This window comes from Acinetobacter sp. YH01007 (assembly GCF_013420425.1).
GTDB lineage: Bacteria > Pseudomonadota > Gammaproteobacteria > Pseudomonadales > Moraxellaceae > Acinetobacter > Acinetobacter towneri.
The window spans coordinates 57,672-111,300 of record NZ_VOYC01000002.1; the positions used below are offsets into that span (position 1 = coordinate 57,672).

Genomic DNA, 53,629 nt, shown 5'->3' on the forward strand with positions numbered 1-53,629 from the left:
AATCTGGTAATTTTTTTATAGTGAGTTGAATTATTGACATACACTTGTATATCAACAAATTAAAGGCTTCTGATTATTATTCATGCAAATAGAAATATTTAGTTACAATGATTGGCAAATATACCAACCATTGTATGACCTATCAGTCAACGCTTAATCTTGTTCAATAATTTCAAAATCATGGCTAATTTCAACACCACCATCAGATAGCATTTTACTGGCAGAACAGTACTTTTCTGCTGAAAGTTCAACCGCCTTCGCAACCTGCTTTTCCTTGACAGCCTTGCCTTTGACCACAAAATGCAAATGAATTTTGGTGAACACGGCAGGGATGCTATCGGCACGTTCTGCTTTTAACTGACATTCAACATGCGTCACTTCTTGGCGTGATTTCTTTAAAATAGTCACAATATCGAATGAAGCACAACCACCAAGTCCCATTAAGATTAACTCCATAGGACGTGGACCACGGTTTTCACCGCCATATTCTGCAGATCCATCCATCACCACAGAATGACCACTTTCTGATTTGGCTTCAAAAGCAACGTTCTCTAACCACTGAACACTTGTTTGCATTGCAACTACCTAAAAAAAACTATAAATTGACACGGGTATTTGTACACTAACATAACTTGAGTTGATAAGGAATTTCATCTCTACTGTGTGACAAGTTCAGACTAGGTCTTGTGCGATCTATTATTTATCCATTTTCGGAACCGTTAGCATGACTTCAAACTTTTCACAGCTGAGCACTGATGCATTGTCCCCTGGACAACTGCCTGACTCAGTCAAAGCATTATTAAAACGTGCATACATCAACCGTTATCCAAAACGGACAACTATTGTTGATGCAGGGACTGAATCTAAATCGTTATATTTGATTTTAAAAGGTTCAGTATCAATTATTCTTCGCGAAGATGATGATCGCGAAATTGTTGTGGCATATTTGAATCCAGGCGACTTTTTTGGGGAAATGGGTCTGTTTGAATCGAATCCACAACGTACTGCAGAAGTTCGTACTCGTGATGTCTGTGAAATTGCAGAAATTACTTATGAAAACTTCCACGAACTCAGCAAACAATATCCTGACTTAAGCTATGCCGTTTTTGCACAGCTGGTACGTCGTTTAAAAAATACTACACGTAAGGTAACTGACCTTGCCTTTATAGATGTGTCTGGTCGTATTGCACGTTGTTTGATTGACCTTTCTGCACAGCCAGAAGCTATGATTTTACCAAATGGTCGTCAGATTCGTATTACACGTCAGGAAATTGGCCGTATTGTTGGTTGTTCACGTGAAATGGTTGGTCGTGTACTGAAAACGCTTGAAGAGCAAGGCATGATTGAAACTGATGGTAAAGCCATTCTGATTTTTGATGCTTCTTTGGAGCAAAATGAAGCCACTGATGGCGACTTTGATGACGAATAAGCCATCCACATGCTAAGCAAAAAGCAAATCTTCGGATTTGCTTTTTTATTGCCTGTATATAACTTATAGCCATTTTCAACTATAAAAATATAATTCTTACGACCATTACAAAGCATCAGCAATTTTAACTGCCACAAGCGGCTCAAAATGGTTTAGCCTCTTAGGACATGACTTCATAAAGACAATGTTAAGCGAGATGCTAAGATGCAATTTAGACCTTTGGCAAAAACAGGCATTCTAGTTCCAGAAATCTGTTTAGGCACCATGACATTTGGTGAACAAAATACCCAGCAAGAAGCCTTTCAACAACTCGATTATGCACTAGAACGAGGCTTATATTTTTGGGATACCGCAGAGATGTACCCTGTTCCACCTAAAGTAGAAACCCAAGGGGCAACTGAAACCATGATTGGTCACTGGCTGCACCAACGTGGCGGACGTGACAAAATATTTCTCGCCTCTAAAATTGCAGGCCCTTCGCAAGGCGGCAGTCATATTCGAGATGGCAAAACCCGCTTTAACGCACAGGATATTCATTCTGCGCTAGATGGTAATTTAAAACGCCTGCAAACCGACTATATCGACTTATACCAACTGCACTGGCCGCAGCGTCCAACCAACTTTTTTGGCAAACTTGGTTATGGCAACCAAGAAGCACAAAATACGCAAGAAGTAACCGACCTTGCTGAAACCTTAACCGCGTTGCAACAAGAAATTCAAAAAGGACGGATTCGCTATATAGGTCTGTCGAATGAAACCCCTTGGGGCACCATGAAGTTTTTACACTTGGCAGAACAATTAGGATTAAGTAAATTTGTCAGCGTACAAAATCCGTATAACCTGCTGAATCGTACTTATGAAATTGGTATGTCTGAAATTGCCCATTATGAAGGTGTTGGACTACTCGCCTACTCACCTTTGGCTTTTGGTTATTTAACTGGTAAATTCCGTCATGGCGCACGCCCTGCCAATGCACGTGTCACGCTATATTCACGTTTTAGCCGTTACAGTAATCCACAAAGCGAATGGGCAACCGAGCAATACGCCCAACTTGCAGAACAACACGGCTTGAGTTTGACGCAACTGGCGCTGGCATTTATCAAGCAGCAATTTTTTGTGACAAGTACCATTATTGGCGCGACGAATATGGCGCAACTCAAAGAAAATATTGATGCCTTTGACATCACCTTATCAGATGAAATTTTACAAGGCATTGAAGCCATTCATCGTCAACAACCCAATCCAGCGCCCTAATTTTATTTTAAGCACTGCTTTAAAATGAAATTAAAAATATGAACTCAGCAATAACTCATCATTTTTATGCTGTTTAAAGTCAAAAAGTCTTCATAAAAAAAGATGCGCATAAAACCATGCGCATCTTTTTTGTGTTTTATCTTAACCAGTTGAACTGGCTAAGGTCATCTTAACGACGACTTTGGTTATATAGCGCTTGTGCTGCTGGCAAGTTTTTACGCATTGCTTCAATACGCTGACTGTTCGATGGGTGAGTCGATAAGAATGACGCACCGCCACCACCTTCAAGCTTGTTCATTTTCTCCCAAAGGGTAATTGCAGCTTGCGGGTTATAACCTGCACGTGCCATCAGCATTAAACCGCCCTGATCGGCACGACCTTCCAAATTACGCGAATATGGCAAGCCAATCCCAATTTGCGTACCCAATTGTGCTGCTGCTGCACCCAATTGACCAACGTTATTACCTGCTGCACTTAAACCTACGTTCAAGGCAATATTGGTTAAGGCCTGTGCACCAATTTTACTTTTCGCGTGTTCTTCTAAGGCATGCACCATTTCATGCCCCATAATTGCGGCAATTTCGGCATCGGTTAAATTCAGTTTATTCACAATACCTGTGTAGAACACTACTTTACCGCCTGGTGCGACAAAAGCATTGACTTGATCAGATTTGAGTACCGCCAATTGCCACTGGAAAGGCTGACCAGTTTGGTTCATTTGGTTGGCATGTGGAATCAAACGCTGAAACACAGTATTGATACGTTTATACGTGGTTGAACTCGTGTCTAACTGATTTTTATTGCGTGCGTCTTGCACCATTTCATTATAGCTTTTGGTAGCAGTTGCATTTAAGGTCGCAGTATCTGCACCCGCCATGTCTGCAACAGTCGTACACCCTGAAACTGTGATTGCGCCTGCGGCACATAAACTTAACATCAGTTTTTTGTTCATTATAATAATCTCCGCCTTGCGAGCTATCTTCATACCAATCAATTATATGAAATCAATTCAAGGCTTTAAATCTATAATCACTTCATAAACATATCATTTATGTAAACAACGCCTAAGCTGTGTACAGATTGTATGTCTGAGCGATCAATCACTACCCTAGTAAAGAAATTGATAACACAACCAAAATACTAAACAGAAAACATTTAAACCCAAGTAAATTTTAGACACTACTTCTACTTTTTCTTCCATTTCTGGATTTTTGCGTTTGTAGAGTAGGTAAGCATTTTGAATCAGAATCAGTGGCACCAAAATACAGGCAAAAATAACGCTTAAACCAATAAATGCCTGATACATAATATTCGGATCATGCTTTTGCGATAAAATCAGCATCATGGCAATGGTCGGTGCGCCGCCCATCGCAAACAATAAAGAATAAAAAATCGTACTGGTAATATTTTTATGCATCCTGCATAACCTTAATTAAATTTAATTTTCTAAAGCCATTGTAACAAGCCACCCTGCTCTGCACAGCGCCAGTCATCTGCAACTTTAGTCTTGAAAAACAACTCACTCAGCATCATCTACAATGATTCCCAAAATGAGTCGCTATTGAAACTGAAACAACAGCAATAAAAAGCCCCATCATTTAGACAGGGCTGAGTACATCATCTGAACTTGAGTGTTATGTCAAAGCACAACAACTTAAGCATCAAATGGATGACGTAATACAATAGTTTCTGCGCGGTCTGGGCCTGTAGAAATAATGTCGATTGGGCATTCAATTAACTGCTCAAGACGTTTGATGTAGTTCACTGCATTTTCAGGCAATTGTTCTACACTGGTCGCACCCACTGTCGACTCAGACCAACCCGGCATTGTTTCGTAAATTGGCTTTAAGTTTTCGTATGCAAGCGCATCAGAAGAACCTACGCAACCTGAATCGGTATTTTCATAACCTACGCAGATTTTAATTTCTTCTAAACCGTCCAATACGTCTAACTTGGTCAAGCAGATACCAGAAAGTGAGTTTACATCGACTGAACGACGTAAAATTTCGGCATCAAACCAACCACAACGACGTTGACGGCCTGTAGAAGCACCGAACTCGTGACCTACAGTACCTAAGTGTTTACCAATCGCATCACCTACGTCATTTGCTGCGTCATACACCAATTCAGTTGGGAATGGACCTGCACCTACACGTGTGGTATAAGCTTTAGTAATACCTAAAACATAGTCTAAATGTAATGGCCCTAAGCCTGAACCTGAGCTTACACCACCGGCAGTCGTGTTCGATGAAGTCACATACGGATAAGTACCGTGGTCAACATCAAGTAATGAGCCTTGCGCACCTTCAAACATAATGTTGTCACCGTTTTTACGGTAATTATGAATTTCAGTCGTTACATCAACGACTAATGGTGCAATCACTTCACGCCATTGGTCACATAGCGCTAAAACTTCATCTAACTGAACTGCTTCAACACCGTAGTATTGTGTCAATTGGAAGTTGTGATAATCCAATAATTCAGCCAATTGAGCGCGTAATGCTTCACCGCCACGAACCAAGTCAGCAACACGAATCGCACGACGTGCAACCTTGTCTTCATAAGCTGGGCCAATACCACGACCTGTTGTACCAATTTTGGCATTACCACGTTTTTTCTCACGTGCTTGGTCAAGTGCAATGTGGTTCGGCAAAATAAGCGGACAGTTTGGTGAAATACGTAAACGCTCTTTCACTGGCACGCCTTCTTGCTCCAAAATACCCATTTCTTTAATGAGTGCTTCAGGAGAAAGTACTACACCATTACCAATTAAGCACAGTACGTTTTCACGTAAAATACCTGATGGAATGAGGTGTAATACAGTTTTCTTACCACCAACCACGAGAGTATGGCCTGCGTTGTGTCCGCCTTGATAACGAACGACTGCCGCCGCCTGATCTGTGAGCAGGTCGACGATCTTACCTTTACCTTCGTCGCCCCATTGGGTACCAAGTACCACAACATTCTTGCCCATAATAGCCTCATTACATCATGCTGTTAAAATTGAAAACCAAGACCTGTAACATGAAACATGCCTTGGCGATTAAATTTTTTCGACTGTCCACTCACCATTTGCAAGAACCAATTGGTGCGTTGCGTATGGAACCGAGTTTAAATCATCATTGCCCAACAATTGAATTACACTAAAGCCTTGCGCACGTGTGTTTTGGATAGCCGCGATTAAATCAGGTTGTGAGCCTTTAGGCGCAACAACAACAGACGATGATTCAAAACGACCTGCACTTAATACAAACAAGTCACAAGAGAAACCTGTTGCAGGGCGCGCACGTCCGAAATGCTGACCAATGCCATCATAACGACCGCCTTGTGCCAATGGTGCAGCACGATTTGGCGCATACACTGCATACATTAAACCTGTGTGATAGTGATAAGAACGCAGCTCAACCACATCAATACCAATATGCAAGTTTGGCCAACGTGCCTGAATTTCAGCTTGTGTTGCTTTCACGGCTTCAAACGCTTGCTTAAATTCGGTATTTTCCAACACATCAGCACTTAAATGAGCCTGCAAAGCAGTTAAATCACTGGCATAGCGACCTAAAGCATAAAAATCTGAACCGAAATTTAAATCTTGGGTAAATTCTGCCAATTCAGGCAATGCTTTACGCTGATATAAATCTGACAATTGACGTTCAGTGGCTTTGCTTAATTCTGCTTGTTTAACCAAGCTACGGAACAAGCCGACATGACCCAAGTCTAAATGCACACCTTCTGCCAAACCTGCTTCTTTTAGCAAGCTGAGCATCAGATCAACCATTTCTACATCGGCATCAATGCTGTCTGAACCAAATAACTCTGCACCCAATTGCAATGGTGCACGTGTGGTATTAAAACCTTGTGGTTTGGTATGTAAAACCGTACCTGCATAGCAGTAACGTGCAATGCCATCTACAGGATGTACATGCGCATCAATACGCGCCACTTGTGGTGTCATATCGGCACGAACACCCAGCAAACGACCTGAAAGTTGGTCGATCACTTTAAATGTGGCAAGGTCTAAATCTTGATTCGATTCTGAAAGAGAAGATAGAGATTCAATGTATTCTATGAATGGCGTGTACACCAACTGATAACCTCGAGATGCGAGGAAATCCAGTGACTTACGACGCAAGCTTTCAATCACTTGCGCTTGTTCTGGTAATACATCAGCTACACCATCAGGTAATAACCATGTCTCTGAAATGGGCATGTTGTAAACCTAAATTCTTGTTTGCGCGGAACGAATCCGCATAAAAAAATCGGGAGCACACCCGATTTCTCCTAGTTTAGCATGATACTTTTGCTCATGCACCTGACTTTTTCTGAAATATGCGGTAAAAAATATGAATACACCACATCTTTCAAAGCCATCATTTAAAAGTCCTGATTTGATTTCACCGCCTTTGCCAATAAACTGACCAACTCAGCATTTTGCATTTCAAGCTGTGCGGTTTTTTGCACGGTTTTATCTAGCGCATCTTGCTGAACCTGCATCTTTTTAGCCAAATCTTGCATAATCTCCAACGTCTTTTTTAGATGCTCTTCTAAATGTAATACTTTTTGCTCGACTTGCTGTTGATGCTGCACGTCGCTGCTGCTGTCTGCCTGATTTTTAAATTGCAACCAAATCAGAAAAATGACAGCAAGTGCCAGCAAAAAAATAAATCCCCACAATAAAATAATCATCATGCCACTACTCTATTCAAATTTTCTATGCAAACTTTGTTATATCAATCAGTGAATTAACTGTGAATACGAATTATAAAATCTTTCATCACTATTACATGCTTTTTACACTTTGTATATGTCTTAAAAAGTAGCCGCTTACACCGCCCGTTGACTAAAAGATTCACACAAATCTAGTAAACGGTTGGCATAACCCCACTCGTTGTCATACCACGCAAAAACTTTGGCTTGATGACCCACGACCATGGTTTGACTTAAATCGACAATTAAAGAATAAGGTGAATGGTTAAAGTCGCTCGATACCAAAGGCTCATCGGTCACTTGCATAATTTCGGCATAATCATGCGCTGCCGAAGCACACAACACCTGATTCAATTTGTGCACCGTAATTGGTGACTGAGAAATAAAAGTTAAATCAATAGCTGCAACATTAATGGTCGGTACACGAATCGAGTAACCATCAATCCGATCTGCCATTTTTGGCATGACTTGTTTTAATGCACCCAAGGCAGATGAAGTTGTAGGAATAATATTTTGCCCTGATGCACGCGCACGACGTAAATCACGGTGTGCTTGATCCAATACAGTTTGATCGGCTGTGACTGCATGAATTTCAGTCATTAATGCGGTATCAATTCCGAAAGCATCATCAATGATTTTAACTAATGGTACTAAAGCCTGCGTGGTACAAGATACGCTGGAAATAATTTGGTCGGTACTTTTGACTTCATGATGATTCACACCATAAACAATCGCAGCATCTACAGTATCGAATGGTGCAGCACCAATAATTACACGTTTGGCGCCCGCAGTAATATGCTGCGTTGCCGCCTCGCGGGAACGGAACAACCCTGTACATTCCAATACCACATCAACATTTAAGGCTTGCCACGGTAATTGCGCAGGTTGAGCCTGATTCAACACCTGAACTTTTAATTGCGCCAAACCTGCAGAAATATTCAAAAAAATCTGTTCATTTTCGAGGCTAATTTCCACCTGTCCTTTAAAACGACCATGGGTACTGTCATATTTAAATAAATGAACCAAGGTTTCTACATCGGCAATGTCATTTATGGCGACGATTTCAAAATGAAAGTCTTTGGGATTTTCAAACCAAGCCCGCAGCACATTGCGCCCGATTCTACCAAAGCCATTGATTGCCACTCGTTGCATGACCGATCCTTTCATAATGAAATCAAAATTTAAGCACAGACTATGTTAATAGATTTTGAGGCCTTACTGAAAAAAATCAGATCAATTCTGGGATTTTTCACTTAATTTGCTGATTAATTCGGCAAACTCAAAATACCCATCTAACAATTTCAGCTTGTGGTTGATTAGTTTGACACTCTCGCCTACGCACAAACATTCAACAACAGCTCATCATGCCCCACTTTCGTCAGCAATTTTCCATCATCCTCTATTCAAAAGATTTATTCTGCGCACAGCAACAGAGATTGATTCAGAATTGTCATCAATTCACACTAAAATGATTGGTGATAATGGCTTTTTCCGTTATAATTTGGCGTTTTTAAAATTTTAAGCCTGCATTACAGCAAAAGAATTATTTTTGTCAGACTGTCTTGCGTTTAGCCCAATCGGAAATTATGGAGTGACTTGGTTGTGAGTACTCGTTTTATGACATCAGCTGAAATTCGTGAAGCATTTTTGCGTTACTTTGAATCGCAAGGGCATACACGTGTCGCATCGAGTTCTCTAGTACCCGCCAATGACCCAACCCTGTTATTTACCAATGCAGGTATGAACCAGTTTAAAGACTGTTTCCTTGGGTTAGAAAAACGTGATTATGTACGTGCTGTATCGTCACAAAAATGTGTGCGTGCAGGCGGTAAACATAACGATTTAGACAATGTGGGTTATACCGCACGTCACCATACTTTCTTTGAAATGTTAGGTAACTTCTCGTTTGGTGATTATTTCAAACGTGATGCAATTAAATTTGCTTGGGAATTTTTAACCAGTGAACAATGGTTAGCGCTACCAAAAGACCGTTTATATGCCACGGTTTACCACACCGATGATGAAGCATTTGACATCTGGAACAAAGAAATTGGTTTAGATGCTTCTCGTATTATCCGTATTGGCGATAACAAAGGCGGCCAATATGCTTCAGACAACTTCTGGGCAATGGGTGATACAGGTCCTTGCGGTCCGTGTTCTGAAATTTTCTATGATCATGGCGATCATATCTGGGGTGGCTTACCAGGCACACCTGAAGAAGATGGCGACCGTTTCATTGAAATTTGGAACAACGTATTCATGCAGTTCAACCGCACTGCAGATGGTGTATTACACCCGCTTCCAGCACCTTCTGTAGATACAGGTATGGGCTTGGAGCGTATTTCTGCAGTATTGCAACATGTGAATTCAAACTACGAAATTGACCTGTTCCAGCACTTACTCAAAAATGCAGCACAGATTATTGGTTTAGACACGACTGCTCTTGAAGTAACTGCACAGCAAACTGGCAAGCCTGTAGACTACCCTGCTTCACTCAAAGTAGTTGCTGACCACGCTCGTTCTTGCTGCTTCCTAATTGCCGATGGCGTGAATCCATCGAATGAAGGTCGTGGTTATGTATTGCGTCGTATTATTCGTCGTGCAGTACGTCACGGCAACAAGCTTGGCGCAACAGGTTCATTCTTCCACAAAATGCTTCAGCCTTTAATTGAAGTAATGGGTCAAGCTTATCCTGAACTTGCAGCAAATCAAGCGCGTATTGAAGCGCAACTTCTAAAAGAAGAAGAACAATTTGCCAAAACGCTTGAGCAAGGTTTGAAATTGCTTGAAGGTGAATTGGCACAGCTTAAAGGCTCGGTCATTCCTGGTGAAGTGGTATTTAAACTATATGACACTTACGGCTTCCCAACAGATTTAACGGCAGATATTGCACGTGAACGCGACTTGACCATTGACGAAACAGGCTTTGAAGTTGAAATGGCAGCGCAACGTCAACGTGCACGCGATGCAGGTAAATTTGCAGTTGACTACAACTCAATTGTAAAAGTTGAAGGTGAAACTCAATTTGATGGCTATGACGCAACGACTGGTCAGGGTCAAATTGTGGCTATTTATAAAGATGGCGAACAAGTCGATGAAGTAGTTGAAGGCGATGAAGCTTTAATCGTACTCAATCAAACCCCGTTCTATGCAGAAAGCGGTGGTCAGATTGGTGATACAGGTCTATTCAAAAACGAAACAGGTATTTTTGAAGTTCAAGACACCAAAAAATCTGGCGGTGCTTTTGTTCATCAAGGTATTGTTACCATGGGCAGTTTAAAAGCTGCGCAAGCGGTGGAAGCGATTGTAAAAGCAGACATCCGCGAAGCTACTGCACGCAACCACTCTGCAACACACTTATTGCACGCTGCCCTACGTCAAGTTTTAGGTGCACACGTACAGCAAAAAGGTTCGTTGGTTGCTTCTGATATTTTACGTTTTGACTTTGCCAATGACCAACCTGTGTCATTTGAACAATTGCAAGAAATTGAGCGTTTGGTAAATGCAGAAGTCATTGCCAATACCGCAGTTTCTACTGAATTACTGGATATTGAAGCAGCCAAAGCCAAAGGCGCAATGATGCTATTTGGTGAAAAGTATGGCGATGAAGTTCGCGTACTTTCTATGGGTTCAATCATTGAAGATAAAAACTTCTCCATTGAACTTTGTGGCGGTATTCACGTGAAACGTACAGGTGATATTGGTCTGTTCAAAATCATCTCTGAAGGTGGTGTTGCAGCTGGTGTACGTCGTATTGAAGCAATTACAGGCAGCAAAGCCGTTGAAGCCGTTCAAAAAACTGAACGCGATATCAACAGCATCAATGCTTTGTTGAAAGCACAAAAAGACCAAACTTTAGAAAAAGTGAATACATTGGTCGATACAGCATCTAGCCTTCAAAAGCAGATTGAACAGCTCAATCAAAAATTAGCGCACTTCCAAGCAGCTGAACTTTTAAGTCAAGTACAAGAACTTGCTGGACGTACCACGCTCATTACCACTGTACAAAATATGGATGCAAAATCACTGCGTAATTTGCACGACGGTGTAAAATCCAAACTCGACCAAGCAGTGATTGTACTTGCAGGTGTAGAAGGCGATAAAGTCAGCTTAATCGCTTCTGTTGCACCAGACTTTACTGCTACGATTAAAGCAGGAGACATCATCAAACACTTGGCTACAGAACTAGGTGGTAAAGGTGGTGGTAAACCTGATTTGGCACAAGGTGGCGCGCCACTTAACGAGAACTTTGCAACGGTGATGGCAGGTTTAACTGCTTGGCTTGCGGCAAAATAATCTCACTTTTTGTGTAACTGACCCTGAGCAGGTAAATTCGGGGTCATGGCTTATATGGAACAACTATGGCACTAATCGTTCAAAAATATGGCGGTACCTCAATGGGTACTCCCGAGCGCATTTTAAATGTTGCTCGTCGTGTGAAGCGCTGGCATGATCATGGCCACAAAGTAGTGGTTGTCGTTTCTGCCATGAGTGGCGAAACCAATCGCCTACTCGCTCTCGCGAAAGCCATTACCGAAACCCCTGATCCGCGTGAATTAGACCAAATGGTGTCTACAGGCGAACAGGTGACGATTTCGATGTTAGCGATGGCGCTGAATTCTATTGGCGTTGCAGCAAAATCACTAACTGGTCGCCAAGTTGGTATTCAAACTGACAGCGCATTTACCAAAGCACGTATTGAAGCGATTAATACTGACGTGTTAACTGAAAACCTAGACGCAGGCCGTGTGATTGTGGTTGCTGGTTTCCAAGGGTTTGATGCTGAAGGTAACACCACGACTTTAGGTCGTGGCGGTTCTGATACTTCTGGCGTTGCACTTGCTGCTGCATTGAAAGCCGATGAATGTCAAATTTACACTGACGTAGATGGCGTTTACACCACAGACCCACGCGTTGCACCAAAAGCCAAAAAAGTAGATCGTATTTCTTTTGAAGAAATGCTAGAAATGGCTTCTTTAGGTTCTAAAGTATTGCAAATTCGTGCGGTTGAATTTGCAGGTAAATACCAAGTACCTTTACGTGTATTATCAAGTTTTGATAATGACAATGATGGCGCATTCGACGAAGATTTTAAACAAAATGTCGGCACACTCATTACTACTGAATTGGAAGACAACATGGAACAACCTATCATCTCAGGTATCGCGTTTAACCGTGACGAAGCAAAATTAACTATTTTAGGTGTGCCTGATGAGCCAGGTATTGCATCTAAAATCTTGTCACCTATTGGCGCTGCCAATGTTGAAGTTGACATGATCATCCAAAACGTAGAAGAAGATGGTACTACCGACTTTACTTTTACTGTAAACCGTGGCGAACTTGCCAAAGCAAAATCAATTCTTGAAGCAACTGCCAAAGAAATTGGTGCACGTGAAGTCGCTACACGTGGTGACATCGTGAAAGTATCTATCGTAGGTGTAGGTATGCGTTCACACGCAGGTGTTGCAAGCAAAATGTTTACTGCACTTGCAGATGAAGGCATCAACATTCTAATGATTTCTACTTCTGAAATTAAAATTTCAGTCATTATTGAAGAAAACTATTTAGAGCTTGCAGTACGTACTTTACACACTGTATTTGGTCTAGATCGTGAAAGCGGTGAGTCTAGCGCACGCGCTTAATACGCCCCTGTCAGAAAATGTAATTGTCTGACAAATTTTGCGAAAAAGTACAAAAAAATAGAGCCACTATAGTTTTTTTTATAGTGGCTCTGTTATATTGAGCAACATGCTTTCATAAATTTTGGCAGCGCTGTATCTTATAAAATAAATAATGATACGTTCCGTTAAAATTTACTGGTTTTTATTTGGTTGTGACTTTTAAATTGCTTTAAAAATCAATGCAGGTTTAGCATTTTGCAAGGAGATAAACATGCTGATTCTGACCCGACGTGTCGGAGAAACATTAATGATTGGGGACCAAGTCAGCGTGACTGTGCTTGGTGTCAAAGGTAACCAAGTTCGTATTGGTGTAAATGCCCCGAAAGAAGTATCGGTTCATCGTGAAGAAATCTATCAACGTATTCAACACGAGCGTGCCATGCATGAGCATTTGCAACATTTAGATCAAGATTATCAACCTTCATTTGAAGAAGATAACTACTCGCAAAATGACTTTAATCGTTAAACGATTAAGGTAATTGAATATAAAGCGGCTCATTTGCCGCTTTAAATTTTTCTGCTGAATGCTTTTTAAAAACTCGCATCATTTCAGAGTTGCTCGCTGATTCGAAGCATGTAAAGACTATTTTACAGGCAACTCAGCACAAGTTTTGCATGAAAATTACTGTGAGTTTTCCATTAATTCTAAAGCTTTACGCACAGGTGCAAAACTACGTCGATGTGCCGCAATCACGCCATGCTGTGCAATGGCTTCAAAATGTGCTTTGGTTGGATAACCTTTATGTTTGGCAAAACCAAATTGTGGAAATGCTTGATCAAGCAATACCATTTCACGGTCACGCGCCACTTTAGCTAAAATACTGGCTGCCGAAATCTCTGCATGTAATGCATCTCCCCCAACAACGGCATCACAAGACATCGCTAAACCCTGCGGAATTTTATTGCCATCGACTAAGACATGCTCAGGTTGAATAGATAAGGCTTCCACCGCACGACGCATCGCCAATAACGACGCTTGCAAAATATTCAGTTCATCAATTTCGGCTGCAGATGCTTCTGCAATTGCCCAAGCCAAAGCCTTTTCCTGAATTTCAACAAATAACTTTTCACGCTTTTTTTCTGTCAGTTTTTTAGAATCATTTAAACCTTCAATCGGGTTATTCGGATCTAAAATAACTGCCGCAGCGACAACAGAACCCACTAAAGGCCCACGCCCTGCTTCATCTACACCTGCAATTTTCATCATCTTTTTCCAGAAAAAATAGGCTGAAATCTTCAGCCTATCTTACGATGCGAGTCACAACGCACCATTTTTAATTTTACAGAATCGGTAAAACTTATCTTACTGCTTCTGCCACACATGCATTAATGGTTCGAGATACTGCATTGCTCACAATGGTTGCACGTGCAGCAGGGTCAATTGCTGCAGTGGCTAAATCTACTGCAGTCACATTTTGTGGTGCTTTTTCACTAACACAACCACAAATTTCCGCTTGAACATTTTGCTTTTGCGTTGGTGTCATAACACGTGTCGCAGTGTGCCATGCAGGAATGTTGTTTAATTCAGTCACACACTTGGCATTAATTGCAATTTTAATCGCCGCCATACCCAATTGTTGAGTTGCTGTCGGTGCAGTTGTCGTTCCTGTAGTAGTACCTGTAGTGGTGGTACATGCAGATAAAACCAAAGCGATAGGTGCCAATACAGCGAGTAGTTTTTTCATGGATATTTCCTGTATTTAATATTCAAGTCATTTGAGTGAAACAATGCCGCTATTGTGCCTAAACTTGTTTGACGAAGGAATAGCTTTTTGCAATTTCTACATTCATGTGCTTAGGCTTAAGGCTAGGGGCTGTTGACAATTTTTCTATGTTTGCGACAACGCATATTTTTTAGCTGATATAAGGCATGAGGTAGGAAATTTAGTCATTCTAAATGACTGACTCATAACGCAATAGCAGCAAAAAATATGCTTGTCCTGAAAGGCTGTGGCTAAAACTTTCTCAGATTGCGTTATGAAACTTGGCAATAGTCTCGCTATTCCCTGCGTTTCATGCCTGATCTGCTCAGTTTTAGCCTACAGCGCAAACTATTTATGAAATATCAACAGCCCCCTCAAGAACGCTATTTTTTTTGCAGCGTTGCAGATTTTCAACACTCCGTTGCAGGTGGATACTTTTTTCGCTACATGCTGTTGTTTAGCATGCAAGCACACTATTCGCCTGAAACACAACATGAACAGTTCTCATTCATATTACACCCGTACCGCACAAGTTTTACATTGGCTCATGGCGATTATTTTTATTGGTGATTCGCTTATTTTGGCGTTACACCCACCCTGCGCCACAACTGCCTGACAGCATGTCACCGTTGATGAAAACACTAGCGCATTTAGGACATCTAGGTCTGTATTTTATGCTGATTGCGATTCCAATCACGGACTGTTTGTTTAGCTGGAGCGTGGGCAAACCTGTGCCTGTGTTGTATTTATTTGAAATTCCAGCCTTGGTGGATAAGAACCCCGAACTATTAGCAATTGTTAAACCTGTGCATACTTATTTGTCATGGTTTGCAGGGGCAATGGTGGTTGGGCATATGCTTGCAGCACTTAAACATCACTTTATAGATAAAGACGATGTATTGCGTAGTATGACGCAACAAGGTAAATAATTTTTAAAGCTTGAGTTTAAAGCGATTCAAATCGTTCTCCCACAAAAAAGCAGCTTAAATTAAGCTGCTTTTTTGTAGTCTAAGCTAATCTAAATTCAGTTTAACTCATCCCAATGCTTGAATTTGCTCAATCCATTTTTGCTTTTCTTCAGCCGAAATAAATGAAGCTTCAAAAGAATTAACCGCCAATTGTTTTAATTCAGCATTGCTTAAATCTAAAGCTTGGCTAATAGCAACAAAGTTATCATTCATATAACCACCAAAATAAGATGGATCATCTGAATTAACTGTCACTTTAACACCCTGCTGCAATAAACGGCGGATGTTGTGCTGTGCCATATCATCCACTACGCATAGCTTTAAATTACTCAATGGACAGACCGTGAGCGGCATTTTCTCTGCAATTAGACGTTGCATTAATACAGGATCTTCTTCAGAACGCACACCATGATCAATACGGTTTACTTTCAGTAAATCTAATGCTTCCCAAACATATTCGGCTGGCCCTTCTTCGCCTGCATGTGCCACGACTAAAAAGCCTGCTTCACGTGCTTTGGCAAAGACACGTTCAAACTTTGAAGGTGGATGTCCAACTTCGCTTGAGTCCAAACCCACTGCGATAATTTGATCTTTATAAGGCAAAGCCTGTTCAAGTGTGGCAAATGCTGCATCTTCGCTTAAATGACGCAAGAAACACATAATTAAATTTGAACTGATGCCTAATTTTGTTTGCGCATCATCACAAGCACGTTGTAAGCCATTAATCACGGTTGCAAATGCCACACCACGCTCGGTATGGGTTTGCGGATCAAAAAACATTTCGGTATGTACCACACGGTCTTCAACACATTTTTCAAAATATGCCCAAGCCAAATCGTAAAAATCTTGCTCATGCACCAACACTTGTGCGCCTGCATAATAAATATCTAAAAAAGACTGCAAGTTATGAAAGTTATATGCTTGTTTGACTTCTTCTACGGACTGATAAGGGATGTCTATTTGGTTGCGCTGCGCAATGGCAAACATCAATTCAGGTTCAAAAGTACCTTCAATATGCACATGCAATTCTGCTTTAGGTAATGCACAGATTAGCTCAAGTTGATTCATGTTCTGTCCTTTTTGCTATTTTATGGGAGAATATTAAAAAATTGATCAAAATAAAAAAGGGTGCAAACTGAGTTTACACCCCTTTTCAGTTTAAGAATATTAACCGCCAAACATGGCAAATTTTAATGCCCAAAGTGCAGCAATAATCCACACCATATAAGGTACAGACTTGGCTTTGCCAGTGAGTAGTTTAATCAGCGCATAGCTAATAAAGCCCATAGCGATGCCATCGGCAATAGAATAAGTAAATGGCATGAACACGACTGTTAAGAATGCAGGCACGGCTTCGGTGATGTCATCCCAATCAATATGCACAATGCCTTGAATCATCAACACACCCACAAATAACAAGGCAGGTGCAGTCGCAAAACCTGGTACCGATTGCGCAAGTGGTGCCAAGAACAAACAGGCAATAAACAACAAGCCAACAATCACTGCGGTTAAGCCTGTACGACCACCCGCTGCAACACCTGCAGATGATTCAATATACGGCGTTGTTGAAGATGTACCCAATGCCGCACCTGCAACAATTGCAGAAGAATCGGCAAAAAGTGCTTTTTTCAAACGGGGTAATTTACCATCTTGCAACAAGCCTGCACGGTGTGAAACACCCACTAAAGTACCTGTAGAGTCAAATAAATCGACCAAGAAAAATACGAAAATTACACCAATTAAACTTGCTGTAAATAGACCTTCAAAGTCCATTTGCATAAAAGTAGGTGCAATAGATGGAATTTCACCAACCACTCCTTTAAATTCACTTAAACCTAAAGCTGTTGAAATCGCAGTTAGCACCAAAATACTGATGATAATTGCACCACGCACTTTAAAGTGATGCATCACCACCACCATTAAAAACCCCAATAGCGCTAAAAGTACAGTGGGTTGTTTTAAGTCACCTAAGCCCACCAAAGTCGCAGGATTATCGACAATAACACCAGCATTTTTAAGCGCGATTAAAGCAAGGAATAAACCAATACCACCGCCTATGGCTAATTTTAATGACATGGGAATGGCATTAACAATGGCTTCACGGATTTTAAACATGCTAATGGCAATGAAAATAATCCCTGATACAAAAACTGCAGCCAAAGCCGTTTGCCAAGGCACACCCATGCCTAAACAAACCGAGTAAGTGAAATAGGCGTTTAGCCCCATGCCTGGTGCGAGTGCGATTGGGTAATTGGCAACAATTCCCATCACCAAGCAGCCAATAGCTGCGGCTAAACAGGTGGCGACAAAGACAGCTCCATGATCCATTCCTGTTTCAGATAAAATCATCGGATTGACAATAATGATGTAACACATGGTTAAGAATGTGGTTACACCCGCCAAAATCTCGGTACGGAATGTGGTCTTGTTTTCGCTTAATTTGAATAAGCGCTCAAGCATTCCCGCTGAGGATGGATTAGGAGTCGTCATGACCTAGCCCCTGTAAATAAACTGAATTTGCAGCATGACACAATTTTAAGTCAGCACTTAAAAGCCTGTGTCAGTTGCGGCAATGGATTTGCCCAATGAGCATGTAAAATTACATGAAAAAGATAAACTTAATTCACAATCAAGCATTTGATTTTATCAAAATCAAAAATTCGGAATGCTAAATAAAAAAGCCGCATAAATTTTATGCAGCTTTGTTCATCTTTTTTTTACTTCAGTCACTCTCAAAAGTAATGCCTTTGAGTTGTGATGAAGCAGTTTCAATTGGCAAATTATACCATAGGGATTTTTTAAAAATTCTAGTTTTTTGAATTAAAGATAAAATTTTACGATAAAGTGAAGCACACAAAAGTGTGATGAATAAAGCAATTACCACACATTATGTTAGAAATTTCTACGCTTATTCTGTGACTTGCAAAATCTGTGGTGTAGCCGCTTCTGTTTTTTCTAGCGATAAATTTGCAGATTCAGTCAAAACTCGGTTCAGTTCTGCCTGCTTTCGCGTTTCCTCTTCCAAGTAAACGAGATAACCTAATAAAACGACCAACACCACCAAAACTGGCACAAGAATGTGTTTCATGTCATTTACTTTTATTGAACAATTTTCATACATATTAGCAAAAATTATGCGCGGTGTAACTCTTAATACGCCCCAGTCAAAATTTGTGCTTCAGCGATCAAACTCAATCTATTACATTAAGCCATTGTATGAATGGTATTTTTAAAACGTTTCCAAGATACATAGAAAAATGTTGTTGCAATTGCGATTAACCATAGAAAGGAAGGCCAGACCACATCCAATCCTGCATTTCGGTATAAAATTGCTTGCGCCAATGTTACAAAATGCATTGTCGTTGCAATCAACATGATATTTTGAATAATTTCTGGCATGCTTTCTCGTGGTGTACTTGCCCCAGACAACATTTGCAAGGGAATCAGAATAAGCATCATCAGCAAACCGAATTGCGGCATCGATTTAGACACGGTTGCCATATATATACCCATTGAGGTTGTTGCAAATAAGGTCAGCAAGGCTCCAAAGAAAAATAACAGCAAACTTCCTTCTATGGGTACCTGTAATGCCCCCTGCACCACTACTTTTAAGCCTAAAAAAGCTGCTAAAAGCACCACAAGGCTCATCGATAAAACCTTTGCCAGCATAATTTCAAAAACCGTGACTAGCATAACCGTTAAATGCTTAATGGTGCCATGTTCTCGCTCACGAATCAGTGCACAGATGAAATGTGGAAAGAGGCTTCAAAGCTCTAGTGCAAAATAAAAACCAATTAGTGCAAAATAAGCCGAAAACTTACATGTGTACACCACTGTGTACATATTTTTAAACTATAAGCGAATTTATGTATCTTTAAGAAAAGCAATAAAAAAGCCCTAAATCGTTATAATTCAGAGCTTTATTACTTATATGAAGTTATGTAACAACATATAATTTTAATGTATTGGTAGGCATATCCAGACTCGAACTGGAGACCTCTACGATGTCAAGGTGGATAACATTCTATAAATATCAATGCATTAAGTAGCATTGACACAAGACCTGACACACTATGATTTTGGTCGGTTTCTATCTAAATTCACCTGACACAATGATTATATCGGGTTTTAGCAGAATTTATAGTATCCTAAATCAGCAAACCCCAACACGCCTTGCTGCGTAGGGTTTGCCGTTCATCGGCAGAATAAAAACAATTATAATAGCGCTTGCATATATATCGTGGCTACGATATATTATTCCTATAGATCGGAGATACATCATGAAGACTTACCACGCTAGCTCAAACCAAGATTTAAAAGAAATTCTAAAAGGTGAAGGTGATTATGCTGGTATCTTCACAAGCGAAAACGTTGCTCTTACAGCAAATGGTGATTACGGTGATTATGTTTATCGAGTTGCTTTTGATTCAATTTGTGAAAAGTCTGATATTGAAGAATACTTAGAAAACAATCCTGATTTTTTAGCTCAACACCCTAATTTTGTTGTTGATTGTGATGGTGCGGAACAAGATGATATTTATTTTGAAAACCAAAAATTGCGTGCCTTAATTGCTATCGAATTAGGCTTTGATGCAGTAGAGGAAAATGATGGTTGGTTGGTTGTGAATGGTACTGTTGAATTTATTGGCCACCGCAAAAGCGAAGAAGTTGAGACTGAAATTGATGAAAATTGGTAATACTATGAGAAATCCAGCTCAAGAAGCTAAGCGCAAATATGAAAACAATCGGCAAACCAAGCGCGTGTCTTTCAATATTGAAACCGAAAAGGAGTTGTTAGAGTTTGCAAATTCAGTAGATTTTAGCAACTGGGTGAAACAGAAGATTAAAGAAGATGCCCTCAAGTGAGGGCTTTCTTATACGCATTACCAAGCTTCACATCATAAGAATTTCTAGCATAAGCGGGACCATTGTAGCCACGTGCAAATGCTTTCCAATCTTTGTTTTTTAGTGCGTTTACTAAGCCATTCACTTTAATGAAACGACACATCGCTTCAAGCTGTGATGCTTCATCACGGTACATGGCATTGATGAAGTTTTGCAGAGTCGGATAGCCCAAAGCTTTCCAGTGATAGCCCATCACCTGACCAATGCCCCATGATGCTGACTCTAAAGCCGAATCACGATGATATTGAGCAGCTGCATTCAAACGTCCGTGCTGTGCAGAATACAAGCCATAGTTGCCCATGGTTTTACTGCACAGATCGGGACGTTCTCGCATAGCTTTGTCTGCTATTGCTGCTTTACCATTTGCAATTAGTCTTTGCCGAAATACATGCCGCTCAAACAGAATCACTGGTGTGCCATCGGCATTAAACCCACTGCCCTTGCACTCGACTTCAATCACGGCTTTTAGTGCTGCAACTTCGATACCGAGTCCTAATGCCTGCGCTTGAATCTGTGCTTCAGTTAGTTTTTTGCTCATCATTATCTCCGTGCAATTCAGGTTGCGCTTTTAACCGCGCAAAAACACTTAGCACATTGTTTAAAAAGCCAAGCCATAACACCCAAGAATGCGGTAATAACTCTTTAATTTCTTGTGGTACTGCTGCCCAAAATTGCGGAAAATTAGAGCCAAACAACCAAAGTAGCTCAAAAGCCGCATACATGATGACGTAAAAAAAGGCGCTTAATGCACCCACTTGTACTGACTTGAGTTTCCAAGCCTGTTTCCAGTTATCAATTAGTTTCATCACACCCACCTTTTTTGCACGTCATTTTTCGCATATTGGTTCTATGCAACTCGGCTGCACGCTGGTTTTCTAAAAACTTAAATACTAGATTCACAATAAATCCCGCTAAAGCGACTGCAAAACCGAGCCACGGCAATATGTCTATTGATAAAAGCCAAGCGATGAAGCCACCGCCTGCCCCGACATACGTTGTTTTACTTGCTGCTGCTGATACTGTTGCTGCAAGTTCTGCAGCGGCTTGCTTCGTTTCAGACATGATGCCCCCTAAATTTTGGTAATAAAAAAGCACCCGGAGGTGCTATAGTTTTGATCTTGCAATTTCAAAATCTATCATCTTTCTTAAATCATCATATCTATCGTTTGCACCAATACCCGAACCTAAAACTACTGAGACGCGACTTTCGTTACTTGGTAGCTTCCAGAGTGCGATAATGCATCCTCCTGAGTCGTACTGCTCATAACCTGTGCCAAAAGATACCGTTCCTGTCTTTGAGCAGATTAATTCGGGGAAGCGTGAGATGTATGGTTTAACAGTATGTTCAATTGTTATGTCCCTAGCGTTTACACCACTCACTTTAATAATATGCGTCATTGCGCCCGCAATTGTTACAAGCAGCTGATTTTTTGCATATTCAGTCATTAATTTAGATAAGTCTAGCGCAGTAGATGTTGTTAAATAACTAACGCCAGACGTGTCTGCAAAATTTGTATTTGTCATACCAATATTTGCAGCTTTAGTATTCATTGCTCCTATAAATGCTGAGGCACCACCCAGATTTCTGGCTAAACAGTTCGACGCATCGTTGCCACTCGGCAACATCAATCCGTAAAGCAGATCTAAGTAACTAACCACGTCGAGAGCTTGAAAGTTTACTCTACTCTCATTGCTTCCAACCAAATCTGCCGCGCTTACAGTAACTTGATCATTCATATTTGAGATTAAGTCAAAGGCAACAAGTGCAGTCATTAACTTTGTAGTTGATGCATTGCACTGTTGAGTTGATATGTCTTTACTAAATACCATTGTCATAACGCCACCGTAATTGCACGTTTAGCCATTATTGTTGGCTCTAATTGTCCTGCTGGATAGACAATAATCACAATACCGCTGCCACCAGAACCACCATCTTCAGTTGCTAAAAATGATGCACCACCACCACCACCGGTATTTGCGCTGCCATTTTGTGGCAGGGCAGCAGATGTCGTTGTATTTAGCGGATATCCAGCACGTCCGCCACCGCCTCGACCGCCTTGACCACCAACTGTATAGTCTGATCCAGTGCCATTTTTGGCACCGCCGCCGCCGCCAGCAAAATACCCAGCATCTCCATAGCTGGTGAGTTTTTCAAGAAACAAGCCCTCACCACCATTGCCTGGTGTTGTTTCAGTCGAGGTAGATGTTGCATCAAGCCCTGATGCGCTTGCACCACCGCCGCCACCTCCAGCCACGCCCACATTCAAAATACCTTTGCCTCCAGAGTTGCCTTGCCCTGGTATTGAGTTCCCGCCAGATGAATTTCCTACGCTGCTTGCAATACCACCGCCACCGCCACCCGAACCACCGGCAGAGCCATCATTATTAGATGATCGACCACCACCACCACCACCACCGTTCGCAACAATCGAACCGAATGAAGAGTTTTGGCCGTTTGATCCACGATCACCGTTTACACCGCCAGCACCGCCAGCGCCAACAACAACAGGTATGGAATCTCCTGGTGTTACAGAATAGTTAGGCAGCACAATTACTCCGCCGCCGCCGCCACCGCCGCCTTGGCGACTACCACCGCCACCGCCACCTGCGACAATAAGAACATCAACATCTGTAACCCCTGCTGGCACAGTAAACGCCCCATTTGACGTAAATGCTGTGATAAAAGATTCTGGCGGCTGCCCCCATGAAAATATATGCTGATATTTCTGATGTGACTCAAAGCCATCGCGCAGAGAATACAAATCAACTCTAGCTAAAAGCGGAGATAGTTCAGTCTTTTCAAATGTTGCTGTGTTTGATGTGAGTGCAAGTTGCTCTGCAAATTTTATATTGCTTTGTGCATCATAAACTTCTGCATTGTATGTCACACCACTTTCAAGCGTTACACCAGCATCAAACCACCCAAGAATCTCACCACCAGTTTGCTGGGTTCGATTGCGGTCTACCCACGTTAAGACTAAGTTCGATTCAATTTCTGTGGGCCAGTATTCTCCATTAATTTTCACATTTGCTGGCGGATAAGGCCGTATTGCACGTGATTGAATCTCAACTGCTGTTCCTATTTCTGACAATTCTTGAATCCCACTTGGCGTGGTTGTTAAAACTTGAGATTCAACAACCTCACTTTGTGTGTACTGGGTTGAATCAAATGCCACATCAGGCAGATCGAATACGAATAAAGATCCGCTAGTATGCTTTTTAGGCACAGTGTCCAACACACCGCGCTTCACAGTTAAAACCTTTGTTTCATCATCAAAGCTCACAAACCCCATAAATTCATCATTTAGCAAGATTAAATTGTTTGAATTTGCTGTTTGGGTTAGCGTTCCTGTGACCACAAATGCAGACATAGTTTCACTTATCGGCTGATCAAGCTGCAAAATATCACAGTAATCAAGACGAGAAACCTGCTCAAATTCACCAATTCCACCGTCTGTGTAAAGAAGTGCGTTAAGTGAATTGCTTTGTGGTTTTGCTGCAATTGCTGCGACATAACCAATATCTGGATTATTTGATAATTCCAAGTCGGCATTTGTCTGCCCAGCACGAAGTACAGTCAAATAATACGGGGCTTCAAATACTTCATTCATGCTTGGCTGCGGTGGCTGTGGTGCTGATTCAGCCGGAGCATCAACTACAATGCTGGTATTCATTTCTCCCGAATATGGTACAACTTCCTCAAAATCAATCATCACTTCATTGTTTAAGCCGTTGCCTAAATCAATTTTCATGATGCGAGCCAAAATTGTGCCTTGCCATTTTTTAGACCAATTGATTTTCACCAAGTCATAGCGATTCCACTTACGAGCCTCACGCCATCCAGTTGTGAATGTGCCTTTCCACGCTGGTGTGGAGTATTGCTTCAACTTCCAATTAGCCACAATTTCGGCATTTCGCATATACATAAAATATGGAAATTCAACAGACTCAGCATTTGCCTTGCCCATCGTTAAAATTGAACCGTTTTCATAAACTGAGAAAGTTGAGTTTTTGATGCGCTCACGGTCGTAATATGTGACATTGAGCTGATTCACAATGTCATCGCTATTCATGACTTCAAGAGATAAATCCTTGATCTTGTTTTCAGTAATAGTGTGGATTTCATCTTCAGAAAACCAATCGTCACGAAACAAAACCATTTCATACAAACCAGTTTGGCGATTTACGCGTACTCCTGCTTCGATGTGATAGCAAAGCTCTTCAATTGCATCAATGCAAGATTTTTCATCAATCGCCCACGAAACACCTAAACCCTCATCCCAAATTCTGTCAGCAGCTTTCATGAAATTAATATCATTCACATCAGCTTCAGGCTTTGCCATCGCTGTGTCATCTGTGAGTATTTCTCGAATTTTATGGATTGGATTAATATCAATCGCATCAGTCGATCCTTTGTATTTACCTGTGAACTTCTCCAATAAGAAAGAACCCGAATCCAGCCTTAAAATTTCACCACCAAAAAACCCACCGCGATCAACCGAGCCACTTGCTGTTGTTTCAACTGTAATGTAGCCACCACCGCCGCAAACAAACTCCAACTCAATGTAGTTGAAATCCTCATATTCATTAGATGAATTTTGAAGGGTAACAACCCCGCTCGATCTATTTAATATTCCTATGAAACGATTAGACGTTATACTTAGCTCATGATTTTTACATCTGGCTAAAGATCTAACTCTGCCAATAAATAGACCAGTAATAGCTGTAAAGTCATACTTAGTTTTAAAATTTGCTGTCTGGATAACACTATCATCTCCTCTTATTGTGTAAATTGCTCGAATGCTGCTTGAATCAATAACAGTGTCTAAATTAGCACTATAGTTGATTGTGTGGTCACTCACCCCATTCAAACCAGTTGTTCCCAGCAGCTCTTGATTTACACTTATTTCAACATCGCTGGTGACATATGGGATTAATGTAAGCTCGTAAGGTATTAAGTTTGCACCAATGCCAGCCTTTTCAGAGTACCATTGCTCATCCCCGCTATTCTTCACATAAATCCGCTTCACCCACAGCAGCATCTCTTTCATGTAGCCCGAGTTGCCGAGGTAGAAGCCTGGCGCTGTTGTTTGCGCTCCTGTAAGTTGATTTACGGATGTAATCCCGTGAAATAACAGATATGACTGATATGGATAGCCTGAAACTAGCGGTAAATATTGTTGGTAGACTTCGTCTGGTTCTTGATCTGGTGTGCCGAAGTGAATGTTAATATTCCCAGATACACCACCCTCATTTTCTCCAAAAAGGTTGCCTTCATGCACTGGCAGCATGTTTACTGGGTGGTTTGTCGGGTCATGCACAATCCAGCCACGATTATCAAAATTAATCGCAAGAAACTCCTCAATACGATTCCCGATAAATGCTGCAAACTTCGCATAATAGCGATACCCAACTACCTGAGAACTACTTCCGCCCATTTCTAGCCACCTCAACTACTTGCAAGGCCATTGCATCTTTTGTATTGATAAAGTCCTGTGCATCACGGCCATTTTTAAGGAAGTCCTGCCAATCCCAACCTTGACGCAAAAAAAATCCCCGTGTTCCGCCCGAGCACATCTTTGCTTTCCGAATATCCGACATATAAATTCTCATTTCTTGCCGCCTTTCTGCTTGATTGTTGATGTGGTCTTATCCCAAATATCCGTAATATTGGCATGCACATGCGGACTTCCTGCAATGTCGCAAAAAGAAGTGCCTTCGTTTGCAATTGTGCCGTCCAACTGATTTGGCTTAGGTCGGTTTTTCTTCTGCATTTTGCGCATTTGCAGAAATGTGTAGATACCGACTACCAAAGAGATTGCGCCAACAATTAAGCCTGCCAACAACAATGGGGCAATAGATTTTAAAACTTGAACTTGCGAAAAATCATAATTCGCCAAAATAGCTTCTACATTCATTGCTGACTCACTTAATTAATTGGGTCTCAAGAGGATTTTCAGTCGGCATATTCGGATGCCCACCATAGCGCAAATGATTATTAAATTTCTCGTGACAGGTTTTGTGTGACTGATCACAACCAGGTGCGAGTCGCACCACATCACCAACTTTCAATCCGATATGCTGACGATACGAACGAATGCTGCCATTTGCACCATTACCAACAATAAAAGTGAATACACCATCTTTTTGCAGCGCACCTCGATTGAGCCACCACGCGGGATAAGTTTTAACTTCCATGATCGGTTCACCATCTTCAAAGATTGGATTGTCAAATTCATCTAAAACAGGCTCGCCAAATTCATCCAACACAGGCACTTGCTCAAAAACAGGATCACCGTTTTCATCAATAACTTGAGTCGGGTTTACTGTGTAAGCGACATTCAAACCATCGATTGCAGTTACAGTCACCTCAAACGACCATTCGTTAAAATCCAAACCGCAGAACTTGTCGTAAATGTTATTCATGCACGTACGCTGATATTTTCGAGTCAAAATATTGCGACGCATAAAACTTTCAGCAGTTGAGCAGACTAGCGTCATGGTGTTGTCACGATCACTAAATTTAGGCTGCGTCACACGCCCTTTAAACAGCACAAGCGACTCACCCGCATCTAGCTCAATCAGTGTGAAATACACCGATTCAAGATAAATCTTGTTTAAAAAAACTTGAGTAAAGCTCTGTTCTTGCTCGTTGTTTAATAAGTCAGGATGTGGAAAGGTTAGCTCGACTTCGCACTTATCAATGTCTGCATCTTCAATGTTGCCGCGACTCAAGCCGCGTACTGGGTAATAAGTCACATTGTTATGCGTCACTGCTTTACGTGCGCTAGTGAAGCGCCATTGCTTCGTACCATGTGCAAATTGATAAAGTTCTACACGTGCCATTAGTGCTCAATCTCCACGATTGGTACGGTGACTTGTGACTTGCCACCGCCTAAAAATTGGAATTCAATATGGTCAGCATCGAAGCGATAAAGACCCAAATAATAGATAGATTCAATGTCTTTTCGCTGTGCATTAATTGCGGGCGATACTGTTATGCTATTTGCGGTCTTAGCCGTAATTGCATGTGCTGACCATGTGCCGTTCTTGCGCTTAACAGCAATGTGTTTCCGATCTGCCTCAACGATGTAACTTGTGTCTACATTTAACACGTTGTTGATATTTGCAGTATTCAAAACATTCAAATGCTGCTCATAAAGCGGCATCCAAAATTCACGGAAACGCCCTGCTCTGCGATATAGAAAATGCTTATATGCTTGGTATTCAGACCAACTACGCAACAATGATCGAAACGGTTTTGTGTAGCGTGGCTTTGCATGATGTGAGTACCACTGAAAGCCACCGACATCACCATCAATAATGTTTTGATGTTGGGTTAGCATCATTTCCAGTGAATCACCATCAAGTAGCAATGGTTTCCAATAAATGTCCTGATTTTTATATTGCTCTGGTGCTTCAGCTTCAAATTCGGGTAAATCTTCAGCCAACACTCGAAAAACCATTGATGTGTTAGACCAGAAGCCACCTGTGTTAATCGAAGCATCACCTTCAACAATGCAAATACGCATCGGCATAATGACCGCATTGGTTGCTGTGATATTTTCAGCAAGCCTAAAGCCATCTTGGTATTCAGTAATTAATTCCTGAATAATCTCATCCGTTTCAGGATCGCGTATTTCATCTTGCACAATGATGTAACGACCACGTTCTGTAATCTCGACTACTCGACCACCTTCGTTGCTCTCAATAAAAGCAAAACCGACTCTAAGGTCGGCTATGGTGTCTGTTGCATCGAGAATGATGTAGTCATCATTTGTCATGTCTGGGATGCTTCTTTTTACTTGTCGAAGCGGAATACCCCACTGCTTACGCAAATTTGCATAAAGCATGTGAAACATATCGCCCATAGCTTTACGCATCTGCACATAATTAAAGCTTAAAACTTGGCGAGGTGCATCGCGAAGCGGATAGCGTAACTCAGTGCCATCAAACGATTCATGCACTTCTGTCATCCACTCAAGGCGTTCAGTCGAATCAAGCAGAGGGCAATTTGCTAATACATGCACCTCACCATATTTGGTTTGTATTTTCATGTTGTCCTCATAAAAGAAAACCCACCGAAGTGGGCTTAGATTTTGCTGCGATTGCGCTTCATGTGGTAAAGAACAGCATCCTCAAAATCTTTAGAATACTTGTAGTTCTTTGCCTCATCTTCGTCTTTAACCATGATGACTGAAAGCTTATTGTCAATTGGTCGGTTCTGCCCACCCGTTTGCACTTGGTTTAAATAGTTGGTCAGGTCCCTGTTTTGACTTGGGTTCAAAACACGCTCACCTTTATTTAACAGCCATGTACCTTCCTCTGGGATATTGTTAATACCGTCGTGGGCCATACCTGTTAAACCAACTGATTTAATGCTTGCCGCTTGAGCAACCTGTAAAGCTGCTGCTGCTGCACCAATCGCAGGCGCAATGTATGGACCAACATACGGTGTGCCAACCACAGCGTCATAAGCCTTGGAATATGCAGAGGGAATATTCAACATCGCTTGAGCCACCGCAAATGCTTTCTGTGCTGCAAACAACCCAGCGTACAACGATGAGTTTTCATCAACCAATGCCGCAAAACCACCGAGCATGGACTCCATATAGGACGCTGAATATTTGGTTTGCAGCATCAGTTTATCTTGCTGATACTTTTCCTCGCTAATTAAATCAAGCTCGCGCATTTTGTCCAAAACTTCAAACTGCTTAACCAGTGGACTTTCCTCATAGCCCATTACATCGCGGTAATCACTGATTGCTTGATCGCGCTCGTTAGATTGCTCAAAGTTTTGTTGTGAAACGGCTTGTTGAAGTAAAGCCTCTTTCATCTCAGGCGAATAACTAGCGGTGTTTAGAATTTCTTCACGCACCAATGCATAGTATTCACGCGCGTAGTCGCCTGCGGTCATCCAGTTGCGTTTGATTTCTAGTAGCGCCTTATCTTGCGAAATACGCACAGCCGTTTGCTCAATTTTAGACTGAGCATCCAAGGCATCTTTCTTTAATTTGCGCTCTGCATCTAGCAAGCCTTTGGTGGCATCAATGGATAGCTTATCAATATTCAACTGTGCTTTTAATTTCTCGCGCTCAGTCATTTGATGCTGATTCAATTCATAATCTAATTCAGCCGCATAGAGTTTTTTTCTCGCCTCAGCAATCTCTTTGGCATCCTCAATCATCCTGTTTTTTGATGCGCTTTTTAAAGACGACCCTGCAATTCGATTAATCTCTTCGCTTAAATCTGTTTCAATTCGATTGAATTCGCTGCCGTATTCATAAATCAGTCTGCGAGCATCTTCTAAAGCTCTGTTTTGATCGCGCAGAGCCTTAGTTTCCTCTCTTACAGCAGCGGTTCTTGTTCTTGAGCGCACTGCCGATGTGGCATGGGTCTTATTGTATGCCTCAACGGTTTTATTGAGCTTGTCTTGCTCTTGGTTTTTAAAAAGAATAGCTGCCGCCTCTTCTCTACTCACCTGACCGTTTTTAACAGCTAACTCAGCTAGATCGGCTGCCACTTTCGGGTTATACCCTTTAGCAATTAGCGTATTTGTAGCTTTGGCTACAACACCAGCTTGTCTTGCTTTCTCTGCAAACTCAGAAAGTGCATTGGTTGCATTGCGAATACCACCTGCTGCAGCATCTCCACCGTTAGCGACACCATATAAGGTTGATTCAAGTTGCGCGATTAAACTATTTTGCTTACCCGCCTCGTCGCCAGCAGTCTTAACAGACCCAGCGAACAAATTAAATTCATCTTTCGCTTGCTGAGTGATGTTTTTATTACTGTTAATCGAGCGGCTAAAATCCTCAAGCGTTATTGCGCCTGACTTGTATTGCAAAGTAAGGGCAGATACTTCTCTAGCCTGCTCTCTTGTCATGTCGCTATGTCGGGCGACCTTTAAGCTATATGAAACAAGCTTAGAGGCAGCGTTATCATATTCATCATTCAGCGCTGCGAGTTGTTCTTTTTCAACAACCAATTGTTCACGCTGCTTGACCTCGCCAAGCTCTTTGTACTTTTGTACTGCATCCGCTACAGTTTGATTGTTTGCACGTAAAGACTCGGTTGACTTATCCGTGTTATCACGCATGAGTAAATAGCTTGCTGCAACAGTAGCTACAGTTAAGCCCAAGCCGATTGGTCCACCAAGAATTCCAAGTGCTGCACGTCCTGCACCTGCGGTCGCAGTACTTGCTGCTGCAGATCGTGCTTGTGCTGCTGCCAATTGCGCTTCGGCTGCGGCTAAGTCGCGTGTCACCAATGCTTCATATTTTTTTAGCTCTGCCATACGAGTCAGTGTTTTTTGACGACCAATGGCATTCATTTGTGCTTTTAAGCGTTCAATCTCAAGTGCTTTTTCAGCTGCAATGGATGCTAAGGTTTGCTGCGTATTAATCACTTGTGCTTCAGCTTGCGCCAAATGTGCTGCAGCAGCCGCACGTTCAGCATTGATGGCTGCATATTGCACGGTTGTCTGCTCGACCAATTGACGTGACTTTTGATAGCCTGCAACGGTGGACTTTACTACAACAGGAATATAAGTCCCTGCAACATAGGCAGCTATTACACCACCTGCCGCAGTAACAGTTTGCAAATTGTCAGCCAAGATGCTTAGTGCGCCAGCCATTTTGCTTGTCACACCATAAGTGACGTTAATCTCACCAACAAATGCACTGAATGAATTGCGCACCTTTTGCAAACCATCAGCAAGGCTGTTTTCCATGTTATCTGCTAATGCTTGGTTTGCATCTTTAGTCACTTCAAGCGTTGTTAATAGATCGCTTAATGCAATTTTCCCTGTAGCACCTAATTGTCGAATTTCAGCTTCGGTTTTACCTGCCACCTTCGCCATATCGGCAATAATATTGTCTGCTGCTGAAACAATACTAATCCATGCATCTGCATCAATCTTGCCTTTCGCCATTGATTTATTCAGAGCATCCATCGCGCTTTGCGCTTGGTCTGCACGTGCAGCATTTGCAACAAACGCATAAGATAGCGAATCCGCAACATTCAGCGTTTCTTCTGTAGTTTTGCCGAGTGACTTCATGCCGCCTGCAAGAGACAAATACACTTCTTGCGCTTCGCTAAGGGAGCGATATGTGCCGTTAGCTGTTTCAAGTAAACGCTTCTGAACCATGTCGTATTCGGCGGTATCAGCAGTGGCGTTTCGGATACGCGCAGCCATCTGCGTGTATTCATCTGCCATATTGATTACAGAGCCAACCGTCAAGCCAGCCAATGCAGCAGCACCCAAACCAGCAATGGCTTTTGAGGCAGATGATACGCTCGATTCAATTCGCTTAGTTTCGCGTTGTGCGGTATCGCCTGCCTTTTTCATAGGCTCAGTAAAGCTACCAATCTGGGCGATTAAATTTAAAGTTAAAGTTCCGAGTTTGGTGCTCATATAAACCTCTAGGCAATAAAAAACCCCACATTTAGCGGGGTGTTGTGTGTTTATTTGTGACTTATCTAGTATTTATTTGCATAACTTACGCAATGCTCTTTCCAAATTTTTTCAAATTCAGCAGATGGAATATCCCCTTGAATAATAACAATTGCATCGCTTGGTGCAATGTATCGCTTATACCCAGTGTATGCCCCAAATAAATTCTTTGCATTCACCTCGCCGCAGTATGAAACTTCATTTCTAAACTCGGCTGAACGTGCATCTTTTAATTGATTTTGGACTCGCTCACGCCCAAAACGATTAACTTTAATTTCGGTCATTTCGGCTTTTGCTTTAGCTTTTTCAGCCTCTGATTTGCCGCAGCCTACCAAGCTTAAGCCTACAATCACTAAAACTAATAACTTTTTCACACCCAACCCCAAATTTATAATTTAGAACAAGATACTAATTTATGCATAAAAAAACCACCCCTTAGGGTGGTCTTGCTCTTACTTACTTAGCCGTTTAGCTGCTGCCTGAATAATATCGGGCAGTATCGTCTTCTTGGGTCCAGCATGATCTCCTATAATATCTGCAATATTTTCATCAGAAAGAATCCATGCATTATTTGGTACAAATGAAATATTTGGCTTACCAGACATGCCTATTGTTAAAAGCATTCGACTAGAATCCACCATTCGCGTCACAACCGCACTAACAATCACTTCTTTATCGAAATCAGGATATTTCGGGCTAATACCACCCAATCGCTTAATTTCATCGTGTAAGGCATAAAAATAATCCATTACCTTATTGGTGGTGTTTGCTTCAAGTAGCCTCAATGCTTTTAATTCAGAGTCTTCAATTCGTTCTGCCTTTGGAATGTACTCACCCATAAGTTGATGAACATACTCAACTGCCGCAGGAATTTGATCTTGAGGAATATCCTCAATGTGCTCTACATTAAAACGATGATGAACCAACTTGTAGGCATCTGAGTAATTTAAAAACTTAGCTTTACCCACCAGCATGTTTACAGCGTCCTTTAAAGGTACACGGTCTTTCTTGGTGGTCTTGTCAGCAATCAAATTTTGCTTTGAGTTTTCAGTAAACAGTCTGGCAACCATCGAATCATAAGCTCGAATAACCTGTAGATGGAATTTTGCGGAAATCCACATGGCGTAAGCGTAAACCAACTCCTTTACAACATAAGTACCATTATTCTTACCATCATTAACCTTACCAACAGCGGGCATCTGCAAATTTGCAGATGCCCCATTTGAAGGGTTTTCAATCTCAGCAATTAGGTCTTTAGTTTGTTGATTGCGCATAAAGTAAGCGGGTTGATGCTTCTTGTCATACCCACTTGCCTTATGTAGATCGTTTAAGCAATAACGCCCATCTTCATCTTGGCGAATTGAAAACTCACCAATGGTTAAAGGTTGGTTGTTTGGGCTTGCAAAATTTTGTGTTAAACTACTCATAGTTAATTTCTCTCTGTTATTGACTACATCAAAGCCCTGTCCGTCGAAAGTCTGGGCTTTTTTGTTGTCTGTTGATTTCATGCTTTCGCACTCTCTTTTTGGTTTAAATAAAATTCAACAGCCTTATTGATTAAATAATTCATTGAACGCTCTTCTTTTCTTGCATGAGCTTTTAATTCTTCATGCAACTCATTTGACACTCGAACTCGAACATCAATAGGTTTTTGACGACCTTCTTTCATAAAAAACTCCTAGTCACCCTTTGGGTGCATTAAATATGTCACCCTTTTGGTGACTTGTCAACACCCATTGGGTGATATACATTTATTTAATATTAGGATTGAACCATAAACATGACCACATCAAGAGATACTGGTACTCAACACAAGTTGAGAATGCCTCCAGAGCTAAAAGAAAAGCTATTTAGCTCAGCCAAAGAGATGAATCGATCTTTAAATGCGGAAATTGTTGCCCGTCTCGAAGATAGCTTCAAAGAGTCTGACGACCCTAAAACTCTTGAATCCTTAGCAAAAATAGTCAAAGAGACCACTGAGGAAACTACTCGACTCCATAAAGAGCTTGTCAAAATCATTGAGCAGCAAAAAATTGAGATTGAGAATCTAAAGAAACCGACCTAAGTCGATTCCTTATTCGCCACCGTATGTTTGAAGCATGTATTCCTCAAGCGACATTTCCTGTGGTTGCTCCTCATGTGGCATAAATGACTGTGCTTTTACATCTTTGGCACCTTTAGAGCTTAGGTATGTAGCCATTAGATTTCCAATGGCTTGCTCTACACGACGACCAATAAAAAGCGAGCCTCGTTTTTTTCGATAGACTCGCCATTTAGCCAATTCAGAAACACTAATGTTTCTTTTAGCTTCTTCTATTGTGCATCCGCCGATTCCGTTGACGACGAGTTCGCACCAGAATTCATCTTCTTCAAATGTTTCATCTGCTGCTTTCCCACAAAGTCGTTCACATCATCACTAGCACGATGCAATGCATCCATAATTTGCGGTGCTGATTTGCCGACTTCATCAAGACTAGCAAATAAAGGCTGCTGCGTGTCTTTGTTGTAGATCGTGGCAAGGATTCGCATCTTCACCAAGTCAGCCATGAGTAGCTTGTCAAGGTTTTTGCCACGAGTGATGCCCACGGATTCATCATAACTAAGGCGCTTAACAAGCACCTCAGATGAAAAATCCTCACCATTAATTGTGAATTCGATCTGCTTCTCAACAAGTTGCACAGTGCTTCCTGTTGAAAAACTTAAAATGTCTACTTTCTTCATTACGGAGTCACCACTCGTGGAGTTGTAACAACTGGTGAGGTACGAACAAGGGTGAATGTATAACCAACCAACGCATCTTGCTCAATAGTTGGTGCAGCTGGGTTGATATAGCCTTCAAAAGACCACCAAATACGATCTTCAGGCAAGTCAATTCCTGCAATCGCTTCATAAGTTGGCGCAGTCGTAGAATGGCTTGAACCTACATACCACTTCACTTTTTCACCTGAGTCAGCAAGCGCAATTAGTTTTAAATGACTTGTGTTTTCATCATCAAGATCAATTTGAAGTGAACCTTCGCCTGGATCACGCAGACCACGTTCATAGTCTTTAGTCTCCGAGTCTAGGCAAGTTGAATCAATCTTTGAGAACGAATCCTCACCGAATGAAAATGCTTTTGGGCAAGTGAAACGAACCACCGCACCATCGACAACAGCAAAAATCTGTGTCCCGTTGGATTTAATACGTGCCATGAGTAGCTACTCCTCAATTTTTTGGCATAAAAAAAGCACCCGTTTGGGTGCTATGTGGAAAAATAAATTTGTTTAACGATCCAAAAACCAATTCGCATCAAAGCCGCGTCCAAAAATGTTGGTATCGGCAATACGCTCAAAGTAATTTGGGTGAATATTGGTGACATAGCAATGCGGCTCTAAAGCTTTTCGTATTGCCGCACGAATATCGGATGCTCTTTTCTGCTGGGTGTCATAAACCACAATCTGGAATGACACGTGGTCTATAGCGGCTGGGCAATCTAAGTGGTTTTCAGGATTTGCTGTAACCACTGACCAGACCGCATAGGGATATGGCGTTTTATGTGGTGCAATATCCTCAAATACCCTTAAAGGGTTAGTGCCGAGCAATGCTGTGACTGCTGAAGCCAATTTCAGCGTTGGAACTACGGGTAAAATGTTCATAATTTTGCGAGTTCCTTGTTGATTTCTTTATTGAAGTTTTCAGCAAAGCTATTGGTCACGGCTTGGATGTTGTTTTGCAGTGCTGGGCGCATGAATGGAGTTGGTGGATTATGCACAGAGCCAAACTCCAAATATCTCCAATAGGTCGTGATTCCACCAGATAACTTGGATAAGGCTGCCTTATTGGTATTTGCATTCTGTGCAGCACCACCACGCACACCGACACGCATCACCACTTCATTCGGATTTCTTGTTTTTCCCGCAGCAGTCGTAATATTTTTCCAAATCTTTTCGCTTGTTTGTGGGTCATCTATTGCTTTTGCCCCAGATCGTGCCGCATCTCGCACAATTGCCATAGCTTTGCGCATAGAACGCCGAGCAGCATTCTTCATCAAGCGAGGGTTGCCAAGTCTTTTAAGTTTTTCCTGAACTTCACCCAAGCCTTCAATATTGAATTCTACTGACATGGCTTACTCCACTAAAGACAACTCCAACGTCATATAAATACGACCATTTTCATTGTCTGGTTTAGGTGGCGAAACGATCTGGAAAGTCTGACCATCGAATAAAACACGCATGCTTGAGTCAATATCATCACGTTTACGCAGCTTTAGCCGTGCTGTGGTTTCTGATCCAGCAGCCTTAGCATTTATAGAGTCTTTAACAGACAAGAATTCAAGCTTACCCCAAAGTTTTTTAAACTCAGTCCAAGCTTCAGTTTCATAGTTGTATTCATCATAGGTCGTGGTTTTATGCTGAACCGATACACGGTGGCATAGTTCGCCTGCACGTTGGGTCATATCACACCCCCATGTCACGATAAGGCTGGATTAGCGACCAATAGCCCAAAGGCAATTCAATTGTTGCCTGAGTGGTGGCTTCTCTGTTGGCATAAAGGTGCGCAACAAAAAGAAGCCGAGCAGCATCTAGCGCCTTGTTATCGACCAGATCGTTTTCATTTACTCGCTCAACCTCAGTTGCGATAACTTTGCGATCTAAATGTGCTTGGATTTGCTCATTGGCAGCATCGATATATGTCTGTATCAAAGTATCTTCATCATCATGATCTACACGACAATGCAACTTAGCTTTTGCGAGATCAATCATTCTGATTTGGCCTGTTTTGCTGGGGTTTTAGTGGTTTTTGGTTTTGATTCTTCAGCAGATTCAACCAAAACACCCTTATCAATCAAGTGCTTCACATCCGCTGGATTGGCTGTGCGCTTATCACCAGTCTGGTAATACTTGTCACCATGGTGCTCACGCTTAACATCGTACTCAGTCATGACTATCTCCTAATAAATAAGGGCCAGCAATTTGACCCTTATTGGATTCTGGATTAACCGCCAGCAACTGCTGGAGTAATATCACCATAGATAAACGCTTCTGGACGATAAACCGCCAATGCCAGGCGCTCTTCAGCAAGAATGGTTACTAAGTTCTTAACGAAATCGTCTTCGTTCTCAGTTGCCACCTCTACACGAGACTGCCAGCGATCAAAGATTTGAGCGCCCATTGAGAAGGCACCAGTCAGGAATTTACCCGCAGCAATCGCCTGTGTTTCTGCAACTGGAAGACCCCACAGAGTCGGGTTTAAGTTGCCTTGTGGATTGCCAATGATGTACTGACCAGATGTGTCTTTCAGGGTTTCGATTGCAGCCCAGTCAATCGGGTTTAGCACATGGCCGCTCGCAGGGTATTCAGCAAGAATTGCCTGAAGCATTGCGAAGCGCAGAGTATCGAGCTTGCTTTCTGCGGTTGTAGCTACACCGATGGGGCGAACATACGCAGTTGCTTGTGGAATAATACCAAGCAAGTTTTGACCAGTACCGTCACCGTTCAGGATCTGTTGCTCTTCTTTGAAAGCAAGACCATAACGTAAGCGACCATCGATATAAGACTGCAATTGCGATGCGTCATCAAGAATCTGACGCGATGCCTTCATGTAGTGAGCGATAACTTTTGCGGTAGTTGATTTCAGGTCAAATTTAATGTCAGACTGCGGCTTTAATGCACCTTCGGCCACCATGCCAGCAGCATTCACAAAACCAGTTTCTTGAACGTATTCAAGCGCGTTACCATCCATACGACCCTGCATTAATAGGTCGCGAATTGTTAGCTTACGATCAGGCGGTGCAATAATTCCTGGAATGCGTGTGGTTTGAACCAGATCACCAGCCGAACCCGCAGCATCCGTGGTTGCTGAAGTAATGGTGGCTTTAATTTCAAGGTTTGCTTTGCCGCGCTGACCAGCTGAACCAACCAGTGATTTAAATTGGTCGGATTCCACAAATTGACGACCAAGAGATTTAACTTCTTCTTTACCTTCATGTGGACGACGGGCAGCTTTCTGCTCAACTTCATCGATACGGGCTTTAAGCTCGTTTAATTTAGTGATTGCTTCATCCGCTGCCTGTTTAGCACCTTCTGCAATTTTTTCGCCATGCTCACGCTTGCCTTTGAAGTCTTCAGCAATACCTTTAACTTCATCGACTTGTTTTTTGAACTCTTGAGCGAGTTGTTCTAAATTTTGATCAGCCATTTTGACTTCCTCTTAAAATATTTAATGCGGTAGAAATAGATTTCGCTTGTAGTTTTTCATCTTCAGACTCGCTCAAAAGATGGCGCAGACCCTTGCCAGCGATTGCAGTGGCTTGCGTTTTTGAAAAGCCTGACTCTCTCAGGAACTTTTCAAATTCAGGTAAAGTCGGCAGTTCGCCTTCTTCTAATTTGGATTTCACAGAAATAACCGTGCTCTTTTCATTGGCTGGCGTGGTGACAATTGAGATTTCACCTAGATCCAACTCAATCAACTCGCGAATATCTGTATTTTCGTTGTAGCTAGACTTAACTGTGCGATAACCAATGCTTAGACCATCGATTGCACCAGCCTTTAAAAGAGCATGTGTAGACTTTGCTTTTGGAACATCATCAACCAGTAATTTACCTTCGACATACAAGCCTTTTTCATCTTCAATCAGCTTGGTATAAACCCCGATAGGCTCATTGGTGCTGTGATTCCATAGCACTGGCGGGAATTTCCCTTTGTCCGCCCATTTAATTAGGGTATTTTTAAAAGCACCTGGCAAAATGATGTCGTTGTACCAATCAACATTGCCGAAAACCGCCCCATAACCCGAAAAAAAACCGTCTTCTTCGACGGCCTTAATCTCTAAATTAAAACTTTTTCTATTCATTTGTTTCACCTTTATCGGCGCCCAATGGAACCATTTGCATCTGAACCATTAACTTGTCTGCGGTTGGATCGTCAGCTCTTGGCATATCCTCAAGCTCTCGCACCTCATTTCGGGTATATAGTCCGTTCTGAGTCATCTTCACGTAGAAATCTGCTCTTGCAGCATTATTGGCGCGCAGTAGGCCATCAACCGCAAACTTAGGTCGATATTTGTATTTGTCTTGCGGTAATAACAACTTCCGAGCGATTGTCTGCTCATATCGAACCAGTTGCGGATTCAGTGAATAAGTAAGGAATCCCTGATTGGTTTGCTCAAGACTAGAAGCCCATGAACTAGCTTTATTTGTATGGCCAATCAACTGGGGTGGCACACCAAAAGCCCGACATATCTCCTCAATGCCAAAGTATCGGCTCTCTAAAAGTTGAGCATCCACAGGATTAATACGAATATTGCTTGCAGAGGATAGTTTCATCCCCGCCTCAAGAATCATGTATTTGCCTGCGTTTTGCGGAAGACTGAACTCAGCTAAATGGTTGCGCATCCTATTTCTTTGTTCAGATGTCAATGTGGCTTCGCCCGTTTCCAAAAACCCACCGACTTTCAACCCATTCTTAAACCAATCCTGTGCTTGGTTGTTGGCATCAAACTGCATGCCAATCGTCTGCGCAAAGAATTGAATCGCCGACAACCCCACATATCCATCCAAGGTAAATCCCTTAAAATGCAGAATTTCATCATCGGTATAGATTTTAACTTTGCCGTTTTCAGTGTAATGGTATTCAAAGCTTCCGTCTTTCAACCGCTTTTTAACCATTTCGCTAGGGAATAGCGGCTCTAAAGAGATAACACTGCGATTATTGCGGCGAGAAATATAGCTATACGCATTACCCCACAAATCCAGACACGCTGACTGAATCTGCCAAAACTCACTGGCACACATGTCTGCGTTGGGTGAATCATGCAAAATTCGATATAGCTCGTGGTCTTTAGCAATCTTTTTTTCAGTGTCGTATAGGTGAAGTGGTAAGGTTGAAATAGTTTCAGCGCGTAGTTTTACGCACGCCCAAACTGCCGACAACTTCAAAGATGTTTCAGGGCTAACCACTGCACCACCAGAAGACATATAGCTGTCAAAAGGATGCGATGTGTCCCCTTTCTTTAATTGAGTTTTTCCAGTCAATCGTGACCAGAAGCGAGACCAGAATCCCGTGTCTTGTAAATCGCTCATGCTATCACGACATCCTCTAGGTATTCGTCAATATCAACGTGTTTAATTTCAGGATTCATCGACATGATGGCCACCGCGTTAAACATGGCAATCACAGGGTCAATTTTTCCTTTGCCTGATTCCTGTTTTGTAATCATCAAAGCATTGCCTGACATCTTGCCTTTGGCGTTACTGACACACCATTTCATTAGTGGCTGTGACGCAGGAATAAACTTGCCTTCTGCCAATTTTCGCTCGGTTGTTGTTGCATATCCTGAGAGCATATAACCTTGAGGAATAGCGACCATTGCTTCAATCGGGATGCCTTTCTCAATCAAACCATCCTGTAGTGATGGCATGCCTAGTTTATCTAGCCCAAAGCCTTGCTCTGGCATCTTGCCTGTGTCAAAAATCATCTTCGCAATGTCGCCTGCTTCCGCAACGTCATCCCCGATATTCTCAACAATGACCAAGTCGCCTTGCTTCTCGAAGTCTTTCATGCGTGGTGCGTTTTCTTTGCGTCGATCAAGAGCAATCGGATGAATCCATGCCTTTGACCAGCCATACCAAAGTGAACGGTCTGCTTTATCCCGACCAACCACGTACATCCCAAACAAGTCATCAAGTCCACCACCATCGAAGCCAACTGTGATGCATTCTGACTTTTCGATAAGCTGACTCAACGTAAGCTTACGTTCTGAATCTTCCCAAAAATCAGCACCCGCCCAACGGTTCGCCCGTAGGTTCATGCCGATTTCTACATTCAAGTGTTTGGCTAAGAAGTCTCGCTTAGAGTTTTCATCGTTTAGCTGTACCTGCTCCCATTGATTTGTAAGGAAATCAAGGTCAACCGACGCACCTAAGTTCGGGTTCGTGATGTACCAAGTGCTTGTGTCTAGGTATTCCTGCGACTCAAGCATTGGTTTTGGGTATTCATAAATCAGCGGTAAAAACTGCTTGTTCTTTACGTTCCCGTCCCTGATCTCGCGGGCATAATCTAATTTTTGCTTGAACACACCTGCAGGTACGTCATCGGATTGTGTAGTCAGATAAATAATGCAACCTTCAGGACGGGATACCAAGCCGCCTGTGGCCTCACGAATCATCGACTCCGCATTTGCACGTTTGCCAAATACCCAAAGTTCATCAATTAAAATCCAAGATGCTTTCTTGCCTGCTGCTGCCTCGGACTCGGCAGCAATTACTTTTAGTGTTGCCCCCGTGCCTAGGTGGGTAATTGTTCTAGTGTGTTCACTGACGTTCATCATTTCTGATAATTCAGCGTCTGCTTTCACCATGTCACGGGCAGGTGCAAAGGAGTTATCTGCAACTTCTTTTGTTGGTGCCAAAATAATAAGTTCAGCCGATAGTCGCGAGTTAAGAATTAATGCTGTGAGCATAATCCCCGCTGCAATTGTTGACTTGGTGTTTTTCTTTGAGATTAGCAAAAAGAATTCACGGATTAGTCGCTTTTGGCTTTTTTGGTCATACGCACCAAATATTGCAGCAACAAATTCATAAACCCATTCGCGGGTAATGTCGCCAATTTTTGGTGAACCAACAACATCCACCAATACCAATTCTTTAAATACGTTTAATGCAACGTCTGCAACTTCGGGAAATAATGGCTTGCACGCCATTAATGATTGCTTTTTAACAATGCGTTCCTCCCAGTCTGGGCAGGCTGTTGTCCAGTCTAGAAGTTTTGCTGTCATGATTTAACTCGGTCTGTGATTCATTTGTGCATCCAAAGTGCCAAATTTTCCGCCTTGTGTAGCTTTTTTAGCTTCATCCACTTTGGTTTCTTTCTTGCCTTTTTCAGCAACCTTACCGTGGACATAAGGCAGTGCTGCTTTTGCTGCATCTAACCGAAGCTTTATGTCTTCAACTGGATCACTAAAAATACTGATTAGAAATTCAAGCGGATCGGGTTTAGCACCTGCGTTCGCAACATCAATTCGAGTGACTATTGGTCTCTCTATATTTTTTTCAGCATTAACATCATGCTTAACATGACCATTTGCCTTCAATCGCTCAATGTATGCAACCACATCGGGGTCTTTCAGCATTCTTGAGCCTGCCTGAGATGCAGTCTTTTCAGGGCATCCAGCGAAAATTGCAGCTTGCTTATTATCCATTCCATCAAGGTGGGCATGAGCAAACTTCTTCTTTTTTGCTGTTAAAGCCATACGCCCTCCTTTAACATATTTGTGAAATGGGAAATTTTTTTATAAATGAGGTCGGGGGCGGTCTAGAAAGCAAAAGCTCTAAAAACTTTTACACTCCCCCCACCGTGTTTGATTTTGTTCAATTTTTTGCTTAATACTATCGTGACAAAATTTACATAAAGCTTGATGGTTTGATGCTTCCCAAAACAATTGCTTGTCACCTTGGTGTGGGATGATGTGATCGACTACTGTTGCCTCTGTGACTTTGCCCTGTTCTTTGCAGAATTTGCACAATGGATTCTCTTGTAAGAATCTCAATCGGTATTGCTGCCACTTGTATCCATAACCACGTTTGGTTGAAGACTTGCCATCTCTCCAAGAGTTATTCAATTGAGCTACTGGCTTAGCACTCTTGAATGTTTGCAGCTTTGGTCGTAACTGTTTGAGCTTTGCCATTAGTCACCATCCAAATATCCTGAGCGCTTCGGCTCGCTATCGTCTTCAGTCAATTGAATCAATAACTCATTTATCTGTGCGTTCTGCTCGTTGTTGATCTGAATTAACTGATTGTTCTGTTCGATTAGCTTTAGAAGTAAGCTGTTCAATGCACAGCCGCATTCGTTCTTTTGATCGTTCATATTGTTCTTTCATCCATTTGCGTCTTGCTTCACATGCTGCACATGTCATTGCTTCACTTCCCAAGCAAACATCAAATCATCTGGTGTACTTAAATATTTCCCATGCTTCAAACAGAATGCATGAATGTCATTTAGGTACTCGGTAAACTGGTCCACCGTTGCATCTGTGGTACTGATCAATTCATTCAACCCATCTGCCACTTGCTGATACATCGGGTGCTTTTGATCTTTCAAAACCTTTACTGCTGCAAACGTCTTTCTGTATTGACCTACATCATCACGATGATAAATACGTGCTAAGAATTGCTTCTTGAAAAATAAATGCTCTGCGTCTTTATCTGTGCCTTGGTGTTTTGCCCATTGCGACATCCATAGCCAATAGAGTCTGTTCTGCGCCTTGCTTCGATCTTCTTGTTTCTGATCTATACGCACTACCAACGGCTTACCATCACTCAAAGCATCCGCATGATGCCTGTGCATATAGGCAATCGCACGACCAACTTCTTCAAATGACTTGATAACAAAGCATGCAGGTTCGAGTTTGACTTTCGCATTCATCAAAACACCTCATCACCTTTTCGCATCATCAACTCAGTTTTGACCAACCACTTCTCAAACATGGCTTCACTTTGTTCTCGGTTGCCCAACTTGTATTGATCAAACGCAGCATGGCAGATTACACATAAGGGGATGGTAAACTCATCACTGGCTTTGATTCCTCCACCCTTACCATGCTTCGCTGAATTACTATGTGCCGCTTGTGAGTTTGGATTACCACATCGTACACACGGAAGCTTACGAATCTCAGCGAGTCGCTTTGAATCACGCATACAATGCTTCACGTAAATTCTTAATCCGTTCTTTCAACTTAATCATAATGCCGTCAATCACTAGCATCTCTGCCCGCGTCAATCCCGATCTACTGAGATTTTGATACTTAGACAGCTCAGCACTGCAAAATTCTAAGTCTTGTTTCGCCTGTACTTTGTCTGTCATGTAATCACCAATAAAAAAGAAAAACCCCGCCAATAATGCATATTGAGCAGGGTCTTATGTGCCGTAATCCGTTCGGCAAATGCCACTGGAGTTGTGGCAAGGGTTACTTTTTCACTTTGCCGCAATTACGGCATTCAATTTGCACAAAAATATCCGACTCATAGTCGTAATCGTGAATGCAGAACAGTCGCTTTAAGAATCGGAGCATGTTTTCTCCTGAATTTTGGTGGGCCTTATCAGATTTGAACTGATTATCTCCCCGTTATGAGCGGGACGCTTATACCACTTAAGCTTAAGGCCCATTGGCACGCCATGCAGGACTCGGAATGGTTTAAAGGTTTCGAATTCGAAAGGTTTAGAATCTGAGTGACGGCATTCAATTTAAACCACTACGAATAAAGAAAGCCGCCATAAAAAAAAGCCCACATTTCTGTGAGCCTTTACGGTAATTACCAGTCTTTCCTGATCGTCATTTGCTTTTCATGTGGGTTAAGTGCGTATATATGACTTTGACCACTTAACACAAATTAGCATAAATACATTTAAATGCAAGTTATTTAATCAATTTTCAGTCTTTTATCATGCCCTGCTAAATAAAACTTTCCCGCATAAACCATGTTATTAATCGAGCTACGGCTTAAAGTAAATTCACGCACCATCTGATCAAGTGACAACCCTCGCACATTCTTCTCAATAAACAACTTCACCGCCACCTTTGCTGACTGACAAATCCGATTTGAGAATTGAATATCAATAATCAACTTTCGTATTTCTTCAGCTTCATCATCTGAAATGCTGCACATGATTTGGTTTTTACGACTACCGTAGTCTTTGTTGTTCTCGCAGATCAGCCAGTAAATCTGATTGATGCCTAAATTATCAGGCATATTTCCTGACTTCATTCTGCAAGTTTGGATGTATGCACCATACTGTTTCAACCATTCTTCAATTGTATATTTTGACCAATCCATCACTTGTGTTTTCACTGCCGCATTCATCCCTATTCCCCTAAATCACACTCAATGCTTTCAATAATGCAAAAATCACCACACCCTGAATAACCAAAGCACACGCCGATGCAATCTTATACGTCCAGACTTTTTCGCCACGATTAAGTTGGTTGCATTGATTTTCGTGGTGTTCCATGCGTTTTTTAATCTGCTTACCCCGATATGTCATGTAATACAGTGGGTTAACCAGACCGATGCAGCTCAAGAAAAATTGGTATGCAATCGACAACACCAAAACCCATAACACTACTTGCTCTAATTCCATCCTTATTCCCCTAAATTTCTCTAATCTCTAAACCGTGTACTGACTTCATCAAGTGTTTCTTTAAGCGATAAACTGGCAAGCTTCGTGTCATCTTGCTTTTGACATCCTCAACGACCATCTGCCCTTTTTCTTGATAAACAAAATCTGCGACATACTTCACTGCTGGTTTGCGTCTTGGCTCATTTTCAAACTTGACCGACTCAGCCAAAATGAAAGCCTTTTGCAGTTCCAGATCCTTGATCTCTCCTGCACGTTCCAACAATGACAAATCCCGATAACGCCTTGCTTCTTTTTGACTATCGAAAGTGATGCCATTAAGCACCACCTTCTTGTTGTTGTATTTAGTCATTGGCACCTCGCCACATCATCGAAGCAAAGCAAGCCATAAAAATAAGCATCAATACACCCAAAACAGTCGTCCTGAACTCCGCAAAAAGAATCACATCGCAAATCAGAAGCACTGCGGTTTCTTGTTGGAATTTACTCATGACCACCTCGCAGGGCTTCCATAATCGCTTTAGGTGTTTCCACCACCTCACACGCTCTTTCTGCCAAAGTTGCATATCCAGCAATGTCACGATAATTGTCAAAATATTGCGGGTCGCCATTCACGGCTCTAGCAATCTTGTTGCAAATCATAAAAAGGCTTGTTTTCTGCTCTGCGTTTAAATGCTCGTAGTTTGCGCCACATTCAACGATAGACATTAGCTGTTGAGTTGTACCCGCCACATCGGAATAATTGCCATATCGAGCGCCACGTTCGTTTAATGTGTTATCAATCTCACTCATCCCAATTACTCCAATCACCACGAATCAAATCTTCAAATTCTTTGCTTTTCTTGTCAGCCTCGATATGCATCTCATCAAGTCGCTGCTGTAGTAATTCCCTTTCCTGCGGATCAGTCGTCCGATTAATCTGATCTATCGTTTCTTTAAACCCAGTCATGCTGCCAACTCCTGTAAACGATATTTTCTGCGCATTCCGCGATTCACACGCTCTGCCTTAAACTTGTTATAAGACTGAAAGTCTTTGAATTTCACATCTGCTTTCATGTAGCACATGCACTTAAACAGCTTGTAGCCCTTATCTAAAAATGGCTTATGCACATCATCGGTTTCTTTCTCTAAGCCTTTCCATCTGCGTTTAAAACCGTGCTCATCCACCACTTTCTTATCACTACCACCAAGCTTAAATTGATCGTAAGTCATGCTCGGAACATCAAACTGCACTGCTGACGTTTGAATGTCGGTTGGGTCATCTTGGTGGTAGTAGTAAGAATCCATGCCGACAAAAAATGCAGTGTTGTCTACCATCAAATCCCAGAAAATTGGCACAACAAGATCACCATCAAAATACTCATACATGCCCTCGATACTTTCTTTTTGTGACAGGCCAGCCGCTTTTAATCTGTCTGATGCTTCGGTCAATTCAACATCATCAAACGACGACCAAAGCTCATAAGTTTTAGCCAATTCATTTCGATACAAATTGACCAACTTGTTCGGGTTATATTTCTTATTGCGCTTTTTCATGCCGCCACCCCTCGTTTTTGATTAAACTTTTTCTGCGATGCTTTACTGCAAGCCATGCAGCGAAATTCGTTTTTATTTCTGCTCGCCACTCTGTGCGCTCGGAACTCTGTGTAGCCATGCACTCGGCACAACCCCTCAAATAGATTCGTGCCATTTGCTAAAGCCTTTTCCATGCGCTCGTTGTTGAAAATCGCTCTCTCTCGTCGATCCAACTGCACCTGGTCAAGCTTCGGGTTTAAATACTCACGATTAAGTTTTAATTTGCACTCAAGACAGCGTGATACACCGCCATAGATTCGATATGACGTGTACCCATGCTTTGCACATGGTGCTGTGAAGATTCTCTCTCCGCGTGCAATGGCTTGTTTGGCAAGTGACATCACCTCTGATCTGCGCAATGTTTCTACAGATGGCTCTTTCTTTGCTGCTCTCCTGCCCTTTGTTGGCGCTTTGAGCTTCTTTTCTGCTGCTAAAGCGTTACGCTCACCATGCTTGAAATTAGCAATGACATCCTTGATCGCATCCCATCGCTCTTTACCAATCAGGGTTGAGCCTGTTTTGGCGTTATAGATCGTTTTGTGTGAAACCATTGCTAGACTGCAAAGAGTCTGTAAATCACCGTAAATCGCGTTTTTAAAGAAATTAGAAAGCACCAATATTTGCTCTTTCATTCGCTCTTTCTTCACAAGCTCTCTTCGCTCTCTTGCTTCAGCTTTAGCCTGCTCTTGTTGCTTCCATCGCTCTTCTTTGCGCGCTTGCAACTCACGCACTCGTTGATTGACCAACTCAATACGCTCAAGGCTTTCTGACTCAGCCTGTTTTTTGTCAGCGTAATTTCCTTTAGCGACTGGTAACTTTCCATCTGGAAAATTAGAGAATCCCATCGGCAACTCAGTGATTTGGTTTTTAAGCAACCAAGCTTCAACTTCGTTATTCAATCGTTCAGATTTGATTTGCTTTTGATAAATACTCATGCTGCACCCCCGTCATAACAGTCACACGGCACATCAGGCACAAAGTGATCCATGAATGCATCTTGCTGTTGATAGATTGATTTCCAAGAGAAGTTGCGACCCAGGCCAGCGATATTAGTTAATTCAGCCTGATCTTCCATTTCTAGCGCCTTTTGCAGCAAGTCTGGATGCGCTTGCTCCAACCACTTAATTTCTGAAACTTTGGAGTTTGGGCAGAAATAACAAGCTGATTTGCCTGGCAACGCTAAACCCTCGTCTTTAATCGACTGGATACACTCATCACGGCCCATATCCCAGTCAATTAATGGGTATATGCGTGTGTACTTGTCGTCGTAGGCCTTGTTTGCCCGTTGCGGCTCATCTGCATCAAATCCGATTAGTTTCACAAGTCGCCCCCCCACAACCACACTGTTATTCACAAACTTGTCTTGCGGCTGAACCTTGAATCGCTGGCTGCATGTCTTAAACCCATAAGCAATACTTGGTAGCGCTTTGCGATCCAGGCAATCTTGCTCCAGTGTCTTGTTTGGTGCTTTCACTACTCGGATTGCTGGATAACCTTTTGATACAAGCCATTCTGAAAAGTATTTAACATAGCTGTACGTGTGAGGCTTCTCGGCACCAGTGTCGGCAAATAAGATCATGTCGATACGAATGCCACGCTTTACACACTCGATCAAAAGTGCTGTTGAGTTTGTTCCACCGCCATAACTACTGATTACAAAATCAGAAACCAGAGTTAGGATTTCTACAGCTTGAATTTTGGTTAATGCGTTCACACCCCACCCCCTAACACCGCACCAAATTCACCGATCAATTCAATTTGCTGCTTGCACCATTCTTGACGAAATTCAATCTCCCAATCTTTTAAGTCGCTGTTGTTGTAATCAAAGATTGAGGCCCATCCTGAGCCGTGTTTTGGCATTGGAATCTCGCATGTGTTCAATTCGGGACTGAGCACCGCATTGCTAAACTGTGATAAATATTCAAGTCTGGTCATGCTAAATCTCCAGCTTGATCGCAATCTCGGGCATTCTGCTTAATCAGCTTGCGTAAATTCTCCAGATACTCTTGGCTCTTTTCAGCACTTACAAGATCATTGGTTTCCTCAGTTTTAGTAACAGCCCATGTACACGGAAGTGTTTTAAGTTCAGCAAGACGCTTTTTACGCTCCTCAAGAAATGCCTGCTGATCCCATTCGCACTGACCCACACCTTGCTCTACAAACTCCTGAACAACGGTTGTGTAGTTGTCCTTAAATGCTTCATAAGCATAAAATGATGCGCGCTCATGGTTATTTGCATAATCCATATTCGAGAACAGTTGAGATGAGCGCACATAAGCCTCACGCTCTGCATTTGTGATGACCTGTGTATTATCAACACGCCAAGCAACCACGTTTGCTAGTGCAGCATGCTTCCCTTTGAATGAATCAACCGCTCTTTGCTGCTCAGTGCCAAAACCTGTAATTCCTAAACACCACTTACGGAACATTGCAGGATCAGGGCAAAAGCCGTTATCACGCACTAAGCGAAGCCCAGTATTAATTTCGTCTCTCGACAATCCCTCAATACAAATTTTCATTGCATTATTGATTGCCTCAATTGGCATACCATCAAAAGTTTTTTCAAAAGAGCGTGGTGCAATTGCTTTAAAAATTCCAACAAGTTGAGCGGAGTTAATCGGCTGAATATTTTGTTGATTAGAAACCAAAGCTGTCATTTCCCATTTCCTCTTTTTCGATCAATTGTTGAATTTCATTCCAGCGATTACTTGCTTGTGATGCATTTTGAATTGCTGGTGTGAACTGCTGCTTAGGCGCAAACAAGCCTTGATAGTTTCCAGTGATGGATGTTTTCAAAGACTCGTTGCTGCCGTCATAACCCCATTTCTTGAAATCTTTGTAGATCGTGTTTAGGGCATTTTTGGTCAACTTGGTTTTTGCTGTAATTGAGCGACTGGAAACGTATTGTTCCCAAAGAGAGAAATCACAGAGTTGCGCAAAGCTTGCTGCAGTTAATTTAATAACTTCGTCATAAGATAATTTACGAGCTTTGTCTTTACGCTCAGCTTCGGCTTTTGCTTTTTGCTGTTTTACAAAGATTGGGTAACTGTAAAAATTGGCTTCCAAAGGTTTTTTGGAGCGAAGCGACTTAATTAATAATTCTATAGATAGAGTTCTATAAATTAATTCTATTGTGTCTACAGTTTTTGTAGTACCTAGCGCTACAGTTTCTGTAGTGGTGCACTCCAAATTTTGTAGTGCTACAGTTTTTGTAGTGGTACTACAGTTTTTGAAGTGGTCAGCTAGTGAGACCTCATTGATCTGGTACTCATTACCCTTTCGACTGTTCTCGCTAACCAGTGTAATAACGCCCAAATTAAGCAACTCTTTAAGGCCTTTACGGACGGTCATGGCACTTATTTTTTTAGAGCCTTCGAGCTTTCCGCCTTGCAATTGAGAGTAGCTAACATGGTCAGTCACCTTGTCCTTAAAGCCGTTAATACGATCCTCAAGTTCTGCATACACATTCTTTGCCGCATCACTTAAAAATGGACGAACCTCTTGGCGATATAATCGACTAGACATGACATAGCCTTTTTCAAACTTGTCAGCCATTTTTTTACCTTTGGAGAATTGGACAATGTTGTCCTCGTGTTTTTTGAGTGCTGTCATGCTTCACCCCCAAACAATTGAGGCTGCAATTGAGTCTCAAGCGCTGCAACTTTTTCCGCTGCCAGTGGTTTAATCTTGCGACCAAACAACGAAAGGGTGCGCCCTGCTTGGCTTGCAATATCAGAAGCCTGCTCAAATTCAAGCAATGCTTTGTTGAATTGAGCAGTCAGGCTGAGTTGTTCTGAATTTAAGAAGTCGTGCATTTCATTAAATGCATTGATGTAATCTTCTTTGAATCTTGCCGCTTCTTTGCCAGTGAATCCCATTGCAACGAACGTAAAGCCATCTTTGGTCATCTCGATCATTGGGCGTGGCTTGCCTTGTTTGTCTAAATATTCAGCCGACGCAAAATTGCGTTGGCGAAATTCTGGCGAACATTCTAGGTTTTGGATTGTTCTCAAAACTTCTGTGTGACGTTTATTAAAAAACTCAGCAACTTTTAACGAGGTAGTTGTGACTTCTTTTGATTCGCTGCGCTGGCTTACTTTTACTAAGTCTTTATTGCGTGCTAATATTGATGCGTTCATATTTTTACTCGTATGTATTGTGTGAATGCTCAAGCTCAGTAGTTCGCGCTACTGGGCTTTCTTTGTTTGTGGACGATGTATTCACCGTATTCGTGGCACTACCAAATGCCCTGCTGAGATACTCATGTTGTTTCTTGAACTTCAGGAGCTTCTCAATGGCTGCATCCCGAATCCACTCTGAACGCTTTATGTCGTCCATTGCTGCCAGTGCATCAATCGCCTGCAATGCTTCATGTGTCATGCGGACTGATGTTGAGTCGGTCTTTTTCCCATGCACATCAAGAAAACCTAAATCCAATGCTTCTTGCATTTCATCCACCCCCATTACGCAGCACCCTTGTCACGAGCCACGCTTGAAATATTTGGATTTAAGAAGATATGCGGATACTGAAGTTTCACTTCCGCAGGTATCCCTCTTGTCATCCAGTTTTGAACTCGCTGTTTGCTTTTTAAGCCAAGCATCTCAGCAACTTTTGTTGACCCACCAAGAGCAACAATGATGTCTTTATCAGTGCTGATAGACATTCCACTCTCCTATAAACATTTGTGTATTAGATAGTAAACGCTGTGTTTACTGATGTCAAATCATTTGTTTAACACAATTTGTTTACTGTTGAGATAATAAAACCAAGAACAAAAGGGGTTTGTTATGCACGATTCATTTAAAAGACTGCTTGAGGCAAGCAACAATCTAAGCCAGGAAGAAATCGCAAGACGTATTGATGAATCACCACAAACGCTGACCAACTGGAAGAAGCGTGGTGTGTCAAAAGCTGGGTCTTTAAAAGCTGCTGCTGAGTTTGGCTGTTCTGCAAACTGGATTTTAAGTGGTGTTGGTGAGAGCTCTGGTAGTGATGTTTCTCGTGTTGCAGGGTGGGATAGCTCCACCCCACTAGAAAGTGATGAGGTTGAAGTGCCGTTTTATAAAGATGTTTTAGTGTCTTGTGGCTCAGGGTCGCTTGGCGAAATCATAAATACAGAAACAAGAAAATTAAGACTAAGTGCTTCAACACTAAGACGTTATGGGGTTGATCCAGCAAATGCACTGGCATTAACAGCTTTTGGCAACTCAATGTCTCCAGTCATTAATGATGGTGCAACGGTTTACGTTGATATAGGCAGAAAGAATGTTATTGATGGCAAGATTTATGCGATATGTCACGGTGGTCTTTTTAAGTTTAAATACTTATACAGAATGCCAATGGGCGGCATAAGGGTTGTTAGCGCCAATAGTGACGAATACAAAGAAGAAGTTTTAACGCAGCAAGAAATTATTGACCAGGAGTTTGAAGTTATCGCTTATGCATTTAATGTGCAAAATTCGCTGCCATAGATAAGTAAACAAAATGAAATTTTAAGACTGCTTATGCGGTCTTTTTTTATGTCTATATAAAACAGTTGTTTATAAATTAATTACACATTTGTTTATTTAAAGTGTTGACTACGGTACACATCATGTTTACTATTGACCTCGTAAACAACAAAAAGCCCGCAGACGGTCAAATCAGGCGGGCTCGAATACAACGAGGTCATTATGGCAACAAATACTTCTCAAAACAAGCTAGTCGAAACGCTAATTAAGCGCCAAGACAAAAAACGCTTCGTTTCTAAGCTTAAAAGCTTTGCTTCAAATGCTGCTGCATCTGCTTTGATTGCAGCAAGTACATTCATCTTTTTGGGTGTTGGTTTAAAGGCTTGTGAAGCGGAACAGGTTTCTCAAGTGAAAGCGGCTAAGGCACACCAGGAGGCTATGCGATGAGTATCCAAGCCCCTACCTGCGGATGTGGTCGCATTGCAAGTAAGCCACACCAATTTCACGGCAAGCCAAACGTACTGATCTGGGTTTGCAGTGAAGGTCACTCAACACGTATCACCTACTGTTCTGAAAACACCTTGAAAACAATCAAGGAAATGTTTGGCGAGGTGGCAGCATGAATGCATCTGTTGAAACACTGATCTTGCCATTGCTGAACAGCTACGGCACAGAGCTTGAAAAGGTTTGCATCACTGGTGATCTGCTCAAGCGTTTAAAGCTTACACAGCAAGGTTTTTGCCGTGAATATAAATCAGCAAGTTACATAACTGACTTTAAGACAAAGCTTAATTTTGTCATCACAGAAGATGAAATAAAGCTCACTTGTCAGTTTGTTGAATTTCGCGGGCCATCACTGCCAAGAATTGAAAAACCAAAATACGTTGCACCAATGCACAGATCAGAAATCTATCCATCGTATCGACGTGCGGGAGATTAAAAAAATGAGCGAAATATTTGTATTTACAAAAGCAGAGCGAAAAAAAGCAAAGCTAAAACTCAACCTAAATGGGCCGTCAGGCAGTGGTAAAACCTACAGCGCACTTCAAATGGCATCGGGTTTAGGAAAGAAGATTGCTGTAATTGATACAGAAAATGAGTCTGCATCATTGTACGCATCGGAATTTAAATTTGACACCTTGCCTTTGCGCCCGCCCTACTCTCCAGAGCGTTTTACTGGAGCTATTCATGCGGCATACAACATGGGTTATGAGGTGCTGATTATTGATAGCGTATCACATGAATGGATAGGCACAGGCGGTTGCTTGGAAATCAACGATAAGGCGGCTGCACGTTTTAAGGGCAACACCTGGGCGGCATGGTCTGAAACTACACCAAAGCACCGAAAGTTTATTGATGCGATATTGCAGACAGACATGCACATTATC

At 42.0% G+C, this 53,629-nt stretch carries 71 protein-coding genes, 1 tRNA gene and 2 pseudogenes (1 of these 74 running past the window's edge); 14 read left to right on the top strand and 60 right to left on the bottom strand.

Features of this window, described 5'->3' with window-relative positions:
* Positions 1-153: 153 nt before the first annotated feature.
* Positions 154-576 carry an OsmC family protein gene (locus FTT74_RS00620; protein ID WP_004971563.1) on the bottom strand — a complete coding sequence of 141 codons (423 nt, stop codon included), beginning with the start codon at positions 574-576 and terminating at the stop codon, positions 154-156.
* A 148-nt stretch (positions 577-724) separates the two neighbouring features.
* On the opposite strand from FTT74_RS00620, the gene crp reads away from it, so the two are divergent.
* Positions 725-1,429, top strand: coding sequence for a cAMP-activated global transcriptional regulator CRP (gene crp / locus FTT74_RS00625; RefSeq protein ID WP_167845925.1), 705 nt, complete (start codon positions 725-727; stop codon positions 1,427-1,429).
* 204 nt (positions 1,430-1,633) lie between these two features.
* A complete protein-coding gene (locus tag FTT74_RS00630) occupies positions 1,634-2,683 on the top strand; it encodes an NADP(H)-dependent aldo-keto reductase (protein ID WP_167845924.1) in 1,050 nt (349 codons plus the stop codon).
* A 169-nt stretch (positions 2,684-2,852) separates the two neighbouring features.
* Here the strand turns inward: FTT74_RS00630 and FTT74_RS00635 are convergent, their stop codons facing one another.
* From FTT74_RS00635 to FTT74_RS00660, 6 genes are all read right to left on the bottom strand, one after another.
* Positions 2,853-3,635 (bottom strand): M48 family metallopeptidase, encoded by a 783-nt coding sequence (locus tag FTT74_RS00635; protein WP_179988412.1) that lies wholly within the window; start codon positions 3,633-3,635, stop codon positions 2,853-2,855.
* A gap of 156 nt (positions 3,636-3,791) precedes the next feature.
* On the bottom strand, positions 3,792-4,100 hold the full coding sequence (locus FTT74_RS00640) for a hypothetical protein (RefSeq protein ID WP_004971573.1): 309 nt from the start codon (positions 4,098-4,100) through the stop codon (positions 3,792-3,794).
* Positions 4,101-4,337: 237 nt separating this feature from the next.
* Positions 4,338-5,657: an adenylosuccinate synthase gene (locus tag FTT74_RS00645; protein ID WP_178318488.1), complete on the bottom strand. Its 1,320-nt coding sequence runs from the start codon at positions 5,655-5,657 to the stop codon at positions 4,338-4,340.
* Between the two features lie 69 nt (positions 5,658-5,726).
* Positions 5,727-6,893: an ATP phosphoribosyltransferase regulatory subunit gene (locus tag FTT74_RS00650; RefSeq protein ID WP_096901061.1), complete on the bottom strand. Its 1,167-nt coding sequence runs from the start codon at positions 6,891-6,893 to the stop codon at positions 5,727-5,729.
* A gap of 164 nt (positions 6,894-7,057) precedes the next feature.
* On the bottom strand, positions 7,058-7,372 hold the full coding sequence (locus FTT74_RS00655; RefSeq protein ID WP_004971580.1) for a hypothetical protein: 315 nt from the start codon (positions 7,370-7,372) through the stop codon (positions 7,058-7,060).
* A 135-nt stretch (positions 7,373-7,507) separates the two neighbouring features.
* Positions 7,508-8,542: a type I glyceraldehyde-3-phosphate dehydrogenase gene (locus tag FTT74_RS00660; protein WP_096901062.1), complete on the bottom strand. Its 1,035-nt coding sequence runs from the start codon at positions 8,540-8,542 to the stop codon at positions 7,508-7,510.
* A gap of 450 nt (positions 8,543-8,992) precedes the next feature.
* Between FTT74_RS00660 and alaS the strand changes: the two genes are divergently transcribed.
* From alaS to csrA, 3 genes are all read left to right on the top strand, one after another.
* Entirely contained in the window at positions 8,993-11,686 is a 2,694-nt protein-coding gene (gene alaS, locus FTT74_RS00665) for an alanine--tRNA ligase (protein ID WP_179988411.1), read from the top strand.
* A 65-nt stretch (positions 11,687-11,751) separates the two neighbouring features.
* Complete coding sequence (locus tag FTT74_RS00670; protein ID WP_004971586.1) at positions 11,752-13,032, top strand: aspartate kinase; 1,281 nt, start codon at positions 11,752-11,754, stop codon at positions 13,030-13,032.
* A 250-nt stretch (positions 13,033-13,282) separates the two neighbouring features.
* The gene (gene csrA / locus FTT74_RS00675) at positions 13,283-13,537 is read left to right on the top strand and encodes a carbon storage regulator CsrA (protein ID WP_004971589.1); all 255 of its coding nucleotides are present in this window, start codon (positions 13,283-13,285) and stop codon (positions 13,535-13,537) included.
* Between the two features lie 156 nt (positions 13,538-13,693).
* Here csrA and rnhB read toward each other — a convergent pair whose 3' ends face one another.
* The gene (rnhB, locus tag FTT74_RS00680; protein WP_004971591.1) at positions 13,694-14,275 is read right to left on the bottom strand and encodes a ribonuclease HII; all 582 of its coding nucleotides are present in this window, start codon (positions 14,273-14,275) and stop codon (positions 13,694-13,696) included.
* A gap of 94 nt (positions 14,276-14,369) precedes the next feature.
* The gene (locus FTT74_RS00685) at positions 14,370-14,756 is read right to left on the bottom strand and encodes a hypothetical protein (RefSeq protein ID WP_004971594.1); all 387 of its coding nucleotides are present in this window, start codon (positions 14,754-14,756) and stop codon (positions 14,370-14,372) included.
* Positions 14,757-15,267: 511 nt separating this feature from the next.
* On the opposite strand from FTT74_RS00685, the pseudogene FTT74_RS00690 reads away from it, so the two are divergent.
* Positions 15,268-15,703, top strand: a pseudogene (locus FTT74_RS00690) (cytochrome b).
* A 105-nt stretch (positions 15,704-15,808) separates the two neighbouring features.
* On the opposite strand, the gene FTT74_RS00695 reads toward FTT74_RS00690, so the two are convergent.
* The 4 genes and pseudogenes from FTT74_RS00695 to FTT74_RS00710 all read right to left on the bottom strand — a co-directional run.
* On the bottom strand, positions 15,809-16,810 hold the full coding sequence (locus FTT74_RS00695) for an adenosine deaminase (RefSeq protein WP_096901064.1): 1,002 nt from the start codon (positions 16,808-16,810) through the stop codon (positions 15,809-15,811).
* Positions 16,811-16,909: 99 nt separating this feature from the next.
* Positions 16,910-18,232, bottom strand: coding sequence for an NCS2 family permease (locus tag FTT74_RS00700; protein WP_179988410.1), 1,323 nt, complete (start codon positions 18,230-18,232; stop codon positions 16,910-16,912).
* A gap of 418 nt (positions 18,233-18,650) precedes the next feature.
* Positions 18,651-18,830 (bottom strand): hypothetical protein, encoded by a 180-nt coding sequence (locus FTT74_RS00705; RefSeq protein ID WP_004971601.1) that lies wholly within the window; start codon positions 18,828-18,830, stop codon positions 18,651-18,653.
* A gap of 116 nt (positions 18,831-18,946) precedes the next feature.
* Positions 18,947-19,483 (bottom strand): annotated as a pseudogene (locus FTT74_RS00710) (ABC transporter permease); the annotation flags it as partial.
* A gap of 539 nt (positions 19,484-20,022) precedes the next feature.
* Between FTT74_RS00710 and FTT74_RS00715 the strand changes: the two are divergent.
* A complete protein-coding gene (locus tag FTT74_RS00715) occupies positions 20,023-20,439 on the top strand; it encodes a hypothetical protein (protein WP_179988409.1) in 417 nt (138 codons plus the stop codon).
* Positions 20,426-20,608, top strand: coding sequence for a hypothetical protein (locus FTT74_RS00720; protein ID WP_179988335.1), 183 nt, complete (start codon positions 20,426-20,428; stop codon positions 20,606-20,608). The genes FTT74_RS00715 and FTT74_RS00720 overlap by 14 nt, the downstream gene beginning before the upstream one ends.
* On the opposite strand, the gene FTT74_RS00725 is transcribed toward FTT74_RS00720, so the two are convergent.
* From FTT74_RS00725 to FTT74_RS00785, 13 genes are all read right to left on the bottom strand, one after another.
* Positions 20,601-21,185 carry an N-acetylmuramidase family protein gene (locus tag FTT74_RS00725; protein ID WP_179988408.1) on the bottom strand — a complete coding sequence of 195 codons (585 nt, stop codon included), beginning with the start codon at positions 21,183-21,185 and terminating at the stop codon, positions 20,601-20,603. The two genes, FTT74_RS00720 and FTT74_RS00725, sit on opposite strands and share 8 nt — an antisense overlap.
* A complete protein-coding gene (locus FTT74_RS00730) occupies positions 21,166-21,453 on the bottom strand; it encodes a hypothetical protein (protein WP_179988407.1) in 288 nt (95 codons plus the stop codon). Before FTT74_RS00730 ends, FTT74_RS00725 begins: the two co-directional genes overlap by 20 nt.
* Positions 21,440-21,709 (bottom strand): holin, encoded by a 270-nt coding sequence (locus tag FTT74_RS00735; protein ID WP_179988406.1) that lies wholly within the window; start codon positions 21,707-21,709, stop codon positions 21,440-21,442. The genes FTT74_RS00730 and FTT74_RS00735 overlap by 14 nt, the downstream gene beginning before the upstream one ends.
* A 42-nt stretch (positions 21,710-21,751) precedes the next feature.
* Positions 21,752-22,483: a D-alanyl-D-alanine carboxypeptidase family protein gene (locus FTT74_RS00740; RefSeq protein WP_179988405.1), complete on the bottom strand. Its 732-nt coding sequence runs from the start codon at positions 22,481-22,483 to the stop codon at positions 21,752-21,754.
* Entirely contained in the window at positions 22,480-26,085 is a 3,606-nt protein-coding gene (locus FTT74_RS00745; protein WP_179988404.1) for a glycine-rich domain-containing protein, read from the bottom strand. The genes FTT74_RS00740 and FTT74_RS00745 overlap by 4 nt, the downstream gene beginning before the upstream one ends.
* Positions 26,072-26,248: a hypothetical protein gene (locus tag FTT74_RS00750; RefSeq protein WP_257221812.1), complete on the bottom strand. Its 177-nt coding sequence runs from the start codon at positions 26,246-26,248 to the stop codon at positions 26,072-26,074. Before FTT74_RS00750 ends, FTT74_RS00745 begins: the two co-directional genes overlap by 14 nt.
* A gap of 8 nt (positions 26,249-26,256) precedes the next feature.
* Positions 26,257-26,565 (bottom strand): hypothetical protein, encoded by a 309-nt coding sequence (locus FTT74_RS00755; RefSeq protein WP_179988334.1) that lies wholly within the window; start codon positions 26,563-26,565, stop codon positions 26,257-26,259.
* Positions 26,566-26,572: 7 nt separating this feature from the next.
* Positions 26,573-27,493, bottom strand: a complete 921-nt coding sequence (locus FTT74_RS00760; RefSeq protein WP_179988402.1) for a phage BR0599 family protein — start codon at positions 27,491-27,493, stop codon at positions 26,573-26,575.
* A complete protein-coding gene (locus FTT74_RS00765) occupies positions 27,493-28,704 on the bottom strand; it encodes a hypothetical protein (protein ID WP_179988401.1) in 1,212 nt (403 codons plus the stop codon). The genes FTT74_RS00760 and FTT74_RS00765 overlap by 1 nt, the downstream gene beginning before the upstream one ends.
* A gap of 35 nt (positions 28,705-28,739) precedes the next feature.
* On the bottom strand, positions 28,740-32,063 hold the full coding sequence (locus FTT74_RS00770; protein WP_179988400.1) for a tape measure protein: 3,324 nt from the start codon (positions 32,061-32,063) through the stop codon (positions 28,740-28,742).
* A gap of 65 nt (positions 32,064-32,128) precedes the next feature.
* Positions 32,129-32,476 carry a hypothetical protein gene (locus FTT74_RS00775; RefSeq protein ID WP_179988399.1) on the bottom strand — a complete coding sequence of 116 codons (348 nt, stop codon included), beginning with the start codon at positions 32,474-32,476 and terminating at the stop codon, positions 32,129-32,131.
* Between the two features lie 78 nt (positions 32,477-32,554).
* A complete protein-coding gene (locus FTT74_RS00780; RefSeq protein ID WP_179988398.1) occupies positions 32,555-33,610 on the bottom strand; it encodes a KilA-N domain-containing protein in 1,056 nt (351 codons plus the stop codon).
* On the bottom strand, positions 33,607-33,771 hold the full coding sequence (locus FTT74_RS00785) for a toxin-antitoxin system HicB family antitoxin (protein ID WP_005402851.1): 165 nt from the start codon (positions 33,769-33,771) through the stop codon (positions 33,607-33,609). The genes FTT74_RS00780 and FTT74_RS00785 overlap by 4 nt, the downstream gene beginning before the upstream one ends.
* Positions 33,772-33,882: 111 nt before the next feature.
* Here FTT74_RS00785 and FTT74_RS00790 point away from each other — a divergent pair, with 111 nt between their 5' ends.
* Complete coding sequence (locus FTT74_RS00790) at positions 33,883-34,167, top strand: Arc family DNA-binding protein (protein ID WP_179988397.1); 285 nt, start codon at positions 33,883-33,885, stop codon at positions 34,165-34,167.
* Between the two features lie 9 nt (positions 34,168-34,176).
* Here FTT74_RS00790 and FTT74_RS13985 read toward each other — a convergent pair whose 3' ends face one another.
* From FTT74_RS13985 to FTT74_RS00960, 34 genes are all read right to left on the bottom strand, one after another.
* A complete protein-coding gene (locus FTT74_RS13985) occupies positions 34,177-34,302 on the bottom strand; it encodes a hypothetical protein (protein WP_306669346.1) in 126 nt (41 codons plus the stop codon).
* 113 nt (positions 34,303-34,415) lie between these two features.
* The gene (locus FTT74_RS00800; RefSeq protein ID WP_179988396.1) at positions 34,416-34,823 is read right to left on the bottom strand and encodes a phage tail assembly chaperone family protein, TAC; all 408 of its coding nucleotides are present in this window, start codon (positions 34,821-34,823) and stop codon (positions 34,416-34,418) included.
* Positions 34,823-35,293, bottom strand: coding sequence for a phage tail tube protein (locus FTT74_RS00805; RefSeq protein WP_179988395.1), 471 nt, complete (start codon positions 35,291-35,293; stop codon positions 34,823-34,825). Before FTT74_RS00805 ends, FTT74_RS00800 begins: the two co-directional genes overlap by 1 nt.
* A 72-nt stretch (positions 35,294-35,365) precedes the next feature.
* Positions 35,366-35,737, bottom strand: coding sequence for a DUF3168 domain-containing protein (locus tag FTT74_RS00810; RefSeq protein ID WP_179988394.1), 372 nt, complete (start codon positions 35,735-35,737; stop codon positions 35,366-35,368).
* The gene (locus FTT74_RS00815) at positions 35,734-36,204 is read right to left on the bottom strand and encodes an HK97-gp10 family putative phage morphogenesis protein (RefSeq protein WP_179988393.1); all 471 of its coding nucleotides are present in this window, start codon (positions 36,202-36,204) and stop codon (positions 35,734-35,736) included. The genes FTT74_RS00810 and FTT74_RS00815 overlap by 4 nt, the downstream gene beginning before the upstream one ends.
* A gap of 3 nt (positions 36,205-36,207) precedes the next feature.
* Positions 36,208-36,537, bottom strand: a complete 330-nt coding sequence (locus tag FTT74_RS00820; protein WP_179988392.1) for a phage head closure protein — start codon at positions 36,535-36,537, stop codon at positions 36,208-36,210.
* A 1-nt stretch (position 36,538) separates the two neighbouring features.
* Entirely contained in the window at positions 36,539-36,844 is a 306-nt protein-coding gene (locus FTT74_RS00825) for a head-tail connector protein (protein ID WP_179988391.1), read from the bottom strand.
* A complete protein-coding gene (locus tag FTT74_RS00830; protein WP_179988390.1) occupies positions 36,841-37,023 on the bottom strand; it encodes a hypothetical protein in 183 nt (60 codons plus the stop codon). Before FTT74_RS00830 ends, FTT74_RS00825 begins: the two co-directional genes overlap by 4 nt.
* Before the next feature lie 53 nt (positions 37,024-37,076).
* The gene (locus FTT74_RS00835) at positions 37,077-38,279 is read right to left on the bottom strand and encodes a phage major capsid protein (protein ID WP_179988389.1); all 1,203 of its coding nucleotides are present in this window, start codon (positions 38,277-38,279) and stop codon (positions 37,077-37,079) included.
* Positions 38,272-38,934 (bottom strand): HK97 family phage prohead protease, encoded by a 663-nt coding sequence (locus tag FTT74_RS00840; RefSeq protein WP_179988388.1) that lies wholly within the window; start codon positions 38,932-38,934, stop codon positions 38,272-38,274. The genes FTT74_RS00835 and FTT74_RS00840 overlap by 8 nt, the downstream gene beginning before the upstream one ends.
* Entirely contained in the window at positions 38,927-40,162 is a 1,236-nt protein-coding gene (locus tag FTT74_RS00845; protein WP_179988387.1) for a phage portal protein, read from the bottom strand. Before FTT74_RS00845 ends, FTT74_RS00840 begins: the two co-directional genes overlap by 8 nt.
* Positions 40,159-41,856, bottom strand: coding sequence for a terminase large subunit (locus FTT74_RS00850; protein WP_179988386.1), 1,698 nt, complete (start codon positions 41,854-41,856; stop codon positions 40,159-40,161). The genes FTT74_RS00845 and FTT74_RS00850 overlap by 4 nt, the downstream gene beginning before the upstream one ends.
* Before the next feature lie 3 nt (positions 41,857-41,859).
* Entirely contained in the window at positions 41,860-42,330 is a 471-nt protein-coding gene (locus FTT74_RS00855; protein WP_179988385.1) for a terminase small subunit, read from the bottom strand.
* A gap of 78 nt (positions 42,331-42,408) precedes the next feature.
* Positions 42,409-42,765: an HNH endonuclease signature motif containing protein gene (locus FTT74_RS00860; RefSeq protein ID WP_179988384.1), complete on the bottom strand. Its 357-nt coding sequence runs from the start codon at positions 42,763-42,765 to the stop codon at positions 42,409-42,411.
* Positions 42,765-42,947 (bottom strand): hypothetical protein, encoded by a 183-nt coding sequence (locus tag FTT74_RS00865; protein ID WP_179988383.1) that lies wholly within the window; start codon positions 42,945-42,947, stop codon positions 42,765-42,767. Before FTT74_RS00865 ends, FTT74_RS00860 begins: the two co-directional genes overlap by 1 nt.
* A 45-nt stretch (positions 42,948-42,992) precedes the next feature.
* Positions 42,993-43,505, bottom strand: a complete 513-nt coding sequence (locus tag FTT74_RS00870; RefSeq protein ID WP_179988382.1) for a hypothetical protein — start codon at positions 43,503-43,505, stop codon at positions 42,993-42,995.
* Positions 43,505-43,777 (bottom strand): DUF968 domain-containing protein, encoded by a 273-nt coding sequence (locus FTT74_RS00875; protein WP_179988381.1) that lies wholly within the window; start codon positions 43,775-43,777, stop codon positions 43,505-43,507. The genes FTT74_RS00870 and FTT74_RS00875 overlap by 1 nt, the downstream gene beginning before the upstream one ends.
* Positions 43,770-43,943, bottom strand: a complete 174-nt coding sequence (locus FTT74_RS00880; RefSeq protein WP_179988380.1) for a hypothetical protein — start codon at positions 43,941-43,943, stop codon at positions 43,770-43,772. The genes FTT74_RS00875 and FTT74_RS00880 overlap by 8 nt, the downstream gene beginning before the upstream one ends.
* Positions 43,944-44,167: 224 nt before the next feature.
* A tRNA-Ile gene (locus FTT74_RS00885) sits at positions 44,168-44,244 on the bottom strand.
* A gap of 256 nt (positions 44,245-44,500) precedes the next feature.
* A complete protein-coding gene (locus FTT74_RS00890) occupies positions 44,501-44,941 on the bottom strand; it encodes a hypothetical protein (protein WP_179988379.1) in 441 nt (146 codons plus the stop codon).
* A gap of 10 nt (positions 44,942-44,951) precedes the next feature.
* Positions 44,952-45,218: a hypothetical protein gene (locus tag FTT74_RS00895; RefSeq protein WP_179988378.1), complete on the bottom strand. Its 267-nt coding sequence runs from the start codon at positions 45,216-45,218 to the stop codon at positions 44,952-44,954.
* Between the two features lie 10 nt (positions 45,219-45,228).
* Positions 45,229-45,567 carry a DUF1064 domain-containing protein gene (locus FTT74_RS00900; RefSeq protein ID WP_179988377.1) on the bottom strand — a complete coding sequence of 113 codons (339 nt, stop codon included), beginning with the start codon at positions 45,565-45,567 and terminating at the stop codon, positions 45,229-45,231.
* Complete coding sequence (locus tag FTT74_RS00905; RefSeq protein WP_179988376.1) at positions 45,560-45,706, bottom strand: hypothetical protein; 147 nt, start codon at positions 45,704-45,706, stop codon at positions 45,560-45,562. The genes FTT74_RS00900 and FTT74_RS00905 overlap by 8 nt, the downstream gene beginning before the upstream one ends.
* A complete protein-coding gene (locus FTT74_RS00910) occupies positions 45,699-46,007 on the bottom strand; it encodes a DUF6378 domain-containing protein (protein ID WP_179988375.1) in 309 nt (102 codons plus the stop codon). The genes FTT74_RS00905 and FTT74_RS00910 overlap by 8 nt, the downstream gene beginning before the upstream one ends.
* Complete coding sequence (locus FTT74_RS00915) at positions 46,000-46,164, bottom strand: hypothetical protein (protein WP_179988374.1); 165 nt, start codon at positions 46,162-46,164, stop codon at positions 46,000-46,002. Before FTT74_RS00915 ends, FTT74_RS00910 begins: the two co-directional genes overlap by 8 nt.
* Positions 46,161-46,751 carry a hypothetical protein gene (locus FTT74_RS00920; protein WP_179988373.1) on the bottom strand — a complete coding sequence of 197 codons (591 nt, stop codon included), beginning with the start codon at positions 46,749-46,751 and terminating at the stop codon, positions 46,161-46,163. Before FTT74_RS00920 ends, FTT74_RS00915 begins: the two co-directional genes overlap by 4 nt.
* A complete protein-coding gene (locus FTT74_RS00925; protein WP_179988372.1) occupies positions 46,748-47,725 on the bottom strand; it encodes a hypothetical protein in 978 nt (325 codons plus the stop codon). Before FTT74_RS00925 ends, FTT74_RS00920 begins: the two co-directional genes overlap by 4 nt.
* Positions 47,722-48,504 (bottom strand): phosphoadenosine phosphosulfate reductase family protein, encoded by a 783-nt coding sequence (locus FTT74_RS00930; RefSeq protein ID WP_179988371.1) that lies wholly within the window; start codon positions 48,502-48,504, stop codon positions 47,722-47,724. The genes FTT74_RS00925 and FTT74_RS00930 overlap by 4 nt, the downstream gene beginning before the upstream one ends.
* Complete coding sequence (locus FTT74_RS00935; protein ID WP_179988370.1) at positions 48,501-48,725, bottom strand: hypothetical protein; 225 nt, start codon at positions 48,723-48,725, stop codon at positions 48,501-48,503. Before FTT74_RS00935 ends, FTT74_RS00930 begins: the two co-directional genes overlap by 4 nt.
* Positions 48,722-49,447 (bottom strand): hypothetical protein, encoded by a 726-nt coding sequence (locus tag FTT74_RS00940; protein ID WP_179988369.1) that lies wholly within the window; start codon positions 49,445-49,447, stop codon positions 48,722-48,724. Before FTT74_RS00940 ends, FTT74_RS00935 begins: the two co-directional genes overlap by 4 nt.
* The gene (locus FTT74_RS00945) at positions 49,428-50,402 is read right to left on the bottom strand and encodes a hypothetical protein (protein ID WP_179988368.1); all 975 of its coding nucleotides are present in this window, start codon (positions 50,400-50,402) and stop codon (positions 49,428-49,430) included. Before FTT74_RS00945 ends, FTT74_RS00940 begins: the two co-directional genes overlap by 20 nt.
* Complete coding sequence (locus tag FTT74_RS00950; protein WP_179988367.1) at positions 50,399-50,929, bottom strand: Rha family transcriptional regulator; 531 nt, start codon at positions 50,927-50,929, stop codon at positions 50,399-50,401. Before FTT74_RS00950 ends, FTT74_RS00945 begins: the two co-directional genes overlap by 4 nt.
* 4 nt (positions 50,930-50,933) lie before the next feature.
* A complete protein-coding gene (locus FTT74_RS00955; protein ID WP_180168145.1) occupies positions 50,934-51,239 on the bottom strand; it encodes a hypothetical protein in 306 nt (101 codons plus the stop codon).
* A 14-nt stretch (positions 51,240-51,253) separates the two neighbouring features.
* Complete coding sequence (locus FTT74_RS00960; protein WP_065712043.1) at positions 51,254-51,454, bottom strand: hypothetical protein; 201 nt, start codon at positions 51,452-51,454, stop codon at positions 51,254-51,256.
* Positions 51,455-51,578: 124 nt separating this feature from the next.
* Between FTT74_RS00960 and FTT74_RS00965 the strand changes: the two genes are divergently transcribed.
* The 5 genes from FTT74_RS00965 to FTT74_RS00985 form a co-directional block, all read left to right on the top strand.
* Entirely contained in the window at positions 51,579-52,262 is a 684-nt protein-coding gene (locus FTT74_RS00965; RefSeq protein WP_179988365.1) for a helix-turn-helix transcriptional regulator, read from the top strand.
* A gap of 201 nt (positions 52,263-52,463) precedes the next feature.
* On the top strand, positions 52,464-52,688 hold the full coding sequence (locus FTT74_RS00970) for a hypothetical protein (protein ID WP_179988364.1): 225 nt from the start codon (positions 52,464-52,466) through the stop codon (positions 52,686-52,688).
* The gene (locus tag FTT74_RS00975; RefSeq protein ID WP_179988363.1) at positions 52,685-52,864 is read left to right on the top strand and encodes a hypothetical protein; all 180 of its coding nucleotides are present in this window, start codon (positions 52,685-52,687) and stop codon (positions 52,862-52,864) included. The genes FTT74_RS00970 and FTT74_RS00975 overlap by 4 nt, the downstream gene beginning before the upstream one ends.
* Positions 52,861-53,181 carry a hypothetical protein gene (locus FTT74_RS00980; protein ID WP_179988362.1) on the top strand — a complete coding sequence of 107 codons (321 nt, stop codon included), beginning with the start codon at positions 52,861-52,863 and terminating at the stop codon, positions 53,179-53,181. Before FTT74_RS00975 ends, FTT74_RS00980 begins: the two co-directional genes overlap by 4 nt.
* 4 nt (positions 53,182-53,185) lie before the next feature.
* A protein-coding gene (locus tag FTT74_RS00985) for an ATP-binding protein (protein ID WP_179988361.1) crosses the window boundary here: on the top strand, positions 53,186-53,629 show its 5' portion. 423 nt of this gene lie beyond the right edge of the window; only the first 444 of its 867 coding nucleotides appear in the window; it begins with the start codon at positions 53,186-53,188; its stop codon lies off the right edge, out of view.

Coding starts and splice junctions, on each gene's coding strand:
- FTT74_RS00620 (WP_004971563.1), bottom strand. CDS start 576: ATGCAAACAAGTGTTCAGTGGTTAGAGAACGTTGCTTTTGAAGCCAAA.
- crp (WP_167845925.1), top strand. CDS start 725: ATGACTTCAAACTTTTCACAGCTGAGCACTGATGCATTGTCCCCTGGA.
- FTT74_RS00630 (WP_167845924.1), top strand. CDS start 1,634: ATGCAATTTAGACCTTTGGCAAAAACAGGCATTCTAGTTCCAGAAATC.
- FTT74_RS00635 (WP_179988412.1), bottom strand. CDS start 3,635: ATGAACAAAAAACTGATGTTAAGTTTATGTGCCGCAGGCGCAATCACA.
- FTT74_RS00640 (WP_004971573.1), bottom strand. CDS start 4,100: ATGCATAAAAATATTACCAGTACGATTTTTTATTCTTTATTGTTTGCG.
- FTT74_RS00645 (WP_178318488.1), bottom strand. CDS start 5,657: ATGGGCAAGAATGTTGTGGTACTTGGTACCCAATGGGGCGACGAAGGT.
- FTT74_RS00650 (WP_096901061.1), bottom strand. CDS start 6,893: ATGCCCATTTCAGAGACATGGTTATTACCTGATGGTGTAGCTGATGTA.
- FTT74_RS00655 (WP_004971580.1), bottom strand. CDS start 7,372: ATGATGATTATTTTATTGTGGGGATTTATTTTTTTGCTGGCACTTGCT.
- FTT74_RS00660 (WP_096901062.1), bottom strand. CDS start 8,542: ATGCAACGAGTGGCAATCAATGGCTTTGGTAGAATCGGGCGCAATGTG.
- FTT74_RS00670 (WP_004971586.1), top strand. CDS start 11,752: ATGGCACTAATCGTTCAAAAATATGGCGGTACCTCAATGGGTACTCCC.
- csrA (WP_004971589.1), top strand. CDS start 13,283: ATGCTGATTCTGACCCGACGTGTCGGAGAAACATTAATGATTGGGGAC.
- rnhB (WP_004971591.1), bottom strand. CDS start 14,275: ATGAAAATTGCAGGTGTAGATGAAGCAGGGCGTGGGCCTTTAGTGGGT.
- FTT74_RS00685 (WP_004971594.1), bottom strand. CDS start 14,756: ATGAAAAAACTACTCGCTGTATTGGCACCTATCGCTTTGGTTTTATCT.
- FTT74_RS00695 (WP_096901064.1), bottom strand. CDS start 16,810: ATGAATCAACTTGAGCTAATCTGTGCATTACCTAAAGCAGAATTGCAT.
- FTT74_RS00700 (WP_179988410.1), bottom strand. CDS start 18,232: ATGACGACTCCTAATCCATCCTCAGCGGGAATGCTTGAGCGCTTATTC.
- FTT74_RS00705 (WP_004971601.1), bottom strand. CDS start 18,830: ATGAAACACATTCTTGTGCCAGTTTTGGTGGTGTTGGTCGTTTTATTA.
- FTT74_RS00715 (WP_179988409.1), top strand. CDS start 20,023: ATGAAGACTTACCACGCTAGCTCAAACCAAGATTTAAAAGAAATTCTA.
- FTT74_RS00720 (WP_179988335.1), top strand. CDS start 20,426: ATGAAAATTGGTAATACTATGAGAAATCCAGCTCAAGAAGCTAAGCGC.
- FTT74_RS00725 (WP_179988408.1), bottom strand. CDS start 21,185: ATGAGCAAAAAACTAACTGAAGCACAGATTCAAGCGCAGGCATTAGGA.
- FTT74_RS00730 (WP_179988407.1), bottom strand. CDS start 21,453: ATGAAACTAATTGATAACTGGAAACAGGCTTGGAAACTCAAGTCAGTA.
- FTT74_RS00735 (WP_179988406.1), bottom strand. CDS start 21,709: ATGTCTGAAACGAAGCAAGCCGCTGCAGAACTTGCAGCAACAGTATCA.
- FTT74_RS00740 (WP_179988405.1), bottom strand. CDS start 22,483: ATGACAATGGTATTTAGTAAAGACATATCAACTCAACAGTGCAATGCA.
- FTT74_RS00745 (WP_179988404.1), bottom strand. CDS start 26,085: ATGGGCGGAAGTAGTTCTCAGGTAGTTGGGTATCGCTATTATGCGAAG.
- FTT74_RS00750 (WP_257221812.1), bottom strand. CDS start 26,248: ATGTCGGATATTCGGAAAGCAAAGATGTGCTCGGGCGGAACACGGGGA.
- FTT74_RS00755 (WP_179988334.1), bottom strand. CDS start 26,565: ATGAATGTAGAAGCTATTTTGGCGAATTATGATTTTTCGCAAGTTCAA.
- FTT74_RS00760 (WP_179988402.1), bottom strand. CDS start 27,493: ATGGCACGTGTAGAACTTTATCAATTTGCACATGGTACGAAGCAATGG.
- FTT74_RS00765 (WP_179988401.1), bottom strand. CDS start 28,704: ATGAAAATACAAACCAAATATGGTGAGGTGCATGTATTAGCAAATTGC.
- FTT74_RS00770 (WP_179988400.1), bottom strand. CDS start 32,063: ATGAGCACCAAACTCGGAACTTTAACTTTAAATTTAATCGCCCAGATT.
- FTT74_RS00780 (WP_179988398.1), bottom strand. CDS start 33,610: ATGAAATCAACAGACAACAAAAAAGCCCAGACTTTCGACGGACAGGGC.
- FTT74_RS00785 (WP_005402851.1), bottom strand. CDS start 33,771: ATGAAAGAAGGTCGTCAAAAACCTATTGATGTTCGAGTTCGAGTGTCA.
- FTT74_RS00790 (WP_179988397.1), top strand. CDS start 33,883: ATGACCACATCAAGAGATACTGGTACTCAACACAAGTTGAGAATGCCT.
- FTT74_RS13985 (WP_306669346.1), bottom strand. CDS start 34,302: ATGGCTACATACCTAAGCTCTAAAGGTGCCAAAGATGTAAAAGCACAG.
- FTT74_RS00800 (WP_179988396.1), bottom strand. CDS start 34,823: ATGAAGAAAGTAGACATTTTAAGTTTTTCAACAGGAAGCACTGTGCAA.
- FTT74_RS00805 (WP_179988395.1), bottom strand. CDS start 35,293: ATGGCACGTATTAAATCCAACGGGACACAGATTTTTGCTGTTGTCGAT.
- FTT74_RS00810 (WP_179988394.1), bottom strand. CDS start 35,737: ATGAACATTTTACCCGTAGTTCCAACGCTGAAATTGGCTTCAGCAGTC.
- FTT74_RS00815 (WP_179988393.1), bottom strand. CDS start 36,204: ATGTCAGTAGAATTCAATATTGAAGGCTTGGGTGAAGTTCAGGAAAAA.
- FTT74_RS00820 (WP_179988392.1), bottom strand. CDS start 36,537: ATGACCCAACGTGCAGGCGAACTATGCCACCGTGTATCGGTTCAGCAT.
- FTT74_RS00825 (WP_179988391.1), bottom strand. CDS start 36,844: ATGATTGATCTCGCAAAAGCTAAGTTGCATTGTCGTGTAGATCATGAT.
- FTT74_RS00830 (WP_179988390.1), bottom strand. CDS start 37,023: ATGACTGAGTACGATGTTAAGCGTGAGCACCATGGTGACAAGTATTAC.
- FTT74_RS00835 (WP_179988389.1), bottom strand. CDS start 38,279: ATGGCTGATCAAAATTTAGAACAACTCGCTCAAGAGTTCAAAAAACAA.
- FTT74_RS00840 (WP_179988388.1), bottom strand. CDS start 38,934: ATGAATAGAAAAAGTTTTAATTTAGAGATTAAGGCCGTCGAAGAAGAC.
- FTT74_RS00845 (WP_179988387.1), bottom strand. CDS start 40,162: ATGAGCGATTTACAAGACACGGGATTCTGGTCTCGCTTCTGGTCACGA.
- FTT74_RS00850 (WP_179988386.1), bottom strand. CDS start 41,856: ATGACAGCAAAACTTCTAGACTGGACAACAGCCTGCCCAGACTGGGAG.
- FTT74_RS00855 (WP_179988385.1), bottom strand. CDS start 42,330: ATGGCTTTAACAGCAAAAAAGAAGAAGTTTGCTCATGCCCACCTTGAT.
- FTT74_RS00860 (WP_179988384.1), bottom strand. CDS start 42,765: ATGGCAAAGCTCAAACAGTTACGACCAAAGCTGCAAACATTCAAGAGT.
- FTT74_RS00865 (WP_179988383.1), bottom strand. CDS start 42,947: ATGAACGATCAAAAGAACGAATGCGGCTGTGCATTGAACAGCTTACTT.
- FTT74_RS00870 (WP_179988382.1), bottom strand. CDS start 43,505: ATGAATGCGAAAGTCAAACTCGAACCTGCATGCTTTGTTATCAAGTCA.
- FTT74_RS00875 (WP_179988381.1), bottom strand. CDS start 43,777: ATGCGTGATTCAAAGCGACTCGCTGAGATTCGTAAGCTTCCGTGTGTA.
- FTT74_RS00880 (WP_179988380.1), bottom strand. CDS start 43,943: ATGACAGACAAAGTACAGGCGAAACAAGACTTAGAATTTTGCAGTGCT.
- FTT74_RS00890 (WP_179988379.1), bottom strand. CDS start 44,941: ATGAATGCGGCAGTGAAAACACAAGTGATGGATTGGTCAAAATATACA.
- FTT74_RS00895 (WP_179988378.1), bottom strand. CDS start 45,218: ATGGAATTAGAGCAAGTAGTGTTATGGGTTTTGGTGTTGTCGATTGCA.
- FTT74_RS00900 (WP_179988377.1), bottom strand. CDS start 45,567: ATGACTAAATACAACAACAAGAAGGTGGTGCTTAATGGCATCACTTTC.
- FTT74_RS00905 (WP_179988376.1), bottom strand. CDS start 45,706: ATGAGTAAATTCCAACAAGAAACCGCAGTGCTTCTGATTTGCGATGTG.
- FTT74_RS00910 (WP_179988375.1), bottom strand. CDS start 46,007: ATGAGTGAGATTGATAACACATTAAACGAACGTGGCGCTCGATATGGC.
- FTT74_RS00915 (WP_179988374.1), bottom strand. CDS start 46,164: ATGACTGGGTTTAAAGAAACGATAGATCAGATTAATCGGACGACTGAT.
- FTT74_RS00920 (WP_179988373.1), bottom strand. CDS start 46,751: ATGAAAAAGCGCAATAAGAAATATAACCCGAACAAGTTGGTCAATTTG.
- FTT74_RS00925 (WP_179988372.1), bottom strand. CDS start 47,725: ATGAGTATTTATCAAAAGCAAATCAAATCTGAACGATTGAATAACGAA.
- FTT74_RS00935 (WP_179988370.1), bottom strand. CDS start 48,725: ATGACCAGACTTGAATATTTATCACAGTTTAGCAATGCGGTGCTCAGT.
- FTT74_RS00940 (WP_179988369.1), bottom strand. CDS start 49,447: ATGACAGCTTTGGTTTCTAATCAACAAAATATTCAGCCGATTAACTCC.
- FTT74_RS00945 (WP_179988368.1), bottom strand. CDS start 50,402: ATGACAGCACTCAAAAAACACGAGGACAACATTGTCCAATTCTCCAAA.
- FTT74_RS00950 (WP_179988367.1), bottom strand. CDS start 50,929: ATGAACGCATCAATATTAGCACGCAATAAAGACTTAGTAAAAGTAAGC.
- FTT74_RS00955 (WP_180168145.1), bottom strand. CDS start 51,239: ATGCAAGAAGCATTGGATTTAGGTTTTCTTGATGTGCATGGGAAAAAG.
- FTT74_RS00960 (WP_065712043.1), bottom strand. CDS start 51,454: ATGTCTATCAGCACTGATAAAGACATCATTGTTGCTCTTGGTGGGTCA.
- FTT74_RS00965 (WP_179988365.1), top strand. CDS start 51,579: ATGCACGATTCATTTAAAAGACTGCTTGAGGCAAGCAACAATCTAAGC.
- FTT74_RS00970 (WP_179988364.1), top strand. CDS start 52,464: ATGGCAACAAATACTTCTCAAAACAAGCTAGTCGAAACGCTAATTAAG.
- FTT74_RS00975 (WP_179988363.1), top strand. CDS start 52,685: ATGAGTATCCAAGCCCCTACCTGCGGATGTGGTCGCATTGCAAGTAAG.
- FTT74_RS00980 (WP_179988362.1), top strand. CDS start 52,861: ATGAATGCATCTGTTGAAACACTGATCTTGCCATTGCTGAACAGCTAC.